At 57.7% G+C, this 40,570-nt stretch carries 17 protein-coding genes; 4 read left to right on the top strand and 13 right to left on the bottom strand.

Translation table 11 applies throughout. From position 1 onward, the window contains the following. Positions 1-369 precede the first annotated feature (369 nt). On the bottom strand, positions 370-735 hold the full coding sequence (locus P8Y39_01955) for a hypothetical protein (GenBank protein ID MEJ2191101.1): 366 nt from the start codon (positions 733-735) through the stop codon (positions 370-372). 381 nt (positions 736-1,116) lie between these two features. On the opposite strand from P8Y39_01955, the gene P8Y39_01950 reads away from it, so the two are divergent. Beyond that, on the top strand, positions 1,117-14,007 hold the full coding sequence (locus P8Y39_01950) for an autotransporter outer membrane beta-barrel domain-containing protein (protein MEJ2191100.1): 12,891 nt from the start codon (positions 1,117-1,119) through the stop codon (positions 14,005-14,007). Positions 14,008-15,299: 1,292 nt separating this feature from the next. Here the strand turns inward: P8Y39_01950 and P8Y39_01945 are convergent. Next, positions 15,300-16,145: a cyclic nucleotide-binding domain-containing protein gene (locus P8Y39_01945; protein MEJ2191099.1), complete on the bottom strand. Its 846-nt coding sequence runs from the start codon at positions 16,143-16,145 to the stop codon at positions 15,300-15,302. A gap of 1,008 nt (positions 16,146-17,153) precedes the next feature. On the opposite strand from P8Y39_01945, the gene P8Y39_01940 reads away from it, so the two are divergent. Further along, entirely contained in the window at positions 17,154-18,587 is a 1,434-nt protein-coding gene (locus P8Y39_01940; protein ID MEJ2191098.1) for an SDR family oxidoreductase, read from the top strand. Between the two features lie 114 nt (positions 18,588-18,701). On the opposite strand, the gene P8Y39_01935 is transcribed toward P8Y39_01940, so the two are convergent. From P8Y39_01935 to P8Y39_01905, 7 genes are all read right to left on the bottom strand, one after another. After that, positions 18,702-20,183, bottom strand: coding sequence for a hypothetical protein (locus tag P8Y39_01935; protein ID MEJ2191097.1), 1,482 nt, complete (start codon positions 20,181-20,183; stop codon positions 18,702-18,704). A 175-nt stretch (positions 20,184-20,358) separates the two neighbouring features. Continuing rightward, positions 20,359-23,877, bottom strand: a complete 3,519-nt coding sequence (locus P8Y39_01930) for a tetratricopeptide repeat protein (GenBank protein ID MEJ2191096.1) — start codon at positions 23,875-23,877, stop codon at positions 20,359-20,361. Positions 23,878-24,003: 126 nt separating this feature from the next. Then, positions 24,004-26,214, bottom strand: a complete 2,211-nt coding sequence (locus P8Y39_01925) for an adenylate/guanylate cyclase domain-containing protein (protein MEJ2191095.1) — start codon at positions 26,212-26,214, stop codon at positions 24,004-24,006. 175 nt (positions 26,215-26,389) lie between these two features. After that, on the bottom strand, positions 26,390-27,631 hold the full coding sequence (locus P8Y39_01920) for a hypothetical protein (GenBank protein MEJ2191094.1): 1,242 nt from the start codon (positions 27,629-27,631) through the stop codon (positions 26,390-26,392). 909 nt (positions 27,632-28,540) lie between these two features. Continuing rightward, entirely contained in the window at positions 28,541-28,705 is a 165-nt protein-coding gene (locus tag P8Y39_01915; protein ID MEJ2191093.1) for a hypothetical protein, read from the bottom strand. A 52-nt stretch (positions 28,706-28,757) separates the two neighbouring features. Beyond that, entirely contained in the window at positions 28,758-29,621 is an 864-nt protein-coding gene (locus P8Y39_01910; protein MEJ2191092.1) for a cyclic nucleotide-binding domain-containing protein, read from the bottom strand. After that, entirely contained in the window at positions 29,608-30,951 is a 1,344-nt protein-coding gene (locus P8Y39_01905) for a hypothetical protein (GenBank protein ID MEJ2191091.1), read from the bottom strand. Before P8Y39_01905 ends, P8Y39_01910 begins: the two co-directional genes overlap by 14 nt. 633 nt (positions 30,952-31,584) lie before the next feature. On the opposite strand from P8Y39_01905, the gene P8Y39_01900 reads away from it, so the two are divergent. Together P8Y39_01900 and P8Y39_01895 are read left to right on the top strand one after the other, a co-directional pair. Beyond that, complete coding sequence (locus P8Y39_01900) at positions 31,585-34,785, top strand: BTAD domain-containing putative transcriptional regulator (protein MEJ2191090.1); 3,201 nt, start codon at positions 31,585-31,587, stop codon at positions 34,783-34,785. Positions 34,786-35,003: 218 nt separating this feature from the next. Beyond that, positions 35,004-35,210, top strand: a complete 207-nt coding sequence (locus P8Y39_01895) for a hypothetical protein (protein ID MEJ2191089.1) — start codon at positions 35,004-35,006, stop codon at positions 35,208-35,210. A gap of 302 nt (positions 35,211-35,512) precedes the next feature. Here P8Y39_01895 and P8Y39_01890 read toward each other — a convergent pair whose 3' ends face one another. The 4 genes from P8Y39_01890 to P8Y39_01875 form a co-directional block, all read right to left on the bottom strand. Beyond that, a complete protein-coding gene (locus tag P8Y39_01890) occupies positions 35,513-35,956 on the bottom strand; it encodes a PilZ domain-containing protein (GenBank protein ID MEJ2191088.1) in 444 nt (147 codons plus the stop codon). Between the two features lie 412 nt (positions 35,957-36,368). Then, positions 36,369-36,803 (bottom strand): response regulator, encoded by a 435-nt coding sequence (locus P8Y39_01885; GenBank protein MEJ2191087.1) that lies wholly within the window; start codon positions 36,801-36,803, stop codon positions 36,369-36,371. A 1-nt stretch (position 36,804) separates the two neighbouring features. Beyond that, complete coding sequence (locus P8Y39_01880) at positions 36,805-37,002, bottom strand: hypothetical protein (protein MEJ2191086.1); 198 nt, start codon at positions 37,000-37,002, stop codon at positions 36,805-36,807. 395 nt (positions 37,003-37,397) lie between these two features. Beyond that, complete coding sequence (locus tag P8Y39_01875; protein MEJ2191085.1) at positions 37,398-40,160, bottom strand: BTAD domain-containing putative transcriptional regulator; 2,763 nt, start codon at positions 40,158-40,160, stop codon at positions 37,398-37,400. Positions 40,161-40,570 lie beyond the last annotated feature (410 nt).

Here is a 40,570-nt window from a genome sequence, read left to right as displayed (position 1 = left end):
ACTCCTTTGGTCAATTCTTCCAGTATCATAATCCTCACCGGATGAGCGATGACCTTCAGGAGCTCTATCTTATGGTTGGATATCGGCGCCTCGGTGACCCCTGAAGCACACGCCGTGGTCTCTGCCATCTGTTGCCTCCTTTGGAGTTGGATTCCAATATTCGAAGTCTAGCATATTTGAATATCACAATCCAGTCATTTTCTCTCCCAACCAGTTCGATGCTCGGGAGCTAATGAGGCATATAGATGTATAAACTACGCGAAAGCAATTACCGACAGGCTAAGGGGGCGTTGCAACAGCAGGGGAAAAAAGTCATTACCCGGCCATTGCCCGGGCAATTTGAACCAAAATACAATGAAATCAATAAGTTCAATGGTGGGCGATGTAGATTACGACATGGTCCCTGAGATGTTTAGCCTTCACGAGCTGGAACTGATCTAGAAAAATAACGGTCAGTGCCTTTATAGTTGCGTACGCGGCAGCAGCGGGTGCTAACAGGCGTGCAACTTCCAGTGTCCAAGGAACTGTCCCTTCAACCGAGCCCGAGCCGAGAACGAAAAGCTGAAGAGAAAGGTAAAAAATATCCAATGGAGATTTGTGTATATCATCAATCCTAAAATATTCGGAAAAGCCAATATATCCGAGACCAAGAGCGAGGGCCACTATTCCCCCAAACAACGACCATTGATGATTATGCCAGAACAAGTAGAGGTGGCTTCTCACAGTAGTCTGCACCTAGGAGGCCTGCCTGAGTCATGACTACTGGCATTTGAAATAAGCAGCACCTAGCCAGTGGAGAGCTACTGCTTTCTTTCGGAAATCAGTAGGAAAGCTTCTTAGACATCGCAACGGTTTCAGATTCTGATCGTTTTTAACCCGCGAAACAAACAGCTTCTTCAGAGTATAAAAGTCATATAAAGCGTCGATTTTGCTTACAATAATATGCCGGCGTTCTTTACGCAAATGATTCCTTACTTAATGAATCATTTAATAAATCCTTTAATGATCGAAGGTTTCATTTAGGCATAATTATTGCACAAATATACACAGTCATTCATTTCAATTCAATTGCTTATTTAAATATCAACAAAGATTATCCCAGGGGGGTAAAATGCCGTGAAAAGCAAAGCGCTCGTGTCTCTTTTGCTGACCGCCGTTTTCACGCTCCCGTTTCACACCAACCGGACAGCATACGCGGCTTGCACCCTTCAACGGGTGAAGGGACAATTTACGATTGTCTGCTCAGGGACGACGGCGGGCGGATTCATAGGAAGCAATTCAAGAGACATCTTATTCATCGAGTCCGGAGCTGAGCTTGTCTGCTCGGAGGGCGTCCCGGAAGGGCAGGACGCCACGGGGGCCAGCCTGGACACGGCCAACGGCAACGACTCCGTGCAAAATAACGGTACGGTATCGGTACAGGTCAGCTCAGGAGGTGGAACCCCTGATGACCAGAATGATGCCTTTACCGCAGCGACCGCGGCAACGGGTATCGACAGCGGAAACGGCAAGGACGTCATCGTCAATGACAATGTCGTCTCCGCCAGCTCTTCCGCAAATGCCGACCTGGGAGACGTGTTCTACATTCTCAGTGGCAAGGACGAGATAGAAGACACGACCGCCGTCTCGGCCTTCTCATGGGGAATCGACAGCGGCAACGGCAAGGACGAAGTCACGAACAACGGGAACGTCTCGGCCACCTCAGAAGCAGAGATTGACGCCTTGAGCATCTCTCACAACCTCATTGACGCGGCCCATGCGGACACCAGCATGGCTGCCGATGCCAGCTCAACGGGGATAACCAGCGGCAACGGCAAAGACACTATCACCAATGCGGGCGATATCACGGCAAGAGCGACGGCTGACATCGATGTAGTGAGCGTGGAGTCTGACATCGTAGACGCGGCCTCGGCAGACACAACAATCACGCCGACCGCGACGGCCGTGGGCATAGACGCCGGCGGGGCCAAGGATGATGTCGAAATCCTCAATACAGGAACCGTCACAGCGGAGGCAATTGCTAGTGTAACTGACGTTGGGGTTACCGTCACCTTTGCCGATGTGACCATCGTCGACCAGAAGGGCAATGCCAACGCAGGCACGACGCTCCAGGCCACCGCCGTGGGCATAAGAGGCGGCAATGAGAAGGATACCATTACGAATGAGGGGACGGTAAGCGCCGTCGCATCCTCTGATGCGACCTCCGTTGGCGTATCCATCGCATCCGAAGGGGTCCCTGGCAGCACCAAAGACCTCATTGTCAACGGAAAGTTGGCAGACGCCAGCATCACGGCCCATGCCGACGCCTTGGGTATAGACGGAGGCAACGCGAACGATGACATTACAAACGCTGGCACCCTCATCTCGCGCGCCACGTCCGAAACCACCCAGGCGAGCGCCAATCTCGGCGTCGGCATCTTCGACTTCAAGGTCCCCACTCCGGGTCTTGTTTTGGGTAGCGCCGCTACAATATCCAATGCCACATCCATGGGGATTAGCGGCGGAAGCGGGACCGATGTCATCCGGCAGGAAGGGCTCATGGACGTGGACGCCTCCTCAAGCGCCTCTGCGGTAACCGTCTCGGCGAACATTTCGGAGCTGGGCGTTAAGGTGCCGGGCCTGAAGAACAAGAAATTCCCCCTGGAAGGAAGCATTAGCTTCGTATTATCGGATACCTCAACCGTGGCAATGACTAGCGCAACGGGCATAGAGGGAGGCATGCAGAACGACGACATCTCGAACTCGGGAATTTCCACCGTAAACGCCACGTCCGATGCGGACGCCACGAGCGTCTCCGTTACCTGGGGCAAGGCGAAAGGGAAATTCCTACTGGAGGGGTCGGTGGCGCGTTCAGAAACCCGGTCGGAATCCGAGGTGCAGGGCATCACAGGGGGGTACGGCGATGACGTCATGACAAACTCGGGGGATTTCACGTCCGCGGCCCTCTCCGATGCGACGAGCACCGGCGTGGACGTCGCCTTGCAGGGCCGGTTCAATACGAAGCTGACCGTGGGGGCCGCGCTCGCGGATACGTCAGCTGTCGGGATTGCGAATTCAATGGGCTTTACCGGCGATGAGGGAAGAGACGTTATCACCAACACGGGCTCTCTGACTTCATCGGCGACGTCTGATGTGGATTCGACCAGCGTCTCAGTTGACGTTCAGGCAGAAGGTGAGGGTTTCCTCGCGGTCGGGGGAGCTCTTGCCCGTTCCTCCACCCAGGCGCAGACATGGGCGGTGGGCATAAGTGGTGGGGACAAGAGGGATGACCTCACCAACGAGGGCGACCTCACATCATCGGCCCTGTCCATGGCGACAAGCGGAAGCGGGAGCCTGAACTTTCAGGGATTCATCAACGCACCCGCCGCCGCAGGGGTTGCCCTGACGGACGCGTCGGCCACTTCATCCTCCCGTGCCGTGGGCATTGAAGGCGGGACGGATGATGATACTATCACGAATGCAGGAAACCTGCACACGACAGCGGTCTCTGACAACGACGCGGTGAGCGTGTCCGCCAGCGTCCAGATAAAGCAGGAAGGCAAGCTGGCCCTGAGCGGGGCACTGGCCAATGCAGAAAACAGGGCCGAGAGCACCGACATCGGCATTGATGGAGGAGAGGGCGACGACCAACTGTTGAACACGGGAACCATCTTCTCCGAGGCCCACTCCGGCGCCTTGAGCGTTGGGGTGGGCATGAGTTTCATGGGGTTCATGAACTCGCCGGTAGCCATCGGCGCGGCGCTGACCGATACGTCCGCCACGGCCATCTCTTCGGCGACGGGCATAACCGGTGGAAGCGGTACGGAGACGATTACGAGCTCAGGCATCGTCAATGCCGTTTCGACCTCTGACGTTGACGCCGTCAGCGTCTCGGCCAACCTTCAGTTCGAGCAGAAAGGCCTCCTTGTCGGGGCCGCCCTGGCCCGCTCCGAAAGCACGGCCATGGCGGATGCCGTGGGCATCGATGCCCACGAGGAGGACGCCGACGTCATCGCGGACACGGTCTACTCCACTGCCCGGGCCGACACCACGGCAGTGAGCGTCGGCCTCAACGTGCAGGGCGTGTCCAAGGGGGCAGGAGTGGGAGGGGCAATCACGGAGACATCGTCGCTGGCCTTTTCCAATGTAACGGGGATAATGGTCAATGACCTCGATAATGTCATTACCAGTGCCGATACGATACGGTCCATCGCGGTGTCCGACCTGGACGCGGTGGGCGTCTCTGTAAGCGCTGGCATTGCAAATACGGGCGCTGCAATCGGGCTGGCGCTCGCTAATTCGGGGACAACGTCAGAGGCTCATGCTGTCGGTGTGGACGGTGCCGGAGGGATCGATACGATAGCGACTCACGATGTGACGGCCGGGGCCATAGCCAATACCACGGCCGTTAGTGCAAACCTGAGCTTTGAAAAAGCAAAGACAGGGGCAAGCCTCGGCGCGGCCCTCATGAATACAACCGCCCTTGCTACATCGACTGCCATGGGTATCGGCGGAGGCACGGGGAATGACTCTCTTCTCAGCGCTGGAACGGTCACTGCAAAATCCACGGCTGACACAGACGCGGTGGGCGTTACGGTAAATGTTGCTTATACGGGCACGGGTGCAGCCATCGGGGCGGCGCTCTCAAGCGCCGAGACCACGGCGGATGCCGCGGCCACAGGCCTGGACGCCGGAGAGGGTGACGACACCATACTCAGCAAAGACGTTAACACCGCGGCTCTGGCAAACACCACTGCCGTGAACGTCGGCGTAGGGATTGAGAAGGCCAGTACGGGTGCCAGTATAGGGGCGGCCCTGCTGGACAGCGACGCCCTGGCAAAGGCAAGCACGACGAGCGCAAAGGGCGGCTCCGGAAACGACTACATCGAGAGCACGGGGACGGTCACTTCAAAATCCACGGCTGACACAGACGCGGTGGGCGTTACGGTGAATGTTGCTTATACGGGCACGGGTGCCGCCATCGGAGCGGCGCTCTCACGTGCCGAGACCACGGCGGATGCGTACGCCACCGGCCTGGACGGCGGAGAGGGTGACGACACCATACTCAGCAAAGATGTTAACACCGCGGCTCTGGCAAACACCACTGCCGTCAGCGTGGGCGTGGGTATCTCGGGAGTGAGTACGGGTGCCGGAATAGGCGCGGCCCTGATGGACAGCGATGCCCTGGCGAAAGCAAGCGCAACGGGCGTAAAGGGCAGTTCCGGAAGCGACTACATCGAGAGCACGGGGACGGTCACCGCAAACTCGACGGCTGATACCGATGCTGTGGGCGTTACGGTGAACGCTGCCTTTGCGGGCACTGGTGCCGCCATCGGGGCGTCCCTCTCAAGCGCGGAAACCACGGCGGATGCCACGGCCACAGGCCTGGACGGCGGAGATGGGGATGACACCATACTCAGCAAAGGCGTTAACACCGCGGCTCTGGCAAACACCACTGCCGTCAGCGTGGGCATGAGTATTTCCGGCGCGGGCACGGGTGCTGGCATAGGCGCGGCCCTGATGGACTCCGACGCCCTTGCGAAGGCCACGGCTACAGGAATACAGGGCGGAGCGGGGACCGACACGCTCCAGAGCGGCGGGGACATCTCCGTAAGCGCAACGGCGGACACGGACTCCGTTGGCGTTACCGTGGGTCTTACGTTTGCAGGCACGGGTGCTGCCCTGGGCGCAGCCCTGGCGGATTCTGAAACAATAGCGGAGGCTCTGAGCAAGGGAATTGACGGCGTGGAAGGCGATGTCGTAACAGAAGGAAATATAACATCTCATGCGGTGGCCAAGACGACGGCAGTCAACGTGACCGCGAACATCGCGGGTGCGGGTACAGGAGCCGCCCTGGGCGCAGCCCTCATGGACACAGATGCCTCGGCAGCGGCCACCGCCGTGGGCGTGGCAGGAAGCGACGGGGGCAGTCTCATAAACACCCGGGGCGCGACGCTTGCGCTCAGCACGGCAGAGGTGGACGGAACCGGTGTGAGCGTGGGCATCGGGGCAACCGGGACGGGAGTGGGCGGAGGCGCGGCCCTGGCTGAATCGGGCATACGGACAGACGCCCGCGCCTGGGGCATCGATGCCGGGGGCGGGGACGATGACGTCCTGAGCGACGGAGACGTGATTGCCGGCGCCTGGTCCGATATCACGAGCACACAGGTCACGGCAAATATCTCGGGCACCGGCACGGGAGCAGCCATCGGGGCGGCACTCATGGACACCTCCTCTGTGGGAAGCGCCTCTTCCACGGGCGTCACGGGTGGCAGCGGGATGGATATTGTCTCAAGCGAGGGACACGTCACATCGACGGCGTCTTCCTTTCTGACAGCCACCGACGTGTCAGTCAGTCTTGGCTTCGCAGGCACGGGGGCCGCCCTGGGAGCCGCTCTCTCCAAGTCGTCGCACACGGCCATCTCCAACGCGGTGGGTCTGGACGGAGCGGCTCAGGACGACGCCATCGAGAGCGCAGAGACCGTTTCGGCCACTTCCGTCAGCGATATCGACGCGACGGACGTAACGGTCAGCGTGACGGGTACCGCGGAAGGATTTGCTGGGAGCGCGGCCCTGACGGACTCGACGACAAATGCCCTTTCCTCTGCAACGGGCATCAGCGGCGGGGGAGGAGGCGACACGGTTGTCACCCATAAGGAGGTCACGTCCTATGCGCGCTCTGAAGTGGATGCGGCAAGCGTCAGCGTGAGCCTTGCGGCGGCGCCCGTCGCGGGGGGCGCGGCCCTTACCGATGCCTCGACTCTTCTTGCGGCCAGGTCCGCGGGCATTGACGGGGGCGAGGGAAGTGACGATATCACGAGCTACGGCTCAATCGAAGCTCACGCCAGTTCTGACGTGGATGTCGCGGGCGTATCGACGAATCTCTCTCTCGGCGTTGGCGGAGGCGCGGCTCTGGCAAAGGCCGGCAGTATCGCCAGCGCTGACGCCCGGGCCGTTGAGGGCGGCCTCGGGGACGACGTCATCAACAGCAGGGGCGCCGTGATTTCCAATTCGACGACAATTGCGGATGCCACGAGCGTTGCGGTCAACATCGGGCTCCTGGGCTACGCGGACTCCGACGCGGACATCCTCGCCCAGTCCCAGTCGTGGGGCCTTTCCGGCGGTGAGGGAAGCGACACCATCACGAACATGGGTGGAATTGTCGCCAAGAGCGATTCACAAGGATATGCGGGAGCCGTGAGCGTCAACCTCCTTGGGGGAGCCATGGGAGAGGTAACGACAACGGCCTCCTCCTTCTCCTCCGGCATGGATGGCGGCGAAGGCGCCGATGCTCTTTACAACGAGGCCGCAATAGCCTCGACAGCCACGTCATACGGCCAGGCCTCGGCCACCGTCGTGCAGATAGGAGGATACTCCAACTCGGACGCCTCGACAAACGCCTTTGCCAATGCAGTGGGCATGGGCGGCGGCGAGGGTGATGACACCATTTCGAACAATGCCCCCGTGGATGTGCTGGGCAGCGCAACGGGCAAGGCCGTGAGCGTAAACGTCAACCTCCTCGGCGCCACCTTCGCTGATGCTGAGACCCTCATTCGCGCCGCCGCAACGGGCCTTGACGGCGGCGGCGGAAACGACATGCTCGACAACGCCGGACCGCTCGTTGTCGACGCGACGGCCTTCGGAGATGCGCAGGCCGTTGGTGTCACGGTGCTTGGATATGGGGATGCGGGCGCGACCACCAATGTGGCGGCCAACTCAACCGGGATGCACGGGGGAGAGGGCGACGACTACATGCGGAGCACCGGTGACATCACGGTATACGGCACCGGACAGGGACAGGCCAAGTCAGTCAATGTCACGCCTGTTGGCGCCCTTTCCGTAGACGCCGACACCCTGGTGCAGGCATTCGGGCGAGGCATGGAAGGCGGCGGCGGGGATGACACCATCTATAACGAGGGCGCCATCTATGTCGATGCGAAGACGACGACGGAATCCAAGAGCGTGGGCGTCGTCATCGGTGGCTTTGCGGATGCGGGGGCATCTGCGAACGCGGTGACGGATGCCGCCGGAATAACCGGCGGCGAGGGCAAGGACGCGATTCTCACCACGGGGGATATTACGGTTTTAAGCTCCGCGACTGGAGATTCCGAAGTCACGAACGTCACCCTTCTCGGCTCAGCCATCGCTGATGCCGGAACAAACGCCATCACGAACGCCGTGGGCATAGACGGCGGGGGAGACGTGGACTTCATCCAGAACGAGGCGGATGTCTTTGCCATGACTACGTCAAACATGACGGCGGATTCATCCTCAATCAACATCTTCGGCAATGCGGACTCGGTTTCCACCGTCACGTCCCGGAGCTACGCCGGGGGCATCACCGGAGGCGAAGGCGACGATAGTATTTTCAACTATGGCACAGTGACCGCCAATTCGTTCTCGACGCTTGTGCAGGACGGCTCTTCCTTCACCCTGGGAGGCGCGTCATCCGAGACCGGCGTCCTTGCGGCCTACAACCGGTCCCGGGGAATCGCCGGCGGCGAGGGAGCCGACATCATCAATTCAGTCGGGGCGGTGTCCGTGGTGACGTCATCCTCACTGAGTTCCGACGGGGACTCGACCGCCGTCTTTGGGGCTTCGGACACCGGGGGCTCCACCGGCGCGGTGACCATCGCATCGGGCATCGAGGGTGAAGGGGGCGACGACGTTATCCTGAGCGCATCCACCGTAAACGTCCAGTCCACCGCTACCCTTGATGTCCAGAAGGGGGCCTTCTCCTTTGCCGGCTCGGCGGGCGCAACCGCGACCCTTACCGCCGACACGCAGGCCACCGGAATTTCAGGTGGCGAAGGGGAAGACCGGATTCTGAGCAATGGCGGCATTTCAGCCACGGCTAATGCTTACCTTACGTCATCAACCAAGGCCACGGTCATTTTCGGCTCATCTTACGCAAGCTCCACCATCTCGGCGGACACCACGGCCATGGGCATCGAGGGAGGCGGCGGAGACGATATTATAGAGAGCCATTCTACGGTAGGGGTATCCTCCTCGGCCGTGGCTACGATGGAAGGCTCGTCCTTTGCCTTTGGCGGCACCAGCCAGGCAGGGGGGACGCTTACGGCCTCGACCCGCGCTTTAGGCATTTCAGGAGGGAGCGGAGAGGACTGGGTTCTGAGCGACGGTTCCATGGCGATAAGCGCCTCTGCTACGCTGACTTCTGCTAACAAGGCGGACTCGGTTTTCGGCAGCGCTTCGTCAAGCGCCATAATCGGCTCGGTTACGGAGGGTGTCTGTCTCGAAGCCGGAGAAGGGGACGATACGGTGCTCAACCGGGGAGACATCTCTGCCATAGTCTATTCCACGACCTCATCCTCCGCCTCTTCCTGGGTATTCGGCGGCGGAGAGGAGGCCAAGGCGTTTTTGACCGCCGGTACCCGCTCGTCGGGCATCGCCGGCGGCGGCGGGATGGACCAGATACTCAACGAGGGGAGCATCACCGTCAGGGGTGAGTCGGTGCTGTCTTCCGTAGGCGGAGGAAAGGCCACCTTCGGACGCGCGAAGGCAGGCTCTCAGATCCGGGCGGATGCGTTCGCAGTCGGCGTGGACGGCGGCGATGCCGACGACACCATCGAAAACGCAGGGGCCGTCGATGTAAGCTCAACAGCGAATCTGACCTCTAACACAACCTCGGCGAGCTTTGCGGGAGGCTCGGCAACCTCGGAACTTCTCACGGCATTCAGCAACGCCGTCGGGCTTGACGGGGGAGGCGGTTCCGATGATATATGGAACAGGGGAGACGTTACCGTCGATGCGACAGCCGTGGCGAAATCGCTGGGCGGGGCCTCGTCAGACCTTGCAGGGGGGGCCAGTGCCAGCGGCGTTATCTCCGTTGACGTCAACGCCGCAGGCGTTCACGGTGGAATCACAAATAGCGTGGTGATAAATTCCGCGGGCATTGCTGTAACGGCTACCGCCGAGCCCCAGGCAACTCACAGCGCTTCGGCGGGCTTCTTCTACTCGGGCGGCTTCGCCGCAGCAGACGCGGCAGCCCGTCTGACGGAATCCGGCGTGTCGGTGGGCGACGGGGATAACGAAATCCTCAACGAGGGCATCATCTCCTTGGAGATGTCGTCAGGCACGAGGGACGGAGACGGTGACGGAACCTTGGATGGCGTCTTCGCGCGAGTTGATGCCGAAGGCGGTGATTTCGACCTCTTCCTTGGCAATGCCGATGCCCACGGCAGGGCTACGGCGGATGCGACGACAGGCCAGACGGGAATACTGGCCGGTGACGGGGAAAATATAATCACGAACAGAGGAGATGTGGCAATCAGCACGTCCCCGACTGTGGGCTTCAAGGTAAGCGCTGTCTCTGACCCTAACGGCGGAGGGGCCCTGACCGTGGACGGCGACGGCTACGGAGAGGCTTACGCGTCCGGCACGTTCACCTCGGCCGGCATCTCGGCCGGCACCGGGGTGAATCAGGTGGTCAACGACGGACGGATACTGCTCGGCATCTCTCCCGAAGTCGTCTCGGTCGTGGACGCCGACGGTCCGAGCAGCGTGGGCTCAGGGGACGCGGACTCCTTTGCAAGGTCTTCTGCCAACGCTAGCGCCTTCGGAATCAGCGTCGGCGCAAATGACGAGGTTGCCTCAGAAAACTGGGTGGTCAACAACGGCGAGATATCCGTCATGGCCTCCCCGTCGGCCCGGGCGTTTGCAGACTCCAACGGCCAGGTGTTTGACGGCGACGGCCGGTGCGGCTACAGCGATGACCCCATCAAGGCCACGGGCACCGCGCTGGCGACGGGAATCATGGGCGGAATCGGAATTAATAGGGCCGACAATTACGGCATGGTCAATGCCACGGCCGCGGTCTCGGCATATGCAAGGGGCAATTCGGATTCGGATACAGGTGGTGACGCCTGGACCTACGAGTGGGCCATCGGCTCGGCAAGGGCCGAGGCAATACACGCCGGTGCGGGGCAGAGCCAGATTGTCAATCACGGCTATGTGGCGGCTACAGCCACGGTCGATGCGGACACGTGGGGATGGGCGGACAGAGCGATGGCCACTGCTGAAGGAGATTCAACCTCCAACACGTGGGCCTATGCGGACGCCTTTGGCATCCTGGCCGACGGCGGGGACGTGAGCGTCGAAAATGCCGGGATAGTCGATGTCAATGCCACGGCGGATGCCACAGCCTTCGCCCACGGCGATGACGACTCCTACTCCCATGCATTCGCTTACGGCAGCGCCTACGGCATCTATGCCGGTGCGGGCCTGACACCGATATACATCGGTAACTCCGGTCTAATAAACGCTACGTCCCGGTCCATCGCACTGACACAGGACGACGAACCGACGATGAGCGCCCGGGGCGCCGACAAGGCTTACGGCATCAAAATAACCGGCGGTGACAGTGCCGTAGCGAGCGGCGGGGACATTTTCGTCAGCTCCAGCGCATTCGCTTACTTCCAGAGCTCTAACGACCACGTCGCCACAACGGTCTCCAGCTCCACCGCAACGGGAATTGAGCTGGGCGACGGAGGCACAAGAGCCGTTGATGCCGGCGGGAGGATAATAGTAAGCGCGGTGGCCGACAACGAGCCTTCGGGCGTCTCCTTCGTCCGTACCTTGTTCGGCCTGAACTCTGCTACTGCCGATGCCTTTGGCATAAACGCAGGAAACGGCGATGCGGCAATAACGGTACAGGAGGGCGCAGAGGTAAGCAGCGCGTCGATGGCGCACACGGTTTCCTCAGACGGAATCGCCAGAGCGCTGGCTTCGGGCATTTCCGCAGCAAGCGGCAACATCATCATCGGCAATCAGGGCACCATCCGCGCAAACGCCCTCGGGACTGCGGACTATTCCGGCCCTATCCCTTTTACATTTGACTCGCTCGTCTCGGGGTCAGGCTCTGCGTCGGGAATCGCCACGGGCGCTCAGGGCGACACGGTACTGAATACAGGCGACATCGTTGTGGAAGCCTCCGGAAATGCCACTGTCCCGGAAGGAGACAACTTCTTGCATATTCATATGAAATCGGTAGCCAGTGCGTGGGCTATAGGCATCGATGCGGGCGGGGGAAACAACTGGATTGAAAACGACGGCGTCATCACCGTGTCGTCCGTCGCCACGGCTGGAACTGAATTCGTACTGGACGGGTCTGCTTCGGCAAGCGCCGTCGGCATCAGGACCGGCTCGGGAGACGACGTAATCATCAATCGGGGCAGCATCACGACGACGGTCACCGAGAACCTCTTGACTTACGCCGGAGTGGCTATCAACTCGGGCGGCGGCAATGATTCGGTCATCCTGAACTCCTTTGTGGCCGGGGACATCGACCTCGGCCTCGGGGACGACTCTCTTTCCTTTGGCAGCGGCGGGGAGGTAAAGGGCCATGTAACGGGCAATGAGGGCACCGATTCCCTCATTTTCGACAATGTGGAGACATTCTCCGCGTCGGCTACGAGTTTCGAGAATCTCCTCAAGCTGGGCAGCAGCACCCTCACCATCCCGGTCATGCCCGTCGTTGAACAGCTTGAAATAGAAGAAGGGATTCTGGAGGTCACGGATGATTACAGTCCCCAGGACGGTTTAACAATCATTACTCAGGTTGAAGGCGATGGAAAATGTGGAATGCTGAAGGTTGACGGCGTTGCTTCGCTGGACGGCACGCTGGAAGTGAGGAGAGGCCCGGGAGCGTATGTCGACGGCACGACATTTAACGTTCTGTCTGCCGACGCCATCACCGGCAGTCTTGAGGAACGAGTGCCAGCCGCCACTCCGCTTTTGAGCTTTGAGCTCAATCGTGAGCCCGACAACATTGAGGTAGAGGTTTCTACAGAGCGCTTTATAACGGTTGCAACAAATCCGGTCGAAAGAGCCATAGCCGAGCATCTTGATGAGATACTACCCTCGGTGGCCGGAGATCTGTCGGTCGCCATCGGCGAGTTCCAGGCCCTGCCCAAGCCGGAGCAATACAGAGCCGCTTTCCTGAGCCTCAGCCCCGGCTCTTATGATGGCCTCACAAGAACCACGTACGGCGTGGCCCGGCAACATGCCGGTTCCCTCATTAACCGCATGCAAAGCGTACGCATGGCCTCCGCCGCATCTTCTTATGCCTCAAGGACGAAGCCAGCGCTGGGCAGGGAACTTTTGCTGGTTGCCTTCAATGGTTCAGATTTTAGCTTCGGGCACCTTGCCGACGGGCAGTATGAGAAAGAGAAAGCGGATTACGGCCTCTGGAGTCGTGGCTTTGGGCAGTGGGGCGAACAGGACGGAGAGGCAGGATTCAGCGGATTCGACTTCAGCGTCGCAGGCTTAACGCTGGGCCTTGACCATGCCTTCGGTGACAGGTTCATCGCAGGCGTCAGCCTCGCAGCCTCCTTCGCCGATATAGACCTTCACAACGACATGGGGCGCGGCGATATAGACAGCATCTTCGGGTCGATTTATGGAACGTATTTCTCGAAGAAGGGATACATAGAAGGGGTGCTGTCATACGGCGGTCAGGACTACTCGAATTCTCGTGATATCGTCATTGGCCCTCTGGCGAGCACCGCAAGCAGCAAGCATGACGGGGATGTATTCTCCGCATTCGGAGGCGGCGGCTATAATTTCATCCTCGACAGTATGGTCCTTCAGCCGTTTGCTTCGCTTCAATACGTGTTAATCGATGAAGACGCTTTCCTAGAGACCGGGGCCGGCGCCTTGAACCTGAGCGTCGGTGCCCGCAAGACCGACTCCCTTGTATCTAGCGTGGGTCTGCGGGCCGCCCGCGTCTTCAGTACGGACGGCGGGAGCCTCCTGCCGGAGATAAGCGCAGCGTGGAATTACGACTTCGACATAGACGAACGAGTTATCACGGCTTCTCTTGAGGGCTCGCCCGATGCCGCGTTTTCCATCGCGGGGCAAAAAGTTGAAAGGAATGGCGCGACACTGGGCACAGGCATTACGTTTATGAATAGGGACGGGTTTAGCACGCGTCTTAAATACAGCGCAGAGATCCGTGAAAACTATGAGGCCCACGGCGTGATGGGAGAGCTTCGCTATGAGTTTTAATGAAGCTTCCATACTATATTGGTGGATTGAAAGTAACAGACGATTTTCTCACACTCCAGAAACGAAATCTAAGATTCCGATTCGGGAGGACTGGAGTCGCGGCAGAGCTTACATTTCGACGGGTTGACTACTGATCCCAAATTGAGCCTGTGGGCTCCAAAATGCTGCTGATTCTACCAAACTTCCGACATCTTCAAAGAAATAAGAAGCCTCTGAAATCAAATATAGAAAAAGAATAATGGTCTGTCTGGTCAGACACAGATCGTGCGCTTTCACAGCGCGTTACAATTAGTGATCAGAGTGCCGATTATGTTCCCATAAATCATCGCAGAACTCTTTAAGAATAATGGGTTTGATGGCGTTGTATATAGGAGCGCCTTGAGAAGAGGTTTGAATGTCCCATTATTTGACCTCGACATAGCAGAAATAATTGATGATTTTTCTATTACGTTGAGGCGGTCTCTATTCATGCTTACGACTATTTTACGGGTCCATACCATTACAAGAAATTTAGATTGGGTCGAGTTACAGCTGTTTCTTTCAGTAATCGTTAACTCTCATATCTTCTCATGATTGACTTCTTCGTAGTGAAATACGAACCGATTTCAACTTCATGCAACTGCGGCTAAGCAGGTGTACACAGCACCCTGGAGACCCAAAGGTCACTCATTACGCCTGGGGCCTTCGAGAGGCTCGATTCGGCTCAAGACGTACGCTTCAAATTAGGTGCTCTCCTACGGAAGCGCCCGCAACCGCAGTAGTGGCCGAAGCCTTCCACAAGTAACTCACAGAGCCCTCGTTGAAGAGAGAGCTTGAGCTTCGAGGAGCGCGCTGCGCGAAGTACGAGAAGCGAGAAGGTCCCAGAAACGGAAGTTCTCAAGGAGTTCAAGGCCGCCGGCGTCAGGCGGCGGTGTTCCGATTCCTGAGAATATGAATGGACGGACTCCCGGGCATTCGTTCTAATCCAGAGAATGGGAAGGGCCGACTCCTGAGAATAGGTCCGTCAGGTTTCGAAGAACGAGATCGTTCCGATTTTATCCCCCGTAGAAACTAGCGTGGAAACTGGTACAGATACTATAAGGGAATCTGAGGGAATTCCCTATGGAAGTAGGGCTTTCACCCAGCACATACGCACCCCAATAGGTATCGACGCACTTCAGCTCAGGGATAGCGACGGCAAGAACCACTCAAGACACTGTCAGGGTGTCTCGAGAGAAAACCCGTATTTGGTCTAGCACAACAGGCTTCTTGGATCGATAGAATGACAGATCGCCCTCTGCGGAGCGGGGCGGCTACTTTTCTTTTCGTCTTTCTCGGGCGCTAACGACCCACCCGCACTTGTTCGAGCAGAACCGCTTCTCTTTCGCGGTGGCCCGGAGAAAATAATTGTCGCAGTCCTCGCGCTGACACTGCCGGATATCACCAAGGGGAAACTCGTCAAATACAATGTCATCGAAAAGGGTTTCCTCGAGGAAAGACGCCTTCAGGATGCGGTCGAAGTCCGCCTTCGTGAACGCCAGAACCACGGTCTCCTCCACCGCCTTTACCGAGGCACTCCGAGGGCCGCCGGTGAGAAGAGCCTCCTCTCCGAATCCCATGCCCTCGCCCAAGACGGCCACTTCTTCCTGTGTCTCCTTGAGCATCTGCTTCAGCACGACAACATGGCCGGACCGGATGATGTAGTATACATCTCCTGCGTCTCCCTGGGTTATGATGGTATCGCCCGGGGAATACCTCCGTTGCTCCGCTTTCACGAAGAGCGATATCATCCGAGCCAGTTCAAGGGGAGCGAAGGGTTCCAGCGCTTTCAGCTGGTTAAGGTAGGCATATTCGTCCGTGCGCTTCTTCGCCATGGAGTCCGCAAGCACCACGTTGTCGAAATCCCTCTTCAGAAGGCGAAGAAGGCTGACGTCCGTCTTTGCGATGACCGTCGCGGCGCGAGGAGAACTCGTCACCAGCGGCATCTCGCCGAATACCTCTGCGCCTCCCACGGTGGAGAGAAAAGCGTCCCGGCCTCCCGGGGTCTTCTTGAAAATGTTCACCTCTCCCTCGCGGACAAAGTAGAAGGAATCGCCGGGAGCCCCTTTGTCGATTATCTTCTTGCCGGCGGAGTATTTCACATCCTGCAAACGTGCCACAATCTCCCGCAGAGCCTCATCCGAAAGGCAGGAAAAGTAACAGTAGCTCCTGAGTCGGGAAGGAAGCATTTCTTTGTATGCTTCGCTATTCCCTCGCCGCAGAGCTTTCATGGCTTCCTCCCGTGGCGAGTCGGCTTCACAGGGGGAGACCTTCAACAGCTGCGGTTTTACGTTCGTCCAGGCGAGTCAACATTTGCAGGTTTTTCCCATGAACTTCACGATGCGGTACCCGTCTGCCTCCGAGATCTCGGCCTGGCAGCCCGACATGGATGCGAAACTCTTCAGCCTCTTGCTTTCACTGGTGTCGACCGACACCACGATGTGCTCGCACGAAACTCACATGTTCCGTATGGCTTCACGAACAATCTGCAAGGGTTCGGGGTGGCTTAAACCCCGCACATCGATTTCCATAGGTTCCTCCTTTTCGGGTTGAGAGAAGTTCGCGTCGGAGAGGAGAGCAGAAAAACTCTGAGGGAAACGATGAAAGAAGGGATTATGTTTCGTGAGACAGCAATGGACATGACACCATCGCCCGGAAGGGAACAGCCCACCGCCAACCGGGAACACCTCATTGTGCCCCGTCCTCCCCATGCAAACAAAGCACACGCCCCGCTTTCCCCCCTGATTGACACAACAATCAGCGCAGTCGCATTATGAGCGTTACGATGCGAAAAGTCAATCTATTAACTTCAATTACAATATATCCTGAAGCCTTATCCATTAAGGAAAAAGTGCCTTTCACAATAAAGGACGGCTAAGAATCTTTAAACTGCGGACTCGAGGGAAGTCAATACCGACCATTGAACTGTTGCACCGTCCCTGGCAACCATGAGGAAGGAGTAAGTGCTAAAAAATGCGCCAGGTATGATATCTTTGACTCCACTGAGGCATTCTACGACAGGAAGAGGAGGCCCCGTATCTCGGCCCTGTCAACCATCACGCCTTTGAGCGGGCGGCTTGTGGTAACCTATGACCGCTTCGAAGAGTTGAGAGACTTCTGAGGACGCCATGAACATTCTCATTGCAAGTGCCACCGGGTACCTTGGGCGAAGGCTCAAGCTCAGGTTATTGAGCGAAGAGGGCGTCAGCCTAAGGCTCCTGGTGCCTGACACGCATCTCGTCAGCGAGACCACGCGGCCAAGAGTTGAAATCGTCGAGGGTGACGTTGATGACCTTCAAGCGGTCAGACAGGCGGTAAAAGGAGTCGACCTTGCCTACTACCCTATTCGCTTGTTTGGCGCCGTGTGGGAATCAGACTTTGACAAGGCTGCCGTGGAACGGTTCAGAGATGCGTGCGTCGAGGCCGGAGTAAAGAGACTCGTCTTCGTGGGGCTTCACGCGGCTGAGGAAACATCGGTTCAATCCTTGAGAAACGTCCTCGAGACCGGCACCATTCTGAGCGCCCGTCCCGAGGACATTCAGGTCATCTGGTTCCGGGTGGGGGTTCTCCTAGGGTCGGGCAGCGTTTTGTTCGAGCTCCTGAGGAACATTGTTCAAAAGGTACCCATCATTGTTTATTCCCCCTGGATGAACGCCCGAGTCAACCCCGTCGGCGTCCCGGACGTCGTTGAGTATCTGGTCAGGGCCGGGGAGCTTGAAGCGCAGGGGAATCTGGTCATCGATATCGGCTCACAGGAGCTGAGCTTCAAGGAGATGCTCAAAGTTGCAGCACAAGAGATGGGCCTGAAAAGGCTATTCATTCCCCTTCCCTGCACCGCGCCCCGCCTGTCTTCCTTTCTTTTGATGCTCGCCACTCCATTTTCCTACGAATTCTCCTCCTCACTAATTCGGGCCCTCCGGTCAGGAGCAATAAGAGCCGCCACCCCGGAGAGGACAGCGAAGCATTATTTCCCGCAAATCACGCCGCATCCCTTTGACAGGGCACTCCTGAGGGCTCTGCATGAGATCGAGAACGACCAAGTCGTTAGCAGGTGGAGTGACACTCTCGGACACGCCTTCCGCACGAGCCCGAAAGAGGATATCTCGCGGGCGGTCTATCGAGACGTCAGGAGCATGAGTTTCGGGGACATTCCGCCGGAAAAGATATTCCAGTCGGTCAAATCAATTGGAGGCAGGACGGGATGGTTCACCTTCGATTTCCTCTGGCGGATTCGGGGATTGCTGGACAAGCTGGTCGGCGGTTACGGAACGGCCATGGGGAAGAGGGTCGTTTCAGACCTCCGGCTGGGAGACATGCTCGATGTCTGGAAAGTCGTCGACCTCAAGCAGAACAGAAGGCTTCTTCTGGAGGCCCACATGAAAGTCGCCGGAAAAGCATGGCTTGAGTTTGCAATAGAGGGAAACACCCTCACCCAGACCGCCCATCACTATCCCAAAGGGATTCTCGGCCGCATGTACTGGTATTGCATGATGCCCTTCCATGCCTTCATTTTCAAAGACATGATACGAAGCATAGTCAAGCGCGCCAGGGAAACAGATTAACGAACAGTCCACGAGAAGGGTACACAGACTCTCGACCACTCAGCTACGGTCCATTTCCGATTCTTCCTGGAAGTAACAAGGAGGCCGCTCTGCTTCTCTACGCTCTTAACATTTCTAAATTCTGCTTCGACTGCCGCGGTTAGGCCTCCTCTGAAGATTGACCCTCTGGTCGTCGACGACCTTCCCCCGGCTGCCGTCATCGCCCGCCTCCACACGCTCCACCTTTCCGTCCTTCCGCATGAAATACCAGGAATCACCATTCTCTTCCTTGGGAAAATACCGCCCACCGAGGTCCTCATAAAGGTCAACCTTGTAAAGGAGAGAGCCTGCGTTCTCCTTCTCGTCCGAAGATATCGATAGAAGGCCATCCTTTTGATAGACGCCGTAGCGTCCTTGGTCGCTCTTGTAGCCCACATAGTATTTCCCCACATCCTTCAGGTAGATGTCGGCGTCCATGGGGTAAAGATCCCTTCCCACCACCTCCGCAAATTTGTCTCCCTCGATCTTGATTGTCTTTCCGATATCGCAGAGGACCCACTCCGAGACTATACGGTCCGGACTGTGTGTCAGGATGGTCCTTTCGGGCCTCAGGACGGTTTCACCGAGTCTCTCGTAATCCGTATGGACGATGCTGTTGCACATGGCGACGTCGTGGATGACCACGACGTCATCAAACGCTTCTATGGCCTCTCTGTACCTCTCTTCGCTCCAGGTCCGCTCGATATAATCGTTGATATCTCCGACTAGGACGCCGGCGGATTCAAACTCCCTCCTTGACATGCCCTTCAGCGTCTGCGCCCTTTTCTCCTTGGCCAGATGCTCCCACAAGTTCTTGTTGTGAATCGTGTCGGACGTGAAAAAAACCCTTTCCTTTTCACTGCGGAGCTTCAGTCCGATAGCCGGAACGCCGTGCCAGACGGGGGCCTTCACAGCTTCTACCGTCAACCCTTCAGAGGAATGGTAGATGTTCCGATCCTCTTCGTAAAACGTTGTGGAGGAGAAGGGATAGAAACTCTCAGGCTCAACCCATTCGCCGTAGTGGGGGTCCCTGAAGAGCATCCGCTGCCTGCCGGTCTTTGCGCTGATGACGATTTTCGCCACGTCGGGGCCGACGAGAGAGCCGTTTGCGTCGGTAATGCAAAGGACGGTCCTTCCGGCCCCCTCGTGGCGTGAGACAATCCTGTATTTCGCCCTCGGACCCAGGACCCGATAATCGATATACTCCTCGTAAGGAATATCAACAATCCTCTTTGAGTCCTGCGAAAGGCTCCTGTCGAGAGCGGGAGCCGAGGCTTTCATGAGCTCGTCGCGGATGTCTTCGGATGTGACGAGCGTGAGCCTCTCTCCGACGTCCTGCGCGTACCGGTGAAAGAGGGCAAGGTCCGTGAACCAGCGCTTATGGTCGTCATGGCAATGGGTGACAATAAGGGCATCGACGATTTTGAGGCCGTGTCCGCCTATCTCTTGAAACAGCGGAGCCCCGCAGTCGATGAGATATGACAAATTCCCGTGAAATACTTGATACCCTATACTCTTCCCTATCCGGGAGAAAGGGCCGAAGTCACCGAGGACCTTTATGGTAATCCCGTTACTCATCGCACGAAGCCGATCCGCTCATTCAGTTTATGTACAGGAAATCCGATGCGACAAAGACACGCGTATGGGAACCTGCCTTCTCTTATTCAGCCTATATTATATCCTGCCCGAGTCATTCAAAGATAGCAGGCCACGGCCTTCGCCACGTGCCGCATTCCACTCACGTCTCGCTTCCTCAAATGGCCAAAGTGGCGCGCACAAAAAAGAACCTGCCGGGCTGTATCGCCGGGTTTTGGAAATCGACGTCGAAGTACTTGAAATCCTTGTCAAACAGGTTCTTGGCCCCCACGGTGACGAAGCCGTGCCTCTTGGGCAGACGATAGCCCAGTGATGCATCGAAAAGCCAAAAGCTGTCTTCACCGTGCGTAAGGACACCAATGGGAGCCTCAAGTGTCTCAAAATCGCCCTCTTGATTATAATACGTGGCCTGCACGCCTGCGCTCAAGCCCGACGGGTGGAAGAAATTGGCCGCTAGGGGAACGGAATGCGTCTTGAGCTCCTTTACATTGAAGGTGAATTTTACATCTCTGTCAAACTCCTCATAGCGATATTCAGCCCTGAGGGCCACCCAATCATGGGGTGTCCAGTAAAGGTAGGCCCGGCCCAATTTTTCGTGCCAGTCCGCGCTATCCATCTTACCGGTCACATTATTAAAAAAGGGAATTTCCGGCAGGTCTCTGAGGGAATACTCCACACCTCCGTATACGTCTTTGGAGAATTTCTGGTCCACGGCTCCGCCATAGCGCCATGCCTCCGCGGCGTTGGCATCGTCAAAGAACTGATTGAAGCCCGCCACCTGGGTGGGCTCGAGGGTCTGATCAGTAATCAGCAATCTCTTCAACGTCCTGAACACGGCCCCGCGGATGGTCGTGCCGGGAAGAGGATTCAAGGTAATCCCGAATTTCGGGTTGACCTGATTTTTATCGATCTTCTCGTGGAGGTCGGGCAACCCCGAGATGCTGGTTACCGTTTCAGAGTCAAAGAAGTCCGCACTTACTCCGATGGTAAAGGTCACAATCTTGGGGTAGTTGATGTATGTGTAAAGATAGACATTGCTATGGCGGGTGTCGATGTCCACATCCGCGTGGTCCGCAGTCGGATCACCGGCATTAGCAAATGCAGAACCTAAGAAAATCGGAACGGGCCCGGAAGCATTGAAGCCATCATCGGTTCTCACTTCGCCCGAGTCTATGTCGAAGTGTCCCCCGCCGCCGGTAGCCTTGACGTATTTCGAGCTGTAGAGATACTGAAGCTCTCCGCCGCGGGCATTCTCATCACCGTCTCTCTCACGTACCTCTCGGAAAGGAAAAGGGGCGATTGTAAAGGCCGGGAAGTCCACTTTGTTGAACTCAGCGCGGTCCGCGTGTTGATACATCGCATTGCCGATGAGGTCGGAGCCCGGAGAAAAGGCGTGGTGGAAGCCCAGACGCACCGACGAGGTTTTATCCGACTGCCTGAGGCCGGGCTGGAAACCGGAGTTTTGGGAAGGGAACGGGTTTTCGAAAAACCTCAGGGCGACGTCTCCTCTCTTGAGCTTCCGGTATCTGTATTCAGCCTGCACGCTTGTCTTGTGGGTGAGCTCCTGCTGTAAGAAGACAGTGTAAATGTCATCGTTGACGTCGCTGTTTTTCCGGAAACCGTTCGTCTCGTGGTGGAACTGTCCCACGCTGGCGGACGTCTTGTTATACAGCCTCGAGATGGTCATTTCTTCGCCCATCGTGCCGTTCTCGCCCACGATGCTGCTGACCTGTAGCGCAATTCGGTTCCGGGAGAACAGCGGGTTGAACTCGTTGAAGGAAAGCGCCCCCGGGCCGGCGCCCTCGAGGATGAAGAGGTTGCTCTGGCCCAGGCTCGGCTGTATGGGAGTGATGTTCAGCGGCTGCATCAGTTGCGACTGAAGAAGCTCGCTCACCCGGGCGATCTTCTGGCGAGGCAGAGCGGAATAGACATCGGCCAGAAACCTGTGCGCGGAGTAGTTGGACGGGTCTGTGTTTTCTGATTTCCAGCCTTCCACGAGGCCCAGTTGCTGAAAGCCCAGGTCCGAGTAAATCCTGGCGAGGCCGGCGCTCCGGGCCGCGAGGTCCTGGTCGACCAACAGGCTCGACCGGTACACGAGCCGGTTGTCGTTCTTCTTTATGGCATCCTGCATAAGGTGCAGGGCTTCCACCGGGCGGTTCGTCGTCTGTTTCAATATGGCAGCATAAAAATAGGACGTGGGGTCCCGGGGGTCCAGGTCCTCCGCCATCGTGTACTGGCGCCCGGCCAGCTTCTCCTTCTTCTCGTCGAAATAGGCCTTTCCCAGATAGCTCCGGATGAGGGCGTTGTCGGGGTCCAGGCTCACGGCAATCTCGATTTGTTTCCTGCCGTTGTCGAGGTCCCCGTCCCGTATCATGGCCAATCCGAGGCCGAGACGGGGGAGGGGTGCACCCTGGTCGAGCCCGATGGCCTTTCGGAAGGCCTCGGCGGCCTTCCCCGTCTTGACCTGCATCAGGTACGCAAACCCCAGCACGGTCTGTGTCCTGGAAAGGCCGGGGTTCAGGGCCACGGCCTTTTGCGCGCTCTCCAGGGCATTACCCAGCTTGCCGAAGGAGAGCCAGAGCTCCGAAAGCCGCGCCCAGGCCAGGGCATTTTCGGGCTCCAGTTGCACCGCTTTTTTCAAGCTCTCAAGGGCCCCGTCGAGATTCAGGTTTGCCTGCTGAGCGTAGGAGAGGGCCACCCGTGCCACGGCGGACTCCGGAGATGCCTCCACGGCCTTCCTGGCCAGCTCGAGAGCCTTCTCCCGCTCGTTTCTGGCCACGGCCATGACCGACTGAAGGGCCGTGGCGGTGCTGTTTCCGGGGGCCAGTTGCAAAACGCGCTGCACATCCTTGCCGGCCTCCTCGACGCGGCCAACGGTAAGGAGCAGAGAGGCTCGATAGATGAAGAAGCGGGGGTCCTGGATGTCCTCCGGTACCATCTTAATCCGGGCGAAGGCCTGGGCGATGTTGCCGGCCCAGTAGGCCTTCAGGGACTCCATGACCTGTGTCCGCCAGTCTCCCTCGGGATGGCCGGCGAAATCGGCGGGACGATAATAAATGAGAGGAGGATAGTATATGGCCCACCGCACTTCATCCCAAGGGCGCACGACGACTTTTGGCTCCGGCGCCTTGCCCTCCTCAGTCAGCGCGGCCTGGCCGCTGGTCAGCGTCGCGCTCCCCGCATCGTTTGATGCCAGCACCTTTCCCTCGAGTATGAGGATAAACGTGCTCCTGTTCTCGACCCTGACCAGCCCTTCGGTCCCCTCGACGCCGGCGTTTACAAATGCGGTATGCACTTCCAGGTTCCGGACCACGCGGCTGAAGAAATACAGGGCGCCGTCAATCAGGTTCACCACGGATGTGCGCTCGTCCTTGAGGCCGCCCAGAACGAGCGTGCTGCCTTCGTCCAGACGGACAATGGGCTGGTTGCTCAGCGCCAGGTCCGCCCGGCTTTTTTCCCCCACGCGTATGACGTCACCGGGGCAGTACGTGTCGTCCGGCTTGACCGGAAGCCACTGGGTCTGGCCTTCCTGGCGCACTTCGACCGTCCCCTGCACGGAGACAACCTTGGCCGCCCACTTCTCGCATGTCCCGGCCGCCGCAAGGCTCGGAGCAAGGATTATAATGAAGCTTAAAGAGACGAAAACCCCCCACAGGCGAAACCGGACTTTTTTCATGTGCCCATCCCCTTTTTCGTTCTGTTCAAAAGATCCATTACGCACCAGTTAATCTTCACCTTCACAGCGGAAACTCGGGAAAACCCTAGCGCATGAACTATAGCACACCCTCAGTAGCAACCTCGACTATTTCTTCTCCATGACGACGATGCCGTCCCACTCCGCCTCGGGCGGGGCCTTCTTGAAATCCTCGCAGAGCCGCAGGTAAAACTCCGAGGCCTGGTCTTCCCCCATGCACCGGCACGTTCCCTGAAATTTCCCGGCGGCCTCATCCCAGGCGCCCCTCCCGAAGGCGTTCAGGGCCTCCACAAAGGCCTGGCACCCCTGCCTTTGCCGCTCATCGGCATCCTCAAGGCGACAGACCAACTCATAGACCGCGACCGGCTTCATCTTCCCCTTCACCCGGAAGCTTCCCATCTTTCTGGTCAGGAAGCCCTTTATCTGGTCCACCACGTCCTCGGATACGAGGATATTCGTCCCCAGGTATTTGTTCAGCCCCTCGATGCGCGAGGCTGTGTTGACGATGTCCCCCATGGGGGTATACTCATAGTGGTCCAGGGCGCCCACATGGCCCAGGAGTATCTGCCCGCAGTGCAGCCCGATGCGGGTCTTGAGCCTCCGGGCCTCGGGCTGTTCGTCGAATCTCTCCAGTTGCCCGTTAATCTGCAGCGCCGCGCGGCATGCCTTCTCCTTCAGGGCCGTCTCCGAACGCGTGGACACCCACAGGGCAAGCATGGCGTCGCCGATGATGCCCGAGACGAAGCCGCCTTGCTCCTTGACGGGCGTGAACATGGTCTCGTAATAGCGGTTCATGAACTTGCCCAGCTCATGCGGCTCCATGGCCTCGGAAAATTCGGTATACTGCTGCGCGTCGGTGAAAAGGCAGACCCCGTAGACGACCTTGCTGCCCGTCTGGATATGCGCCACGTCCCGGGAGAGCTGGTCGACCACGTCCTTGGGGAGATAGTGCTCGAAGGCCGTCCTTATGTTCCGGCGCTCCTTGTTCACGTCCCTGTAGTTCCAGAGCACCGCCCCGACGAAAGCGAGAGGGACCTGTACAAAAAGCGGGACAATCAGGGGATACCACGCATTGCCAGCCTTGAACTGATGCACGGCCACGAAAAGGTACAGAGCGCTCAGCCCCAGGGCCCCTGCCGCGGCCATGCCCACCCGGGAGACGCGGCATACGACGCCCATGAGGACCCCCCAGAGCAGAAGGACGGCAATGTGAGACGGAAGGCCGAGGGGCCTGACGGGCGTGTTCGTCAAAAGGTTGGAAAACGCCGTGGCCGCGATCTCCACCCCGCTGATGAAGGTGCCGTTTGCCTGGGAGAAGACGGTATAGAAGCTGTCCTTCCTTTCGGCGAGCAGGACCTCCGAGAGCCCCACAAAGACCGCCTTTCCCCGGAGGTCGACTCCGGGGTCCTTGCCTTCGGCAATCTCGAGCGCCCGATAATAGGGGATTGTCCTGATGGAGCCCGGAGGGCCGTAGTAGTTTATGTATCGGCTGCTGCCCCCAGAATACATCATAATAAGGGACGCAAGCAGCCTCTTTTCTTGCGGAGTGGCCGAGACGGAATTTGCGACTTCCCTCAGCATCAACCGGGCGAGTTCGGGTTTGCGCTCGAAGATGGCCCGGATGTCCCTGGTCAGGTCCCGCACGCCCCTCCTCATGGCCCCCGCGGCATCCGGAGGTATTTCCGCGGCCAGCTCCGGAGCCAGTTTCCCGAGCAGGCGGGAAAACGTCCCGTACACCCGCATGGAGTAAAGCTGAAGCGTGACGATGGGCACGGAGGGAGAATCCCCCGCGGCCGTCTCGAAGGTCCAGAACCGGTTCACCTTGAACGGTATGCGGGGAAGGGTAAAGGGCGCCGTGGCGACGGCCGCCCGGGAGAACATCTCTATGGGCCGGACTATCCGGATGAGGTTGTGATTCCACTCTCCGGAGTTTCCGCCTCCCGCGGGAATTTCCTTCATCTTGATGGGCTCGGTAAGCACCACGTTGCCCGCCCTGTCCAAGGCCTCCGCGAAAAGGCGGTCGTCCTCAGGCGAACGCGGCTCTATGAAGTGGACGTCAAAGGCAATGACCTCCGCGCCGGCGGCCTTCAGGGCGTCCGTGAGCCGCGCGTGGAGGGACCGGGGCCACTTATCCGGGTTGTCCGGGATGCCGAGGTGCTCGGAGGACTCCTTGTCGATGCTGACGACGACGGCATCGGGGGGCGCCGCGCGCGCGCCCCTCAGTGCAAAGAGCATCCCCAACCCGACGTTTTCCTCGAGACCGAGGACGAAATGCAAGGGACTGGCCACGAGGCCCACCAGCCCTACCAGAAGCCCCAAGAGCAGAGCCTTCAGGAGGGGAGACCTTATATGTCCATTCCGGGCCCGCTTGTTGGGCATCTATTCTTGCTGGCTAAAGGTTATACGTTTAGGCGGGGCCGCTCAGCGGCCCCGCCTTCTGCTCAAATCAGTGTCCTGAAATTCGAGCCCCAAGTATCTTAACCAGATACCGCTACTACCACGGCCAATAACCGTACCATCCACCGAACGAATCATACGTCGACCCGTTCATTAAAGCCCCGTGCCTTGGGCCGGCGTTCACGACACGGTACCAGTCGAGAGGAAACTGCCAATTGACCTTTCTGGGGTCCCTGTTGGACTCGAAGACATAAAGGGTGCCCTCGATGAGCTCATTGCCGTCTACAGTTGCGGAGATTGTGTCTCCGCATTCGTTATAAGAGACTTTCACCTTCTTGTCGAATATTATCTTCTGCTCCACCAGTGCACCGGTGTCCTCGGCGCAAGATGCCGGAAAGGTGCCCGTTACTCCTGTTTGTTTGTAAAAGGTGTTGCCCCAGCCAAAAATACGCGTCCCCACATATGGATCACCCGGGCTCCCCGTATCCGCGGAAACGTCGAAGAAAGCGCCGGTCTCCGGACCTATTTTCTTGATTTTGCTGCAGTAATCAAGAATGCCGGAAATATCGGGGTCATCAAAGCAGGCCCAGACGTCGGTTTGAAGCGGTTGGAGGCTGTTTGCGTCATTTGCGTCCGCACCGCTAAACACCCCCGTCAGGTCGCCGGTGCACAGGTCAAAGGTAGCCGTGGTGGGCGTACCCTCCTGGCCACTTTGGACTGTGATCTCTCCTTTGGCCTGTGTTTCGCTGCAGCGGTCGGGTCCCAGGATGGGGTCGGCATAAATTGGGCCGTCCGCGAGTTCCATCTGGGTCATCCTCCGGCCCGCCGGTGAGGTAAGTGCTACAATTCTCGCCTGGTTCGACGGGTCGAGTTTGAGGGAATCCCAGGTAATCACGTCGTCCGTCGAGAACTTCCCGAACCCCGTCGAGGGTTCGTACTCCCGAATCTTGACGGAATTGTCCTTCATGACCAGAGTCATCGCTCCTGCAGGTATCAGGAGATTGACCTGGGAAAGAGTTGCGTCGGCTCGGAATGCCGTTATCCGGTACTCGAATTTGGAGCACTCGACATACTGGCCGGGCTTGGTGTAACAGGCTCGGTCCGCGGCGGAATAATAAACCGGAAAGTGCCCCTCGCCATCCGGGACGACCTCCACCACGCCCCAAAGGTCTCCATTAGCATCGAAGACCTCTACGCACTCGCCGGGATAATTCGCCAGCTCCGTCGCCGTACACTGTCCATCCGGCGAGTCATAGGCACTCGCCTGGGTCCTGCCGAAAAACAGCAGGGCAGCCATCAGCACCATAAACAAAATCCCTATGTCTTTTCCCTTCACCATACTTCCCCCTTCGTAACGTTGGGGTCTGAAACAGACCCACCCACCCTTTTTTTGATGAAACCGTTTGCCCTCAGACTACCTCTGAGGAGATTACACCTGGGTTACAGATACGGACCAGTTAGTTTCATATATGTCAGCGATACTCGAAACAAGCGTATTTCAAGGCCTGTTGTCGCATTGTCATGTCGGCCATCAAAAGCGCGGAGTAATAACGCGTCCCCGTGACGGGGAACCTTGGGGAGCTCCAAGGGACGAAATGCCGATGGTTTATGTCGTGGCGGGTGAGAGAGAAGGCCAGAGTTTTTTCGCCCACGAGAAACCGCGGGCAAAATGGGGATGAGAAGAAAATACCGATCCCCCCATCCCGGGTATCCATTTTCACCCCTCCCCCTGGCGAGTGGAGAAACCGAAAGCGGGATGCCTCTCAACCGAAACTATGCAGTTCTAAGATACTTCGACCAGCGGGTCCACTCGCCCAAAACAACACGTTTTCTCGAAAATCAGCCTCCCCCACATATAAGATGCATGAGGATTTCTATTTTGTCAATAAAAATTTTTGTTAATTCCTGGAGCGCAAAACGAGTTTACTGACAAAATATTGCATGGAATCAATGTGATGCAGCGAAAAACAGGCCCGACGCCGCGGACTTAGAAACAAATGGATGGCCTCTTAGAGGGGTTCAAAAATTACGTTTATAGTTGATATTTTTGAATATTTTTCCTTCAAGCATAAAAACACACATCAAGAATTCTCGTGCCGCACAGTCTGGGTGGGAACTGTCATGCTTTTCAAGAAGGTACTTTCACAGCCCTCAGGAATTGTGCGCTTTGCTCCGGTCTCAACGGGTTGGCGTACATGCCCGAGCCAAGCTCAAAGCCGCCTGGCAGGGGCCACGCGCGCTACGATGCTCAGATACTCAGAAACCCCGGAGCCGTCTTCCGCCCGCCGTCCAGCCGGGTGACCGCCACGGCCCTGGACTGGACGACGAACATCGTCTCACCCGGGTCTCCCTGCTCAAAAACCGTCTCGCCCTTACCGTAGACGGTCCCGAAAAGGTCTTCGCCCTTGTCCATCACAGGTTCTCATAGCGCCTTCCTCCCCCGTGATTGACTCTGGCCTTGACCTTTAAGGCAACTCACCGGCTCGCCTGAGAAAGGCCTCCGTTGCGCCATCCAGGCGAGCGAAGCTCCTGGCCTGTTCGATGGCGATAGAAGCGTACGAGGCCAGGGAATCCAAAACTTTCAGGTCCTCCAGACTGAAAAGCCTCTCCGAGCTGTTGCTCAGGTTTATAACGCCAAACACCTCGTCCCCGCATTTCAGCGGGGCACAGAGGATGGACCGGAGCCGCATCGCCCCGGGCTTGAACCTCGTATCCAGCGACACGTTGTTGACCATTTCGGCGGAGGCGGAGGAAAGCACCGCCCCCGCCAACCCTTCCCCGGCGGTTAGACGCACCTTCTCTCCGGCTTCCGTGCCGAAAGCGGCTTTGATGACGAGGTCCTTCGTGTCCTCCTCGAGCAGCATAATGGAGCCGTTGTCGGCCGAGATGATATTTCTGGCTTTCTCCAGGGTGACGGCACAGGACTCCTCTACGCTTAGGCACATCCTGTCTGCATCGAGCTTGCTCTTCTTCAGCTCTGCCAGCTGCTCATCAAGGCTCCGTATGCGGTGGCTCATGGACTCCAGGACCTTGAAAACCAGTGTGGGGTCCCTGCTTATGGACCTGAAGAGTTTCTTTCTGTCGATGCTGAGCACCCTGGCGCTGCCCGAGGCCGTAACCGTCGCCGACCTTTCCAACTTATCGAAGAGGGCCATCTCACCGAAAATCTCGCCGCTTCCCAGTGTGGCGATGTTCATCTGACCCGTGGGCGTTTTCTTTGTAATCTGGACCTTTCCGGACTGTATGACGTACATCGCATTGCCCTTTTCCCCCTCTTTGCAAATGGCCTCGCCATCCGCGTACATCCTGCCAAGCTCACCTTCCGCCATGGCGCCCCCTTCCCACAAGGATTTTTGCCAAGGCCCCCGCCTGGTCGACGTTGAGCCCGGGGCTCAGGGTCCTGAAAAACACATTCTTGTACCGTTCATTCCCCGTAAACATGTCCCAGAGGATGGAACTCAGATGCTTGGCCTTCTCCGGGCTCTCCTGTTCGGCTCGGACGACATCGAGCATAAGGCTCGTCAGCGTCCCATAGTTCCGGTACAGGTCGGTGGCCATGTACAGGAGCCTCCCGAACCCGTTGTCCGTGATAATGCTTCTGTATACCCGGTGGTAGTCACTGTTGAAATGCTCCTTGCTCACTCCCCGAAAAACGGCCGTCCGCGCCGCCGCCTTGCCCATGATGTAAGCGGCGCCGAGGCCGTCCTTGAAAAGCCGGGTGGAACCGGCGTCGCCGCACAGGACCACCCTGTCGGTGAAGGGCCTCTTCGGAGCCCGGACATTCATCAGGGGAACGCAGCGGCATCCAACCTTGTACGGAATGGTTTCCGGCAGGACGCGCCTGACGACGGGGTGCTCCAGAAAGCGCTCGACGGTCTTGGCATCCATCCCTTTGCCGAGGATGCAAAGGGTCACGTAGGTCCCCTTGGGAATCATGGCCGCAAACTTTATGTTCTTCATCGGAAGAAGAAAGAGCTGGATGGAATCGCCGAAGTATTCCGCCATGACGTCCTCGCTCAACGCGATTTCGGCAATGGCCGTCTTCACCGTCTTCGGGCTCCTGTATCCGAAGCCGAGCGGCTCGAACATTTCCGCCGACCGGCTGTTGACACCGAAGGCCCCGACCACGAGGTCGGCATCGAGGACCTCGCGGTCTTTGGAGAAAAGCACCGGCCGTCCTTCCCTCAGTTCCACCCTGTCGACCTTCAGGGGACGGTGCTCGGCTCCGTCCCTGACGGCTTCCATGAGGAGAAACCTGTCGAAGCTTTCCTTCCCCCGGCCGATGATGCCCTTGGGTCCGCCCCCCCTATAAACGGTCGCTATGGTTTTCTCCAGTGCCGGCGTGGCGATGTGGACACTGCCCTTTTCCGTGTGGAGACGATAGGAATTGATGCCCTTCCGGACGACCGAATCCGGCAGGTTGATGCCTTCAATAGCCAGAGTCTGCACGAGGAGCTCGGAAATGATGCCGCCGCAGTGGTTGCATCCGATGGGGCCGTCTCGGGTGAAATCCTTGGGTTCGAAGATGGTGACGCTGATTTGCTTGTCGAGCATCTTTGCCATCTTGAGAGCGAAGATGCTGAAGAAGGAACCGGTGGGCCCACCTCCGATAACGGCGATTCGCGAGCCATCCTCTAATACGTACGGGTCAGCGTCCATGACCACGGCTCTCCGGGATTCCCCCGATTAAATTCCGGGGCGTGCATTCGTGTTGCCGACAACCCCTACGAGAATTATACCTCAATTCTCTGGAATCAGGGTAAAAAGCGGCTGACACCTAACGAGAGAGACAATGACATCTAAAAAAGATGCAGCTTGTGGGATATCCATAACCCTTAGCGTCTGCTGGCAAGCCTCTCCAAGATGTGGGAAGAATATCAGCATTAAAGTTACAGGAAGGTTACAGGTCCGCCGGAAAAGGCAAGCCAGGGGGTTTTCCCTCGCAGAAATCTCCCTGCAAAAAAGGGAAAAGTAAGCCGCACTGCTCAAAGGCCGGGGTCTCGTCGCTGCTTGGCTTGAAGATATAGGACGTTTTCCTCACCGCACTTGCCCTCGAGCGGCCTCGTGCGAACGCAGCGGCGCAAGGAACCGGGACTCGCCCGCCCTGCCGCAAAGGCCTATATCCTTGACAAAATTCGCTTTTCCGTTTATTTTTTGAATGCGTAGGGCTTTAGGGGTTGCCAAAGCAGTAGCTGTTCGTTGTATCTCACGCGGGTGAGCACGTGCCCGGTTTCCCCACCCGCCCGAGAAAGCGCCAAGGGAGCACGAGGTCCCGGAAATAATGACCGAAGAATGAGCCGTGCCTCCACAGTCAAGATAACCCGGCCAAGCCTCTCGGGAATTCTCCTGAGGAAGAGGCTCTTTCAGCAGATTGACCGCGCAAGACGCCGCCCGGTCATCTGGGTGTCGGGCCCTCCCGGCTCCGGGAAAACGACCCTGGTCAGCAGCTACCTCGACGACCGGCGGCTGCCCTGCCTCTGGTACCAGGTGGACGGCGGCGACGCCGATGCCGCAACCTTTTTCTATTACCTGGGGCTTGCCGGAAAGAAAGCGGCTCCCCGCAGGCGAAAACTCCTTCCCCTTTTCACCCCCGAATACTGGCAGGGCATGGCCACGTTTTCGAAAAGATATTTTGAAGACCTCTTCGGAAGGTTGCCCGTTCCGTCCGCCGTCGTGTTCGACAATTGCCAGGAAGCGCCCGAAGGCTCGTCTTTCTACGACGTGATGAGAAACGCCATGACCGAAATTCCCGAGGAAATAAACGTCTTTTTCCTGAGCAGGAGAGCCGCCCCGGCGGCTTTCGCGCGCCTGAAAGCCGGCATGAGAATGGAGCGTATCGGCTGGAAGGACCTCAAACTGACCGAAAAGGAGTCCGGAGCCATCGTGAAGCTCCTCACACGGGAAACCCCTTCTGTAGAGGCGGTCAAACACTTTAGCGAGAAGACCCAGGGATGGGCCGCGGGCCTCGTGCTCATGGCCGAAAATGTTCGCTTCGGGGGCGCGGGGCCTCAGTCGTTCGCGGATAGTGCTCCGGAAGAGGTCTTTGATTATTTTGCCAGTGAAATCTTCGGCAAGAGCGACCCGGAAACGAAAGACTTCTTGCTTGCAAGCGCGTTTCTTCCCAGCATGACCGGGCGGATGGCGCAGAGACAGACGGGCCTTGCATCCGCCTGGCGGATTCTGGAGAGGTTGAGCGCGGAGCATTTCTTCACGGAGAAACGCTCTGAAAATGCTCCCGTGTATCAGTACCATCCTTTGTTCAGGGAATTTCTGCTCGAAAAAGCAAGGGACACATGGAAGAGGGCCAAATGCTCCGCGCTCGCCAGAGAAGCAGCGGTCGTACTCGAAGAGGCGGGAAACGTGGAAGATTCCGCCAGGCTTTTTCTTGACGCCGAAGACTGGGAAGGGCTTTCCCGGCTCATCGCAAGCCAGGCGGAGACACTCATCATGCAGGGTCGGAGCCGGCTCCTCGAACAGTGGCTGGCCGCCCTTCCGGAAAAGGTCATGGCTCAATCCCCATGGCTTCAATACTGGATGGGTGCTAGCCTTCTGCATCTGAGCCCGCCGGAGAGCGAGCTTTACTTCCAGCGCGCCCACGGGCTTTTCACGACCCTCGGCCACGCGGAGGGAGAATATCTTTCCTGGTCGGGAGTCGTGGATGCAATCTCTTACAGCCTCAGCAACCTCCGGCGCCTCGACCCCTGGGTCTCAAGGCTCGATGGGCTCATCCGCCGTCACAGGGGATTTCCTTCGCCCGCCATCGAGACGCGGGTGGCGGCAAGCATGTTCTGCGCCCTCGTTGTGCGTCATCCCAACCATCGGCAGCTTACCTTTTGGCAGGAGAAGGCCGTTACGCTGGTGGAGAAAAGCCCGGATGTAAATCTCAAAACAGTCACACTCTTTTACAACGCTTGGCACGTGCTGAACACCGGCGACCTCGCCAAGGCGGCGCTTCTCATCGAAAAGTTGAAGCAGACCGCCGCGTCTCGGAATGTCTCGCCTTTCACCCTCATCGCGGTGAAAGTGGCAGAGGCCATCCTCCATCTCTTTCGCGGCAACCATGCCCGGTGCCTTGAAGCCGTAAACGAAGGGCTCGACCTTTCAGCCCGGAGCGGCGTTCCTTTCCTTGTTTTCCAGATCTTGGGCCATGCCGTCTGGAGTTGCCTGCATGCCGGCGACCACACCGCCGCAAAAAAATATCTCGGGGAAATGGAGCCTTCCCTGAGATGCGCCACGTCCCTTGACGCGGGACTCTACCACGCGATAAGCGCGTTCTTTCTTATGGAGACCGGTGGCGATCTTCGGGTCGCAGCGGAACACCTGGAACTGTGCCGGGGCATGGTGAATTCCACGGGGATGGCAAAGATCGACGTAATGTTCCCCATGTTCCGGGTGCAACTCGACTATGACATCGGCCTCCTCGACGAGGCACGGAGACACATCGAGGAAGGAAAGCGCAAGGAGACGCGGCTCAGGAGCCCGCTCTTTTCCTTCACGTACCTTATTGCCGAGGCACAGGTTGCTTTTACCATGGAGCGCAAGCAGGAGGCCCTCGCCCTTCTCGGCGAGGCCATGGCACTGGGCCGGAGGCACGGCTATTTCGTCACCTGCCTCTGGCGTCCGAGAATCATGGCCCGCCTCTGCGAAAAGGCTCTTGAGGCCCGTATCGAGGTCGATTATGTCCGGGACCTCATCAGGAAGCGCAATCTCCTGCCCGGCGCCCAGGGGGTCACCATAGAGAACTGGCCGTGGCGGTTCGAGATATATATGCTCGGGAGGTTCGGGGTCGTAAGAGACGGAAAGCCCTTGGCATTTACGGGAAAGAGCCGCCAGAGGCCGCTTTCCCTGCTTAAGGCACTCATCGCCCTCGGCGGAAGGGAGGTCAGCGAAGAGCGCCTCACTGATGCCCTTTGGCCCGAATCCCTGGGAGACACGGCACACCAGTCCTTCGCCACCACCCTTTTCCGGCTGCGCAAATTACTGGGCAGCGATGACGCAATTCAGCTTCGGGAAGGGAGGCTGACCCTGGACCCGAGATACTGCCGTGTGGACATCTGGGCATTCGAACGCCTCCTGGGGCAGGCCGAAGGATTGTGGAAAAAGGGCGAGGCGGCGAGCGCTGTACAGCTCATGGAAAGAGCCTCGAGAATGTACCAGGGACCTTTCCTGAAGGAAGAGGCCGGCAAGCCCTGGACCGCGGCCACGCGCGAGCGACTCTTGAGCAAATTCCTGAGAGGCCTGAGCACGCTGGGGTCTTACTGGCAGGAAAACGGGCACTGGGAAAAAGCCCTGCAATGCTATCAGCAAGGGTTGGAAGTGGACGAACTGGCGGAGGAGCTTTATCAACATCTTATGTCCTGCTACCAGAAACTGGGACGAAGGGCCGAGGCGCTGGCGGTGTACGAGCGATGTAAGAGGATTCTCTCCTGCACCTTCGGCCTGCCTCCCTCAGAGAGGACGGAGGAGATTTACCGCTCCCTTCGCTCCGGGTGAACAGCCGCCCAACGCTCTTCCGTGTAACCTCCCTGTAATCCTCGGCGTGATAGATTTTTACCATTATTATGGTCGTCGTCATTCTGCAATAGATGGAAATTGCCGGCATCTCCCGATGGGTTGACAAGAGAGCGAGCATGAGAGCCTTCTTTTGAAGTAGCAACGCCTCGGGCGAGGAGGGCAGGGGTCATGAACGACATCAATCAAAGGAGTATCTCATGAAAAATTACATACTCCGTATTTATCGAGATGCAGAGAAAACGTCCGGTCAATTAGTAGGAACCCTGGAAGATGTGGACGGAAAAGGCAAGAAAAAGGCTTTTACCAGCATAGATGAGCTTTGGGATATTTTGAAGGCTACCCGGAGACCACCGCCGGGGAGGAGGCCTGGAGAAAAGAAGAAACTTTCTCCAAAGCAAGGATAGAGCAAAAATCCTGTATTACGCTCATTAGATCGTGATATTTAAGCAGTTTCTTGCGGTACGTGTAATTCGTAATCTGATGGTCCGTGATGAGGGCAAGGCTGACCGCTCCCCTGGCACAGCCGAGTAGCCTATTTCGTCTCACGCCAAAATAAAGTTATTATTTTACAAGTCCTTAAGAGGCCAATCCGTGGGTTCGATTCCCACCGCCTCCACCATGTAACTATCGGCTTTTTCTATGTTTTTTCTCTTTAAGCCCAGGCAATTGGTTGCTCGGCTCTCTGCTTGCTCTCTGATGCGTGACGCTAAAGCCCCTTCAACTCGAAACGGACCCCCACGCCTATGCTTGGCCGGGTGGCGGCCTCCACTCTTGCGATTCGCGCCCTCACGTCTAGAGCGGAATTATCAGGGTCTATGAGAAGCCTCAGCTCGTCATCCTCGCTCATTCTGTTTTTCAAGAACAAATAGGCACCCCGCGTGCTGATGTCCTTGATGGTGGTGTCTTCGGCAAATACCCTGCCGTCTGTGTTTACCCCCTTGACCTGAACCGGAAGGCGGAGGTGGAGGCGGCCGCAAAGCCTTCGGTCGCAAGGGGCATACTCCCAGAGAAAGCTCAGCAGGTGCTCGGGCGCCTGAAAAAGCCGCCTCCGCTTTCCTTGCACGTCTTCGACGACGCCCACCAGCCTTCCGATCTCAGCATCCCGGTTATATATTTTGACGATATAGTTATCCTTTTCATCCAGGTTCATTCGCGCACCTTTTTAAACGGGGGATAGTTACAGGAAGGTCGCAGGAAGAGACATACATGGAACAGTGGAGAGGGATTCCGGCAATTAGAGCAGCGTTTATGGTCTTGGTCCCTCTTTTTACCATGTGAGACCTTCGCTATTCCCTATATTCCAAGACTTATAACCGCCGCGGACCCGCACAAAGCCTGACGCCTTTCCTCGATGAACAGTGGCCCTGCCTCCCTGTAAGGGTTCGGCTGTTTCTGCTTCTCCTGGATGACGATGGAGCCACCTCCAATCCGGGTCATGGCCTCATCGCTGTTGTCGCCCACGTTGCTGTTCGCGTACACTGTTTCGACGCCGCAGACGTTCTCCTCCTAAATGTGTCTGAAGCAGATTCTGCACCGGGTTCTTCTTTTTCACGAATCTTCCTTTACAACCTTCTCGGCACGTCTCTGGAATGCGCCCCGGTTAGGTTCCGGGATGTCCTGATGAGTGCGTTGTTCACGATCTTTCGTATATCGGCGAGCCTGAAAGGTTTTTCGATGAAAGCCCATGCGCCCTCCCGTATTTGCCCTTTCATGGCTTCGGTCAAGTGGCTTGCGGTCATTACGGCAATCCTGGTTTCGGGGGAAATGGCCCTCATCTTCTCCATGACCATGAGGCCGCTCATGTCCGGGAGCCCGACATCCAGAAAACAGAGGTCGAAGGAATGGGCCTCGAGGGCCTCCAAAGCCTCTCTGCCGGTGTGGGCGGCCACCACCTCGACGGAAGGATCTGTCGAGGGAAGAACCCTTGCCATCAAGCGGAGCAGAAGTGGCTGGTCATCGACCACCAGGATGTTTATGGCTGGTTTGTCATTCTTCATCTTATCCTCCTGCCGGGGCGATCGGAGGAGGCTGGCCCTGAAGAGACCGGCTGCTCCTCTTCTTCTTCTTTCTGTCCCTATCTCTTCTCTCTGTCAGATACTGCCCATCTTGAGAGTTCAGAATCTTCCAAAGTTCGTCGTAGTCGGTGAAGGCCCTCTTCTTTTCCTTCGGGAGCTTCCACCACGCCCAGGAGGCCACCTTTTTCCTTGCGGTATATGCGTACTATGTAGCTCTGCACACAACCTCCCTTACTCTGACGACCGGGCCCTTACGGCTGGGTCCGCGAGGTCCGGAAACACCTTCCAGCCGGATGCCATCGCCCTTAAAAACACCGGTAAAATTATGCTTTCACTCTACCAGGAAGGAGGTCTCAGATAGGTCACACGAAAAAATAGCGCTAATTCAGTGTCTTACGCGGAGGAAGCGAAATATCTGCTTCTTGGCGGGGACTCGTGCTTCGTCTATTCTCCGGAAGGGGGCAACCTGTAGCTCAAGCTCTTATTTCCCTGTATATGGCCTCGGTGCGTGAAGACGGCCCCACTCCGAAGGTGCGATGAAGTGCCTGTCGGCACTGTTCGTACGTGGAGAGGGCTTCAGCCTTTGAGGCCGAGCTCCCCATAGGAAATCATGAGGCGCTGGTAGAGCTCCTCGGCCAGGTCGTCCACCCGGAGCCCCCTTTGGTAGCACTCCACCGCCTTTTTCCACTGCCCGGCCTTCTCCCGGAAAAGCCCGAGGTCCAGCACGCTCTGCAAGAACCTGCGTCTCAGGCGCTCCCTGAGGAAGATGGTCCAGTCCTCGTCCTCACCTGCCAGGAACGCTCCCCGGTAAAGAGCGAGGGCTCGCTCCACGCTTTCCACCGTCTCTTCCGAGACGCCGCGGGCCTCGGCCTCTGACATCGCGCGCTCGAAGGCCCATGCGTCCACCCAGCAGCGCCTCGCATCCAGGCTCAGGCGGCCGCCGGTGAACTCTATGGCCTCGTCGCTGCCCAGAAGCCTTCTCAGGCGAGAAAGGGTGGTCGTAAAATTCGAATGGGCGGCATCCCCATCGGCCTCCGGCCAGAGGATGTCGCTTATTCTTTCCTCGTGCACGCCACGCCCTCCGAGGGCCAAGAGCGCTTTGAGCATCTCCACGGGCTTCCGCTGGGCCTTGCCGACGAAATGGAGAGGCGAATCGTCTCTGAGAACGGAAATGCGTCCCAGGGTGTAAATGTTCAAGGGCCAAGGCCATTCCTCGATATGGACGGGTGCCGTTTCAGGAATGAGCCGTGCCTTCGTGACCAGCGCTTTCACATACTCGGTTTCGATGCCGGCTTCCAGGGCTTTTATGCAGAGCTCTGCCATCATTTTCTCTCGCCAGATATAGGACCGGAAATACCCTCGCCCCTTGCCCAGTTCGAGCGCCTCGCGAAGACAGGCGTAGCCGGCGCCCGCATCATCTACGCCGAAGGCGAAATACCCCATGGCAAGCAGGAGCGCAAACCTGTGCGACATGCTTGGTTTGCCAAACCGCCGAAGGTGTTCACCGACCTCGTCAATCAAGAGCTGCGCCCCGGCGGAGTCGCCAAGCTCGAAGGCGACATGGGCGCCCAGCAACAGCGAGAACATGATATTTCCCGCATACCCCGCTCTCCTTGAAAGGGCTATACTCTGCTCTGAATAATCACGGGCAATGTGAAGCTTTCCCGATTCGAGGGCCTCGAAGGCCTTCAGGAACAGATAGAACGCCTTGCAGAAGGGCTGCGCAAATGAGGGGCTCTTCTCCATGAGCGTGAGATAATGGCGCAAACGAGTGACATCGTTGTGATTCAGACAACTCCATGCGGCCTGTCCCGCCATGAGCGAATCGAGCACGTGAACACCTGCATTTCGAGAAAGTTCAAGTGCTTTGTCTACAAGCAAGAGACATTGCTCATGGCGGTGAGTAAAAGACTTTTGATGGATTTCGGCCAGCCGGTATATGAGTGAGGCCGGGGGTGTCATGTCTTTATGCTTTACAACGCCTCGGAATGAATTCAGTGCGGCTTCGGCCTCGTCGAAATATCCCCTGTCCTGAAGGTAAAGCGCATGGTTAAAAAGCAGCCTCACTTTGAGGTCAATGTCATGCGAATGGTGAATGACCTTCAATGCCTCGGCCTGCCAACGCTCGAAATCGGGGTGGTCGGGCATCCTCAGCGCCAGGGCCGTGTACATGGCGGCCGTCACACGGTCCTTTAACTCTTCAGGTAAAACTTCTCCAAAGCGCTCCGTTAGGGCGCCATAGCGGGGAATCCACGCATCCAGTCCGCTGTGGTCTTCCGACCTGAAGATAATCGCCTCAATCACGCCCGACCACGAGAGGAATGCCCCCGCAGCATCGCCGTTCTCCAAAAAACCGTGGAAGGCCTGTTCAAAAAGTATTGTGCTTGCGGCCGGGTCGCGGGGGAATATGGCGGCGCCCGCGAAAAACCGGAGCCAAGGGTTGCCCTCCACCATTTCCCGGGGGAGCGCCCGCAGCCATCCGTCCAGTACGCCGAAGCGTCCCTGGGCAAGCAACGATTGCGCTTCCCCCATGACCAGCCCCGCCAGTTCCTCCCACTGCGCCGTCTTCGTAAACAACTGCGCCGCTTCTTCCAGCCAGCCCTTCTCGGCAAGTACGAACGCGGTGTGTTTTTGTATCTCCGCAACCTCTTCCCGGTTCAAATTTCCCCCGGCTTTCTCCTGCAGGAATTCCCGGAAAAGCGGATGATACCGGTACATGGCGACCGGAGGTCCCTGCCTCGTCGTGAAAAAGTTGTCCCGGCTCAAAGCGGAAAGGATTCTTCCCGCCTGTTCGGTACCTGAAACCGCAGCCGCCATGTTAGCCGTCATCTGCGGCATGAATGATGTTTTCATCAGAAAGGCACGGGCCTCTTCGTCCGTCTTCCTGAACACCTCTCCCGCAAAATAATCAAACACCTCCTCGGTATCTCTCTCCCTGAGCGAAGCGTCCTCATAACTGCCTGTTGCTCCCCCCTCCAGAAGAAGGACAAGCCCCGCAGCCCATCCGTCCGTTCTCTCATGAAGGCCCCTGGCTTCCTTTGCATCATAACCCCTCAGGTTTGCAATTCTTTCCGCCTCCCCGGCTGTCATCCTCATGTCCTCCCACTCCAGCTGCGCCAACATGCCGTTGGTCATCATCCGCGCAAACGGCACCGGCGGACGAGTTCGGCTGATGAACACAGCCGTCTTATGCTCCGGCATGTAGGTCAGTCCCTCAAGGATGGCGTCATGAAGCTGAGCCCCGTGGGATACTTCCTGATAATTGTCGAATACGACCACGGAAGGGTCCTTCAGCCTGCTGAACGTCTCGGCAAAAAAATGCCGGGAAAATGCGGGCATCCCGCCCCCCAAGTATTCGGGCGTAAGAACCGGCATGGGCTTGCGCCTCCTCCGGTTGGACCGTGTTGCCGCAAGCCCCATATAGTAGAAAAAGGTGGCCGGGTCAGAATCCCCCTCGTCCATTTGATACCAGAGGCAGGGCAGTTTGCGGGAATCGACATAGCTGCTTACAAGGGTGGTCTTGCCCGACCCCGCAGGCCCTGATACCCAGACCACGGGGTGTTGGCGCCCGGCGTCAAGCTGGCGGAAAAGCCGCTTTCGCTCCAGTATCCCGCTGAGTGTTGGACGGCTTATCTTGGCAAGTGACCCCCCCAGAGTCTACCCCCCAAAAAATCTCTCGAAAAGAGATTGTAGGGTATTATGCTACCTTATGTGGCAAAGGTCAACAGTTTTTACATAAATTTTATATA

Source organism: Nitrospirota bacterium, from assembly GCA_037386965.1.
Classification (GTDB): domain Bacteria; phylum Nitrospirota; class Thermodesulfovibrionia; order Thermodesulfovibrionales; family JdFR-86; genus JARRLN01.
Note: the sequence above shows the minus strand (reverse complement) of the source record. Positions and strands in the feature narration are given on the sequence as shown.

Excerpts from the sequence above, each read along its gene's own strand:
- P8Y39_01940 (MEJ2191098.1), top strand. The coding sequence starts at position 17,154 with ATGAACATTCTCATTGCAAGTGCCACCGGGTACCTTGGGCGAAGGCTC.
- P8Y39_01935 (MEJ2191097.1), bottom strand. The coding sequence starts at position 20,183 with ATGAGTAACGGGATTACCATAAAGGTCCTCGGTGACTTCGGCCCTTTC.
- P8Y39_01930 (MEJ2191096.1), bottom strand. The coding sequence starts at position 23,877 with ATGAAAAAAGTCCGGTTTCGCCTGTGGGGGGTTTTCGTCTCTTTAAGC.
- P8Y39_01920 (MEJ2191094.1), bottom strand. The coding sequence starts at position 27,631 with ATGGTGAAGGGAAAAGACATAGGGATTTTGTTTATGGTGCTGATGGCT.
- P8Y39_01915 (MEJ2191093.1), bottom strand. The coding sequence starts at position 28,705 with ATGGACAAGGGCGAAGACCTTTTCGGGACCGTCTACGGTAAGGGCGAG.
- P8Y39_01910 (MEJ2191092.1), bottom strand. The coding sequence starts at position 29,621 with ATGGCGGAAGGTGAGCTTGGCAGGATGTACGCGGATGGCGAGGCCATT.
- P8Y39_01905 (MEJ2191091.1), bottom strand. The coding sequence starts at position 30,951 with ATGGACGCTGACCCGTACGTATTAGAGGATGGCTCGCGAATCGCCGTT.
- P8Y39_01900 (MEJ2191090.1), top strand. The coding sequence starts at position 31,585 with ATGAGCCGTGCCTCCACAGTCAAGATAACCCGGCCAAGCCTCTCGGGA.
- P8Y39_01895 (MEJ2191089.1), top strand. The coding sequence starts at position 35,004 with ATGAAAAATTACATACTCCGTATTTATCGAGATGCAGAGAAAACGTCC.
- P8Y39_01890 (MEJ2191088.1), bottom strand. The coding sequence starts at position 35,956 with ATGAACCTGGATGAAAAGGATAACTATATCGTCAAAATATATAACCGG.
- P8Y39_01885 (MEJ2191087.1), bottom strand. The coding sequence starts at position 36,803 with ATGAAGAATGACAAACCAGCCATAAACATCCTGGTGGTCGATGACCAG.
- P8Y39_01875 (MEJ2191085.1), bottom strand. The coding sequence starts at position 40,160 with ATGCCCGCATTTTCCCGGCATTTTTTTGCCGAGACGTTCAGCAGGCTG.